Source organism: Streptomyces sp. NPDC001902, assembly GCF_042891295.1.
In the GTDB taxonomy this organism is placed as follows: Bacteria; Actinomycetota; Actinomycetes; order Streptomycetales; family Streptomycetaceae; genus Actinacidiphila.
The window spans coordinates 1-57,671 of sequence record NZ_JBIATA010000026.1; the positions used below are offsets into that span (position 1 = coordinate 1).

The 57,671-nt window shown below is 72.5% G+C and carries 39 protein-coding genes (1 of these 39 running past the window's edge); 19 read left to right on the plus strand and 20 right to left on the minus strand.

The annotated features are described in order from the left end of the window. From ACFYYN_RS32945 to ACFYYN_RS32965, 5 genes are all read right to left on the minus strand, one after another. Positions 1–1,037 (minus strand): scabin-related ADP-ribosyltransferase (locus ACFYYN_RS32945; protein ID WP_500548651.1); only part of this gene is annotated, 1,037 nt, incomplete at its 3' end. Between the two features lie 289 nt (positions 1,038–1,326). Beyond that, positions 1,327–1,824 carry an ATP-binding protein gene (locus tag ACFYYN_RS32950; protein WP_499514100.1) on the minus strand — a complete coding sequence of 166 codons (498 nt, stop codon included), beginning with the start codon at positions 1,822–1,824 and terminating at the stop codon, positions 1,327–1,329. A 254-nt stretch (positions 1,825–2,078) separates the two neighbouring features. Beyond that, entirely contained in the window at positions 2,079–2,846 is a 768-nt protein-coding gene (locus ACFYYN_RS32955) for an enoyl-CoA hydratase/isomerase family protein (protein ID WP_499514099.1), read from the minus strand. Positions 2,847–2,904: 58 nt separating this feature from the next. Further along, positions 2,905–4,083 (minus strand): L,D-transpeptidase, encoded by a 1,179-nt coding sequence (locus ACFYYN_RS32960; protein ID WP_500548703.1) that lies wholly within the window; start codon positions 4,081–4,083, stop codon positions 2,905–2,907. Between the two features lie 202 nt (positions 4,084–4,285). Next, entirely contained in the window at positions 4,286–5,437 is a 1,152-nt protein-coding gene (locus tag ACFYYN_RS32965) for a L,D-transpeptidase (RefSeq protein WP_500330473.1), read from the minus strand. A 334-nt stretch (positions 5,438–5,771) separates the two neighbouring features. Between ACFYYN_RS32965 and glgX the strand changes: the two genes are divergently transcribed. From glgX to ACFYYN_RS32990, 5 genes are all read left to right on the plus strand, one after another. Next, on the plus strand, positions 5,772–7,967 hold the full coding sequence (gene glgX, locus ACFYYN_RS32970) for a glycogen debranching protein GlgX (RefSeq protein WP_500548704.1): 2,196 nt from the start codon (positions 5,772–5,774) through the stop codon (positions 7,965–7,967). Between the two features lie 135 nt (positions 7,968–8,102). Continuing rightward, positions 8,103–9,302: an MFS transporter gene (locus ACFYYN_RS32975; RefSeq protein WP_500548705.1), complete on the plus strand. Its 1,200-nt coding sequence runs from the start codon at positions 8,103–8,105 to the stop codon at positions 9,300–9,302. Positions 9,303–9,336: 34 nt separating this feature from the next. Beyond that, the gene (locus ACFYYN_RS32980; protein ID WP_500548652.1) at positions 9,337–11,181 is read left to right on the plus strand and encodes an ABC transporter ATP-binding protein; all 1,845 of its coding nucleotides are present in this window, start codon (positions 9,337–9,339) and stop codon (positions 11,179–11,181) included. Next, complete coding sequence (locus tag ACFYYN_RS32985; protein WP_500548653.1) at positions 11,178–13,073, plus strand: ABC transporter ATP-binding protein; 1,896 nt, start codon at positions 11,178–11,180, stop codon at positions 13,071–13,073. The genes ACFYYN_RS32980 and ACFYYN_RS32985 overlap by 4 nt, the downstream gene beginning before the upstream one ends. 339 nt (positions 13,074–13,412) lie before the next feature. Beyond that, positions 13,413–15,788 carry a M4 family metallopeptidase gene (locus tag ACFYYN_RS32990; RefSeq protein WP_500330387.1) on the plus strand — a complete coding sequence of 792 codons (2,376 nt, stop codon included), beginning with the start codon at positions 13,413–13,415 and terminating at the stop codon, positions 15,786–15,788. Positions 15,789–15,878: 90 nt separating this feature from the next. Here the strand turns inward: ACFYYN_RS32990 and ACFYYN_RS32995 are convergent, their stop codons facing one another. Further along, a complete protein-coding gene (locus tag ACFYYN_RS32995; RefSeq protein WP_500548654.1) occupies positions 15,879–18,515 on the minus strand; it encodes a glycosyltransferase family 1 protein in 2,637 nt (878 codons plus the stop codon). 568 nt (positions 18,516–19,083) lie between these two features. Between ACFYYN_RS32995 and ACFYYN_RS33000 the strand changes: the two genes are divergently transcribed. The 4 genes from ACFYYN_RS33000 to glgB all read left to right on the plus strand — a co-directional run bounded on the left by ACFYYN_RS33000 (position 19,084) and on the right by glgB (position 27,157). Continuing rightward, on the plus strand, positions 19,084–21,081 hold the full coding sequence (locus ACFYYN_RS33000; RefSeq protein ID WP_500548655.1) for an alpha-1,4-glucan--maltose-1-phosphate maltosyltransferase: 1,998 nt from the start codon (positions 19,084–19,086) through the stop codon (positions 21,079–21,081). After that, complete coding sequence (gene treS / locus ACFYYN_RS33005) at positions 21,078–22,778, plus strand: maltose alpha-D-glucosyltransferase (protein WP_500548656.1); 1,701 nt, start codon at positions 21,078–21,080, stop codon at positions 22,776–22,778. Before ACFYYN_RS33000 ends, treS begins: the two co-directional genes overlap by 4 nt. Before the next feature lie 253 nt (positions 22,779–23,031). Further along, positions 23,032–24,489, plus strand: a complete 1,458-nt coding sequence (locus tag ACFYYN_RS33010; protein WP_500548657.1) for a maltokinase N-terminal cap-like domain-containing protein — start codon at positions 23,032–23,034, stop codon at positions 24,487–24,489. Positions 24,490–24,526: 37 nt separating this feature from the next. Beyond that, on the plus strand, positions 24,527–27,157 hold the full coding sequence (gene glgB / locus ACFYYN_RS33015; RefSeq protein WP_500548658.1) for a 1,4-alpha-glucan branching enzyme: 2,631 nt from the start codon (positions 24,527–24,529) through the stop codon (positions 27,155–27,157). Between the two features lie 7 nt (positions 27,158–27,164). Here glgB and ACFYYN_RS33020 read toward each other — a convergent pair whose 3' ends face one another. Then, a complete protein-coding gene (locus ACFYYN_RS33020; RefSeq protein WP_500548659.1) occupies positions 27,165–28,361 on the minus strand; it encodes a hypothetical protein in 1,197 nt (398 codons plus the stop codon). Between the two features lie 45 nt (positions 28,362–28,406). Here ACFYYN_RS33020 and ACFYYN_RS33025 point away from each other — a divergent pair, with 45 nt between their 5' ends. Then, positions 28,407–28,895 (plus strand): DUF1877 family protein, encoded by a 489-nt coding sequence (locus ACFYYN_RS33025; protein ID WP_500548660.1) that lies wholly within the window; start codon positions 28,407–28,409, stop codon positions 28,893–28,895. 34 nt (positions 28,896–28,929) lie between these two features. Here ACFYYN_RS33025 and ACFYYN_RS33030 read toward each other — a convergent pair whose 3' ends face one another. Beyond that, positions 28,930–29,709 (minus strand): metallophosphoesterase family protein, encoded by a 780-nt coding sequence (locus ACFYYN_RS33030; protein WP_500548661.1) that lies wholly within the window; start codon positions 29,707–29,709, stop codon positions 28,930–28,932. A 163-nt stretch (positions 29,710–29,872) separates the two neighbouring features. Here ACFYYN_RS33030 and ACFYYN_RS33035 point away from each other — a divergent pair, with 163 nt between their 5' ends. Together ACFYYN_RS33035 and ACFYYN_RS33040 are read left to right on the plus strand one after the other, a co-directional pair. Next, a complete protein-coding gene (locus ACFYYN_RS33035) occupies positions 29,873–30,808 on the plus strand; it encodes a DUF4231 domain-containing protein (protein ID WP_499514088.1) in 936 nt (311 codons plus the stop codon). Between the two features lie 37 nt (positions 30,809–30,845). Continuing rightward, positions 30,846–31,736, plus strand: coding sequence for an alpha/beta fold hydrolase (locus ACFYYN_RS33040; RefSeq protein WP_500548662.1), 891 nt, complete (start codon positions 30,846–30,848; stop codon positions 31,734–31,736). 7 nt (positions 31,737–31,743) lie between these two features. Here ACFYYN_RS33040 and fxsT read toward each other — a convergent pair whose 3' ends face one another. From fxsT to ACFYYN_RS33070, 6 genes are all read right to left on the minus strand, one after another. After that, a complete protein-coding gene (gene fxsT / locus ACFYYN_RS33045; protein ID WP_500548663.1) occupies positions 31,744–35,661 on the minus strand; it encodes an FxSxx-COOH system tetratricopeptide repeat protein in 3,918 nt (1,305 codons plus the stop codon). Continuing rightward, positions 35,645–36,988 carry a TIR-like protein FxsC gene (locus tag ACFYYN_RS33050; RefSeq protein WP_500548664.1) on the minus strand — a complete coding sequence of 448 codons (1,344 nt, stop codon included), beginning with the start codon at positions 36,986–36,988 and terminating at the stop codon, positions 35,645–35,647. The genes fxsT and ACFYYN_RS33050 overlap by 17 nt, the downstream gene beginning before the upstream one ends. Before the next feature lie 120 nt (positions 36,989–37,108). Continuing rightward, positions 37,109–37,894: an AAC(3) family N-acetyltransferase gene (locus tag ACFYYN_RS33055; protein ID WP_500325276.1), complete on the minus strand. Its 786-nt coding sequence runs from the start codon at positions 37,892–37,894 to the stop codon at positions 37,109–37,111. A 1-nt stretch (position 37,895) separates the two neighbouring features. Beyond that, positions 37,896–40,253, minus strand: coding sequence for an FxsB family cyclophane-forming radical SAM/SPASM peptide maturase (locus ACFYYN_RS33060; RefSeq protein ID WP_500548665.1), 2,358 nt, complete (start codon positions 40,251–40,253; stop codon positions 37,896–37,898). 32 nt (positions 40,254–40,285) lie between these two features. Further along, entirely contained in the window at positions 40,286–40,483 is a 198-nt protein-coding gene (fxsA, locus tag ACFYYN_RS33065; protein ID WP_499514082.1) for an FxSxx-COOH cyclophane-containing RiPP peptide, read from the minus strand. Positions 40,484–40,998: 515 nt separating this feature from the next. After that, entirely contained in the window at positions 40,999–42,372 is a 1,374-nt protein-coding gene (locus tag ACFYYN_RS33070; protein WP_500325563.1) for a cation:dicarboxylate symporter family transporter, read from the minus strand. Positions 42,373–42,515: 143 nt separating this feature from the next. On the opposite strand from ACFYYN_RS33070, the gene ACFYYN_RS33075 reads away from it, so the two are divergent. Next, positions 42,516–44,150 carry a sensor histidine kinase gene (locus ACFYYN_RS33075; protein WP_500548666.1) on the plus strand — a complete coding sequence of 545 codons (1,635 nt, stop codon included), beginning with the start codon at positions 42,516–42,518 and terminating at the stop codon, positions 44,148–44,150. Next, positions 44,147–44,830, plus strand: a complete 684-nt coding sequence (locus ACFYYN_RS33080; protein WP_500325281.1) for a response regulator — start codon at positions 44,147–44,149, stop codon at positions 44,828–44,830. Before ACFYYN_RS33075 ends, ACFYYN_RS33080 begins: the two co-directional genes overlap by 4 nt. A gap of 7 nt (positions 44,831–44,837) precedes the next feature. Here the strand turns inward: ACFYYN_RS33080 and ACFYYN_RS33085 are convergent, their stop codons facing one another. Further along, complete coding sequence (locus ACFYYN_RS33085; RefSeq protein WP_499514079.1) at positions 44,838–45,863, minus strand: ATP-dependent 6-phosphofructokinase; 1,026 nt, start codon at positions 45,861–45,863, stop codon at positions 44,838–44,840. Positions 45,864–46,021: 158 nt separating this feature from the next. Between ACFYYN_RS33085 and pta the strand changes: the two genes are divergently transcribed. The 3 genes from pta (at position 46,022) to pyk (ending at position 50,809) form a co-directional block, all read left to right on the plus strand. After that, positions 46,022–48,100: a phosphate acetyltransferase gene (gene pta / locus ACFYYN_RS33090; protein WP_500548667.1), complete on the plus strand. Its 2,079-nt coding sequence runs from the start codon at positions 46,022–46,024 to the stop codon at positions 48,098–48,100. A 23-nt stretch (positions 48,101–48,123) separates the two neighbouring features. Beyond that, positions 48,124–49,275: an acetate kinase gene (locus ACFYYN_RS33095; protein WP_500548668.1), complete on the plus strand. Its 1,152-nt coding sequence runs from the start codon at positions 48,124–48,126 to the stop codon at positions 49,273–49,275. Positions 49,276–49,384: 109 nt separating this feature from the next. Beyond that, positions 49,385–50,809 (plus strand): pyruvate kinase, encoded by a 1,425-nt coding sequence (gene pyk / locus ACFYYN_RS33100; protein WP_499514076.1) that lies wholly within the window; start codon positions 49,385–49,387, stop codon positions 50,807–50,809. A gap of 112 nt (positions 50,810–50,921) precedes the next feature. On the opposite strand, the gene ACFYYN_RS33105 is transcribed toward pyk, so the two are convergent. The 4 genes from ACFYYN_RS33105 to ACFYYN_RS33120 form a co-directional block, all read right to left on the minus strand. Further along, positions 50,922–52,178, minus strand: coding sequence for a hydrogenase expression protein HypF (locus ACFYYN_RS33105; protein WP_500325287.1), 1,257 nt, complete (start codon positions 52,176–52,178; stop codon positions 50,922–50,924). Then, the gene (locus tag ACFYYN_RS33110) at positions 52,168–52,779 is read right to left on the minus strand and encodes a DUF6114 domain-containing protein (RefSeq protein ID WP_500548669.1); all 612 of its coding nucleotides are present in this window, start codon (positions 52,777–52,779) and stop codon (positions 52,168–52,170) included. Before ACFYYN_RS33110 ends, ACFYYN_RS33105 begins: the two co-directional genes overlap by 11 nt. Positions 52,780–52,871: 92 nt before the next feature. Further along, entirely contained in the window at positions 52,872–53,495 is a 624-nt protein-coding gene (locus ACFYYN_RS33115; RefSeq protein WP_500325291.1) for a DUF6230 family protein, read from the minus strand. Between the two features lie 620 nt (positions 53,496–54,115). Continuing rightward, positions 54,116–55,075: a tetratricopeptide repeat protein gene (locus ACFYYN_RS33120; RefSeq protein ID WP_500325293.1), complete on the minus strand. Its 960-nt coding sequence runs from the start codon at positions 55,073–55,075 to the stop codon at positions 54,116–54,118. Between the two features lie 189 nt (positions 55,076–55,264). Here ACFYYN_RS33120 and ACFYYN_RS33125 point away from each other — a divergent pair, with 189 nt between their 5' ends. Next, entirely contained in the window at positions 55,265–55,882 is a 618-nt protein-coding gene (locus ACFYYN_RS33125) for a TetR/AcrR family transcriptional regulator (RefSeq protein WP_500325295.1), read from the plus strand. Between the two features lie 202 nt (positions 55,883–56,084). Then, a complete protein-coding gene (locus tag ACFYYN_RS33130; protein WP_500548670.1) occupies positions 56,085–57,218 on the plus strand; it encodes a DUF3103 family protein in 1,134 nt (377 codons plus the stop codon). A 97-nt stretch (positions 57,219–57,315) separates the two neighbouring features. On the opposite strand, the gene icmA is transcribed toward ACFYYN_RS33130, so the two are convergent. Beyond that, a protein-coding gene (gene icmA, locus ACFYYN_RS33135; protein WP_500325299.1) for a coenzyme B12-dependent isobutyryl-CoA mutase large subunit crosses the window boundary here: on the minus strand, positions 57,316–57,671 show its end. The gene runs 1,345 nt beyond the window's last position; the window shows 356 of its 1,701 coding nt (coding positions 1,346–1,701); its start codon lies beyond the right edge, outside the window; its stop codon occupies positions 57,316–57,318.

Consider the following 57,671-nt stretch of genomic DNA (forward strand, 5'->3'; position numbering starts at 1 on the left):
GCGGAGGGCCGGCCGGCCGGTGACGCACCCGGCTTGGCCGCCGGAGGCGCGGAGGGCCGGCCGGCCGGTGACGCACCCGGCTTGGCCGCCGGAGGCGCGGAGGGCCGGCCGGCCGGTGACGCACCCGGCTTGGCCGCCGGAGGCGCGGAGGGCCGGCCGGCCGGTGACGCACCCGGCTTGGCCGCCGGAGGCGCGGAGGGCCGGCCGGCCGGTGACGCACCCGGCTTGGCCGCCGGAGGCGCGGAGGGCCGGCCGGCCGGTGACGCACCCGGCTTGGCCGCCGGAGGCGCGGAGGGCCGGCCGGCCGGTGACGCACCCGGCTTGGCCGCCGGAGGTGCCGACGGGGCGGCGGGAGGCGCGGAGGGGGCAGCGGGTGCAGCGGGGCCGGCGGGCTCCTTCACCCCCGTCCAGTCGGGGGCCGGCCAGCCGCGCCACGGCGAGTACGCGGGGTTGACCACGCACCGGGCCGTGAGCTCGGCCTTGGTGGCCTTGTCCACCGGGCAGGCCTTCACGACGAACTGGCGGGCGATGCCCCCGGGGAAGACCACGCCGGTGCGGGCCGAACGCAGTTCACGGGTACCGAGGGTCTCGTCGAGCTCGATGCCGCCAGGGGCGTCGATGTAGTAGTGGTAGGCGGCCGTCTGCTGCCGCAGGGCCTCGCGGTCGTAGGTGGTGGCCACGAACGGCGAGGGTTGCTCCCGGCGGGCGTAGGCCTGCAGGTCGTACTCGCCGTCGCCCACGTCCTCGGGACGCAGGCCGTCCTTGAAGACGGTCTCCGGCGGGCGGTCGTCGCCACGGAAGAGGGCGTTGCAGTTGGAGCGCCAGGCCGGCTCGTCGGGCCTGATCCGGTCGAGGTCGACGCTGGTGTCCGCGGCGGCGTAGAGCCGGTCGGGAACGACGGGGCACCATTCGGGGACGGCCGGGTCGCGTGGAAGACCCGGGGCGACGGCCGCGGCGGCCGTGCAGACGGGGAGTGCGAGCACCCCCAGGGAAAGGGCGGCGGCGCAAAGCCGGCGCAGCGTGCGCAGTGCGATCATATGCCCACGATCACCCCGGTATCGCCCGGTCGCCGGAATGGTCACCCTTGTCGGCGTGTCCCGCCGGAAGACGAAAAAGGCCCCTGCGCATCGTTGTGGGACGCTGCTGGGGCCTCTCGATTCGTCGTGGAGCCAGGGGGTGTGATCCACGACGCCATGGGACGACCGAGCCCGGGTCATGGGGGTCGTTGCTCCACAACTATACGAGACATCGCAGCTGAAACCTCACGATGTGGGAGTGAGGTGGGACACTGACCTTGTAAACGCAGGTCAGCTGTTCATTTGGCGTTCACCGGTCCATGACCCGCATTTCGAACCAGGTGGTCTTGCCGCGTGGCAGCAGATCCACCCCCCAGCGGTCGGCGAGCTTGTCGATCAGGAAGAGACCCCGCCCGCTCACGTCCATCTCGCGCACCGGCATCAGGCAGGGCAGCGCCCGCGAGGGGTCGCGCACCTCCACCCGGATCCAGCCGCGGCGGCGCAGCATCCGCAGGCCGAAGGTACGGGCCCCGGTGTGACGCACGGCATTGCCCACGAGTTCGGAGACGAGTAACTCGACGACGTCGTTGAACTGGGGCAGACCCCAGAGCCGGAGCACCGAACGGCTCAGCCGCCGGGCCGTGGCCGCGGACTCGGGGCGCGAGGAGAGCCGCACCTCGTCCACGGAGGGATTCCCCAACAGATCGAGGGACGTCGCCGCCAGATCGTCGACCGCCGTGGGCGGCCACCCCGCCGCCGGGACCGTTACCCGCTGCGGCTGCTCAGATGCTCCCTGCTGCCCCGCCATGCTCTCATGATGGCCGTACGCGACGGCGGTTCGGGGCGGATCGGGGGAATTGGCGGGGCGGAACGCGTCATTCCGAGTTGCCGTACTGGCATATGTCAAGGGCAATGATGGATCTCACACGACCCTTCCCACCTGCGCGAAGGGGGCGCCGACGATGAACGGTCGACGAATCCGGCGCAGGTCGCCTTAAGGTCCTCTTAAGGTCGGCTTAAGGCGACCCGACGGGCGCCGGCTGTCACTCAACCGGGTTGGGTCTAGCGGAACTTCGCCTTGCCCGGACCCTCCTCGACGAAGCTGCGCATGCCCGTCGTACGGTCCTCGGTCGCGAACAGCCCAGCGAACAGGTTCCGTTCGATGGTGAGGCCGGTCTCCAGATCGGTCTCGAGACCGGCGTCCACGGCCTCCTTGGCGGCGCGCAGCGCCAGCGCCGGCCCCCGGGCCAGCCGCTCGGCCCAGGCGCGGGCCTCGGCGTACACCTGCCCGGCCGGGACCACCTTGTCCACCAGGCCGATGGTGAGCGCCTCGTCGGCCTTGACCATCCGGCCGGTGAAGATGAGGTCCTTCGCCTTGGCGGGACCCACCAGGCGCGACAGCCGCTGCGTGCCGCCCGCGCCGGGGATGAGGCCGAGCAGGATCTCCGGCTGGCCGAGCTTGGCGTCCTCCGCGGCGACCCGGATGTCGGCGCAGAGCGCGAGTTCGCAGCCGCCGCCGAGGGCGTAACCGGTCACGGCTGCCACCACCGGCTTGGGGATCCGGGCGACCGCCGTGAAGGAGTCCTGCAGTGCGCGGGACCGCACGGCCATGGCCTCGTAATCCATGACCTGCATTTCCTTGATGTCCGCGCCCGCCGCGAACACCTTCTCGCCGCCCCAGATCACGACGGCCCGTACGTCCTCGCGCCGGGAGGCCTCCTCCGCCACTTCGCGGAGCCGGTCCTGGGTCGCGACGTCCAGGGCGTTCATCGGGGGGCGGTCCAGGCGGATGGTGCCGACACCCTCGTCGACCTCGAGATTAACTGTCATGGCCGACGAGGGTATCCGTGAACGCCCGTTTACGCTGCGACGTGCCTCACGGGGCGCGTCAGGAGGCGGGGGTCCACTGGCTCCACGGCAGGTTCCAGCCGTTGAGCCCGTTCCACCACTGCACGGTCTTGTCGTGGGAGTTCTTGACCTGCACGACGTCACCGATCATCGAGTTGTTGTAGAACCACGAGGACGGGGTGTCGCCGTTGCCGCCGCGCACGTCCCGCAGGCCCACGCAGCCGTGGCTGACGTTGGCGTTGCCGAAGGTGCCGGGCGAGGCCCAGTAGTTGCCGTGGATGAAGGTGCCCGAGGTGGTCAGGCGCTGGGCGTTGGGCACGTCCTTGATGTCGTACTCACCGCCGAAGCCCACGGTGTCGCCGTTCATGCGGGTCACCTTGTACCGCTCGGTGATGACCATCTTGCCGTTGTAGGTCGTCGTGCCGGGCCCGCCCGAGGTGATCGGGATGGTCTTCAGCAGGCTGCCGTCGCGGTAGACCTTCATCGTGTGCTTGGCGGCGTCGACGATGCTGACCTGGCTGCGGCCGATGGTGTAGTGCACGTCCTTGGACTGGGTGCCGTAGACGCCCTTGGCGCCCTCGACCCCGTTCAGCCGCAGGGAGAGCGTGATCTTGGTGCCCTTGGCCCAGTACTTCTCGGGACGGAAGTCGACGCGCTGGTCGCCGTACCAGTGGCCGACGACGGGGACCGAGGGGTTCGCGGTCACCTCGATCGCGTCCTGGACCGCCTTCTTGTCGGTGATCGCCCGGTTGAACTTGAGCGAGACCGGCATGCCGACGCCGACCGTCTGGCCGTCCTCGGGGGTGAAGAAGCCGATGAAGGTGTCCTTCGGGGTGACCGTGGTGAAGCTCGCGTGCTTGGCCGACTCGCGGCCCGCGCCGTCCTTGGCTATCACGTCCACCGAGTACTCGGTGGAGGTGCCGAGCGTCTCGGTCGGCTCCCAACTGCTGCCGTCGGCGGATATCTTGCCCTCGACCGGGTCGCCCTTGCCGCTCTTGACCACGACCGAGGTCAGCTTGCCCTTGCCCGCGGTGACCTTGAGGTCCCCCGTCGTGGCCACCTCGTCGGCCCCGTCCTCGGGCGCGATGGTCACGACGGCCTGCGACTCGGTCGTGTCCCCCTTGCCGCCCTGCGAGGCCGAGGCACCGGGCCTGGCCTTGTCCCCGCCCTTGCTGTCGCCGCTGGCGCTGCCCCCGCACGCACTGACCAGGAGCAGCATCGCCCCCACCGCGAGGGCCAAGGTGGTCCGCCTTGCGCCCGGCGCGCCCTGTATCGCCTTCAACTCACGTCTCCCCAAAACCGGCCCGTGGCCCCGTGGCCCAAGGGTGAGTCCCCCTCACCTAGCGCTTAGAGAACCACACGGAACCGGTGTTGTGGATCCCGGTATTGTCACCGTTCCGTCCCAGTCGCGGGGCCCGGCCTCAGCCGCCGGCCGCCCACTGCTCCCAGGCCATGTTCCAGCCGCCCAGGCCGTTGTCGGGAGCGACGGTGCGGTCGTGGGAGTTGACGACGGTGACGAGGTCGCCGACGAGCGAGTGCGCGAAGAACCAGCCCGCCGGGGTGGCCGTCCCGCCGCCCTTCACGTCGAGCAGGCCGACGCAGCCGTGGCTGGTGTTGGCCGCGCCGAAGGTGCCGGGGGTGGCCCAGTAACTGCCGTGCACGAAGGTGCCGGAGCGGGTGAGCCGCATCGCGTGCGGGACGTCGGGGATGTCGTACTCGCCGCCGAAGCCCACCGTGTCCCCGTTCATCCGGGTCAGCCGGAGCTTCTCGGAGATGACCATCGCGCCGTTGTACGTCGGGTTGGACGGGGCGCCCGCCGAGATCGGCAGGACGCGCGTGACCTGCCCGCCGCGGCGCACCGTCAGGGTGTGCGCGGCGGCGTCGACGGTGCTGGTCTGGTCCCGGCCGATGTCGAAGGTGACGTCCTTGGACTGCACCCCGTAGACCCCGGGGCCGGTCTCGACGTCGAGCAGCCGCAGCGAGAGCGTCACCTTCGTGCCGGGGACCCAGCGCTCGCGGGGGCGGAAGTCGAGGCGCCGGTCGCCGAACCAGTGCGGGGCGATCTCGACGGCGGGCGAGGAGGCGACGCGGACGGCGCGCTCGACGGCGGCGCGGTCGGTGACCGGCCGGTTGAAGTCCAGGGAGACGATCATGCCCGTGCCGACCGTCTGCCCGTCCTCGGGGGTGAAGTAGCCGATGAGGGTGTTCTTGGGGACGAGGGTGGTGAACACCGCGTGCTTGGCGGCGCGCCGGCCCCCCGTGTCCTCGGCGACGGCGTCCACCGTGTACTTCTCCGACAGCGACAGCCTGGACCGGGCGTGCCAGCGGGAACGGTCGGCGGTGAACACGCCCTCGACCACCTCCCCCTCCCCGTCCTCGACGTGCACGGAGGTGAGCAGGCCGTCCTCGGCCTCGACCGTCAGCGGGTCGTCCGCCTCCACGTCACGGGCACCGTCCCCCGGAGTGATCCTGATCCTCGCCTCGGACACCTTCGGGGTGTCGTCGGCCACCGCACCGCTGTCCGCCGGCCCGAACCCGAGCCCGCACGCCGTCAGCATCCCCGCCAGCCACATGGCGGTGGCAAGCCCCGCCCCCGCGCGCAGAGCGCGCCGCACCGCAGTCGTCACGCTCGGTCAACGACCGGACGGCCCCGGGGAAACGTCTGCGACGCGTCCGATCGATCACGCGTGTGACGCCGCAGGGTGAACGGGAAGGTAAAGCGGGAGGGCGCGACGCGCGCGCGGAGGGACACCGCGCCGCGCACGGGCACGGCCGGCGCCGGCCGGGTCCGGCGTCCCCCGAGCCGCAGGAGGCGAGCACGTGTCGGAGACGCGCGAGGACGAATCGGTCGACCGGGCCGGAAAGCTGCGCCCGAACGGCCACCGGACCGCCCCCGTGGCCGTGCCGCTGCCGCGCCCGGAGACCGCGCCGGCCGTGCCGGGGCCCGCCGGGGCCGGGGACACCCTGGTGTGGCCGGGCAGCCCGCAGCCCCTGGGGGCACGCTTCCACACCGGCCCCGACGGACGCCCGGGCACCAACTTCGCCCTGTGGGCGGGCGGCGCCGAGTCGGTGGAGCTGTGCCTGTTCGACGACGAGGGGGCCGAGACCCGGGTCCCGCTGACCGAGCTGACCCATGAGATCTGGCACGGCTTCGTGCCCGGGGTCCTGCCCGGCCACCGGTACGGCTATCGGGTCGGCGGCCGCTGGGACCCGTGGACCGGTGCCCGCTGGAACCCGGCCAAGCTGCTGCTGGACCCGTACGCGCGGGCGGTCGACGGCGACTTCACGCTGCCCCCCGAGGTGTACGGCCACGTCCGCGACTGGCCGGAGCAGGAGGTCGCCGACACCGTGCGGGACAACCGCGACTCGGCCCCGTACGTGCCCAAGGGCGTCGTGGTGGACGACGACGACCCCTGGACGGACGACCGCAGGCCCAAGACGCCCTGGGCCGACTCGGTCATCTACGAGCTGCACGTGCGCGGCTTCACCATGCGCCACCCCGGCATCCCGCCCGAACTGCGCGGCACCTACGCCGGGCTGGCGCACCCGGCGGCGATCGAGTACCTCACCGGCCTCGGCGTGACGGCCGTCGAACTGCTGCCGGTGCACCAGTTCGCGCACGAGGACCACCTGCTGCGCCGGGGCCTGCGCAACTACTGGGGCTACAACTCGATCGGCTACTTCGCCCCCCACGCCGGCTACGCCGCCACCGGCACCCGCGGACAGCAGGTGGGCGAGTTCAAGCGGATGGTGCGCGCCCTGCACGACGCGGGGCTGGAGGTGATCCTCGACGTCGTGTACAACCACACCGCCGAGGGCAGCGAGTTCGGGCCCACCCTCTCCCTGCGCGGCATCGACAACCGCGGCTACTACCGGCTGCCGGGCGACGCGCGCCGCTACGCCGACTACACCGGCTGCGGCAACACCCTCCACGTCGTCCAGCCCCAGGTGCTCCGGCTGATCACCGACTCCCTGCGCTACTGGGTGACCGAGATGGGCGTCGACGGCTTCCGCTTCGACCTCGCCGCGGCACTCGCCCGGTCGATGCACGACGTCGACATGCTCTCCCCCTTCCTCGCCGTCATCGCCCAGGACCCGGTACTGCGCCGGGTCAAGCTCATCGCCGAGCCCTGGGACGTCGGTTCCGGCGGTTACCAGGTCGGCGCCTTCCCGCCGCTGTGGACGGAGTGGAACGACCGCTACCGCGACACCGTCCGGGACTTCTGGCGCGGCACCCAGCACGACGTGCGCGACCTGGGCTACCGGCTGTCCGGCTCCAGCGACCTGTACGCCTGGGGCGGGCGCCGTCCGTACGCCTCGGTCAACTTCATCACCGCGCACGACGGCTTCACCCTGCGCGACCTGGTGAGCTACGAGCGCAAGCACAACGAGGCCAACGGCGAGGACAACCGCGACGGCACCAACGACAACCGCGCCTGGAACTGCGGGCACGAGGGCGAGACCGACGACCCGGCCGTGGGCGGGCTGCGCCGCCGTCAGCTGCGCAACATGCTCTCGACGCTGCTGCTGTCGACCGGCGTGCCGATGCTGGTGGCCGGTGACGAGACGGGCCGCACCCAGGGCGGCAACAACAACGCGTACTGCCAGGACAACGAGATCAGCTGGCTGGACTGGTCGCTGCCGCAGGATCCGGACTGGGCCTCGCTGCGCGAGCTGACGGCCCGGCTGATCGCGTTGCGCCGCGCCCACCCCGTGCTGCGCAGGAGGGCCTTCTTCTCCGGCCGGCCGCAGTCCGCCGAGGGCCTGCGGGACCTGGCCTGGTTCACCGCGCAGGGCCGGGAGATGACCGACGGCGACTGGTACAGCCCCACGTCCACGCTCGGGATGTACCTGTCGGGCGCCGACATCCCGCACCGCGACGCGCGCGGCCGCCCGGTCACCGACGACAGCTTCCTGGCGGTCTTCCACGCCTCGCACCGCCCGGTCCGCTTCACGCTGCCGGGCGGGCCGTGGGCCCGGGAGTACGAGCTGCTGCTCGACACCTCCCGTGAGGACCAGACGGAAGCACCGGGCAGCCGGCACCGCGGCGGGAAGGCGCTGACCGTGCCGGGGAGGACGGTGCTGCTGCTGCGCGCCGTCTGAGGGACGAGACGCGGCGGCAAAGGTGTGGACTCGGCCGATTGGTCCAGTCCACACTGGTCGTCCGTGACCTCCGCACCCCCGCCCTCGCCGCCGTGCGCCTCCGGCCACGCCCTGCCGGCCACCCCCCGGGACCGCCTGTGGTCACGGGGGTTCAGCCTGTACTTCACCGCCCGCAGCGTCGCCATGCTCGGCGACTCGATGCTGCCCGTCGCCCTGTCGGCCGGGCTGCTCCAGCACGGTTACGGCGCCGGCGACATCGGCTACGCCATGGCCTCCTTCACCGCCTGCTTCGCCGGGCTGGTCGTCCTCGGCGGCGTGTTCGCCGACCGGTTCAGCGCCCGCGGCCTGATGATCGGCGCCGACCTGGTGCGGGTCGGCACGCAGTCCCTGGCCGCCTGGCTCTTCTTCTCGGGGCACGTCGTGCTCTGGCAGATCTGCCTGATCGGCGCCGTCAACGGCGTGGCGGGCGCCATGTTCCAGCCGGGGGTGGCCAGCACGGTGCCCCAGGTGGCACGGGACGTCCAGGAGGCCAACGGGGTGGTCCGCACCGCCGAGTCGCTGATGGCGCTGGCCGGCCCGGCGCTCGCCGGCGTGCTGGTGGCCTTCACCTCGGCGGGCGGGGTGTTCGCCGCGCACGCCGCCACGTACGCGCTGAGCGCCGTCTGCCTGCTGCTGCTCCGGCTGCCGGCCCGGACCGCGCGGGAGCCGCGGGACGCCTCCCGGCGCAGCAGCTTCCGGGCCGACCTGGTCGAGGGGTGGCGGGAGTTCCGGGCCCGCACCTGGATGTGGTCGGTGATCGTCATCTGGATGGGCTTCATGATCCTCGTCATGGGCCCGGTCACCCCGCTGGCGGCCGGCGAGATCCTGCCGGCGCACGGCCCGAAGGCGTACGGCCTGGTCTCCTCCGCCCTGGGGGCGGGCACCGCGCTCGGCGGGCTGCTGGCGATACGGCTGCGGCCGGCCCGGCCGCTGCGGGGCGGGGCCGTGGCGCTGTTCGGCTTCGCGCTCTACCCGGCCGCGGTCGGCGCCGGGCTGCCGGTGCCGGCCGTCGCGGCGGCGGTGCTGGTCGCCGGGACGGCCTGGGCGTTCTGGAGTGTGATGTGGGCCACCAGCGTCCAGACCCAGGTGCCCGGCGAGATCCTCAACCGCATCCACGCGTACGAGGTCGCCGGCTCGGTCGCCATGCTGCCCGTCGGGCAGGCCCTCGCGGGGCCGGCGGCGGGTGTCTTCGGGGCGCGCCCGGTGCTGGTGGCCGGTGGTGCGGTGACCCTGCTGGTGTGCGTGGCGCTGCTGGCGGTGCCCGCCGTGCGCGACCTCGGCCGAAAATCCGGATGAGGGTTGTCGGTGGTCGCACGTAGTCTCTGAAACGATGCCTGAGCCAACCAACCAACCCGAGCCCGAACGTTCCCGATCCGCCGTGCGCTCACTGCTGCGCCTGTGGCCGTACGTGAAGCCGATCAGCCACCGGCTGTTCGGTTCCGCGGGCGTGGCCGTGGTCGCGTCGTGCCTGGCGCTGCTGATCCCGCTGGTCCTGAAGTGGATCGTGGACGGCCCGGTCGCCGACCACGAGCCGTCAGGGGTGTGGCTCGGCGGCGGGCTGGTGCTGCTGCTCGGTCTCCTGGAGGCCGGGCTCTTCGGCGTACGGCGCTGGCTGGTGGCGCGCCCCATGGCCGCGCTGGAGGCCGGGATGCGGGCCGAGCTGTACCGGAGGCTGCAGCGCCTGCCGGTGTCCTTCCACGACCGGTGGGGTTCGGGCCAGCTGCTCTCACGGGCCACGAACGACCTGCAGATCCTGCGGATGTTCCTGACCTTCCCGATGGTCTTCCTGGCGGTCAACACGGCCACCATCGCGGCGGGCTTCGGCATCCTGTTCGTGCAGCGCTGGTCGCTGGGGCTGATCCTGCTGGGCCCGGTCGTGCCGCTGGTGATCCTCTGCTCGTACTTCGAGGCGCGCTACCAGGTCGCCTCCCGCACCGCGCAGGACCAGGTCGGCGACCTGACCACGCTGGTCGAGGAGTCGGTGCTCGGCATCCGCATCATCAAGGCCTTCGGCCGGCACCGCAGCCAGGCCGACGCCTTCCGCCGGCAGTCGCGCGAACTGCGCGGCACCGAGCTGCGCAAGGCCGGGCTGCTGGCGGACCTGTGGATGGTGATCACCGCGCTGCCGGACGTGGCGCTGGGCGCGGCGCTGGTCCTGGGCGCGGTGCAGGTCGCCGACGGCGACCTGTCGGCGGGCACGCTGGTCGCCTTCCTGTCCACGGCGCTCGCGCTGCGCTGGCCGGTGGAGTCGCTGGGCTGGCTGCTCTCCTTCAGCAACGAGGCGGCCACCGCCGCCGACCGCGTCTTCGAGGTCCTGGACACCGAGGTCCCGCCGGAGACCGGCTCGGGGACGGGGACCGGCCCGGTCGACGGCGAGGACGGGCGGCCCGCCGACGGCATCCGCTTCAGCGCCGTGCGCTTCCGCTACCCCGACGCCCCCGAGGGCAGCCCCGACCTGCTCACCGGGATCGACCTGCACATCCGCAGCGGCGAGACCGTGGCGCTGGTCGGCGCGACGGGCAGCGGCAAGACGAGCCTGACCTCGCTCATCCCGCGGCTGTACGAGCCGACCGGCGGCCGCATCACGCTGGACGGCACCGACGCCGCGCAGCTCACCCGGTCCGCGCTGCGCTCCCTGGTCGCGACGGCCTTCGAGGAACCGACCCTGTTCTCCGCCAGCGTGCGGGAGAACGTGCTCATGGGCGCTCCCGACGCAGGCGAGACGGACCTGCTGCGGGCGCTGGAGATCGCCCAGTGCGACTTCGTCCACAAGCTGCCGCAGGGTGTGGACACCCAGGTGGGAGAGCAGGGCCTGAGCCTGTCCGGCGGTCAGCGGCAGCGGCTCGCACTGGCCCGCGCGGTCGTCGGCCGCCCCCGCTTCCTGGTGCTGGACGACCCCCTGTCCGCGCTCGACGTGCACACCGAGGCCCTCGTGGAGGCGGCCCTGCGCCAGGTGCTGGCCACCACGACGGCGCTGGTGGTCGCCCACCGCCCCTCCACGGTGATGCTCGCCGACCGGGTGGCGCTGCTGTCGGAGGGCCGGGTCACCGCGGTCGGCACCCACCAGGAGCTCCTGTCCTCCTCCGCGGTCTACCGCCGCCTGATGTCAGGCGAGGACGGGAGCGCGCCCGCCGCGCCGGACCGTCCGCAATTCGAAGGGAGCAGCACCCGATGACCTCCGTCGCGGAGTCGCAGCCTGCCGAGCAGTCGGCCGACGGGGAACCGGCGGGGCACCGGGAGACCGAGGAGGCCCGGGAGGCCCGGCAAGCCCGGGAGGACGACCTCTTCGACCGGGACCGGCTCCCGGCGCCCGAGGGGGCGTCACGCGCCCTGCTGCGGGAACTGGTCGGGCCGCACCGGCGGCGCGTGTGGCTGGCGGCCGTGGTGCTGCTGCTGCAGCAGGCGGCCGTGCAGGCGGGCCCGCTCATCGTCGCGGTGGCCATCGACCGCGCCATCCCGGCGCTGCGCCGCGACGACCACGGCCCGCTGATCGCGGTCGCGGTCGGCTACATCGGCTGCGCCGTCGCCGGCGGTCTCCTGCAGCGGACGTTCGTCCGGCAGGCCGGCCGGGTCTGCCAGGACGTGCTGGTCGACCTGCGCGGCCGGATCTTCCGGCACGCCCAGGCGCTCGGCCTGGACTTCCACGAGCGCTACACCTCGGGCCGGATCATCGCCCGCGCCACCTCCGACGTGGAGTCGATCCGGGAGCTGCTGACCGAGGGCCTCCAGGAGCTGCTGAACGTCGGGCTGTCGGTGCTCTACATCTCGGCGGTCCTGCTGTGGCTGGACTGGGGGCTCGGCCTGTTCGCGCTCGCCACCGCGGTGCCGCTGGTGGTGACCGTCCGGATCTTCCGGCGCCGGTCGGCCACGGTCTACACACGTCGCTCCGCGGCGATCGCCTCCGTCATCGTGCGCTTCACCGAGACGATGAACGGCATCCGGCCCGTACAGGCCTTCCGCCGCGAGGAGGCGAACGACGAGGCGTTCGACGAGCTCAACGCCGCCCACCGGCAGGCCAACGGTGACGCGATCCTGGAGATGGGCCGCTTCACCGTGAGTTCCTGGCTGATCGCCAACACCTCGGTGGCGCTGGTGGTGCTGTGGGGCGCGTACCGCGTCGCCTCCGGCTCGCTCGCGCTGGGCGTGCTCGCCGCCTTCGTGCTCTACCTGCGGCGGCTGTACGCGCCGATCGACCCGCTCGGCATGTTCCTCAACTCCTACCAGTCGGCGGCCGCCTCGCTGGAGAAGATCGCCGGGCTGCTGGCCCAGCGGCCGACGGTGCCCGAGCCGCAGGCACCGCGGGCGCTGCCGGCCACGCAGGCGGACATCCCGGGCCGCGAGGTCGCCTTCGAGGGGGTCCGCTTCGCCTACCGCACGGGCGGCGAGGTGCTGCCCCGCTTCGACCTGCGGCTGCCCGCCGGGCAGACGGTCGCGGTGGTCGGCGCCACCGGCGCGGGCAAGTCGACGCTGGCCAAGCTGCTGGCCCGGTTCTACGACCCGACCGACGGCCGGGTCACCCTGGACGGGGTGGACCTGCGCGAGCTGGCCCTGCCGGAGCTGCGCCGCGGGGTGGTGATGGTGACCCAGGAGGCGTTCCTCTTCTCCGGCACGGTCGCCGAGAACATCTCCATCGGCCGCCCGGAGGCCACCCGTGAGGAGATCGAGGACGCGGCCAGGGCGATCGGCGCCCATGACTTCATCGCGGCGCTGCCCGAGGGCTACGACACCGACGTCCGCAAGCGCGGCGGCCGCATCTCGGCGGGCCAGCGCCAGTTGGTGGCCTTCGCCCGCGCCCTGCTCGCCGACCCGGCCGTGCTCATCCTGGACGAGGCGACCTCCTCGCTGGACGTACCGGGCGAGCGCGCGGTGCAGCAGGCGATGCGCGAGGTGCTGCGCGGCCGCACCGCCGTGATCATCGCCCACCGGCTGTCGACGGTGGAGATCGCGGACCGGGTGCTGGTGATGGACCAGGGCCGCGTCGTGGAGGACGGCACCCCGGCCGAACTCGTCTCCGGCGCGGGCCGCTTCGCCGATCTGCACCAGGCCTGGCGCGACAGCCTCGTCTGAGCCACCGGCTCCTTCCGGGGCACGCGGGGCCGGCCGGCCCCGCACGCCCCGGCCTCTTTCCGGCACGCTTCGCCCCGCCCTGTCCGGAATGCGAACCCGACGTCCCCCTCAAAGGACGAATTCGGCCAACTTCTCGCCACGTACATGACACCAAGCCATGAACAGTGGCACTCTTCCCCCCGTCGGCCGTCAGTACGCCCACACACCGCACCGCTTCGTGCTGACGCACCGGCCGAACTCCGCACGTCCCACCCGCACGGCTAGTTCCGCCCGGGCAGCACACCCCGTCTGCCCGGCTGTCCCCGGCCGCCAACCGCGGCCGACGCAGTAGGAGTCCGAGTGAGACGATCCCCCCGCAAGGCAGTCGCGGCCGCCAGTGTGGTCGCCACCGCCGCGTTCATCGCCGTCGGCATACCGGCCACCTCCGCCACGGCTAACGCCGCCCCCCACACGAGCCAGCTCCGCACCGGAGCCCTCGAGGCGAAGCTCACCCCCGCCCAGCGCACCGCGCTCATCAAGAGCGCGAGCGACCGCACGGCCGTCACGGCGCAGTCGCTGGGTCTGGGCAGCAAGGAGAAGCTGGTCGTCAAGGACGTCGTCAAGGACGCCGACGGCACGCTGCACACCCGCTACGAGCGCACCTACGCCGGGCTCCCGGTGCTCGGCGGCGACCTCGTGGTGCACACGCCCGCCAAGGGCACGGGAACGGTCGGCACGACGTTCAACACGAACCAGAGGATCACGGTCGCCTCGACGACGCCGAAGGTCGCCGAGTCCGCCGCGACGACCGCCGCGCTGAAGACCGCCAAGACGCTGAAGGCCCAGGCGCCCGCGGCCGACGACGCCCGCAAGGTGATCTGGGCCGGCCAGGGCACGCCGAAGCTCGCCTGGGAGACCGTGGTGAGCGGCCTGCAGGACGACGGCACGCCGAGCCGGCTGCACGTCGTCACCGACGCCGTGACCGGCAAGGAGCTCTACCGGTACCAGGACATCAAGACCGGCACCGGCAACACCCAGTACAGCGGCCAGGTGTCGCTGACCACGACGCTGTCCGGCTCGACGTACCAGCTGTACGACACGACCCGCGGCGGCCACAAGACGTACAACCTCAACCGCGGCACCTCCGGCACCGGGACGCTGTTCACCGACGCCGACGACGTCTGGGGCGACGGCACCGGCTCCAACACCCAGACCGCGGGTGCCGACGCCGCCTACGGCGCCCAGACGACCTGGGACTTCTACAAGAACACCTTCGGCCGCAGCGGCATCCGCAACGACGGTGTCGCCGCGTACTCGCGGGTCCACTACAGCAGCGGCTACGTCAACGCCTTCTGGGACGACAGCTGCTTCTGCATGACCTACGGCGACGGCTCGGGCAACACCCACGCGCTGACCTCGCTGGACGTCGCGGGCCACGAGATGAGCCACGGCGTCACCTCCGCCACCGCGAACCTCACCTACTCGGGCGAGTCCGGCGGCCTGAACGAGGCGACCTCCGACATCTTCGGCACGGGCGTCGAGTTCTACGCCAACAACAGCAACGACATCGGTGACTACCTCATCGGTGAAGAGATCAACATCAACGGCGACGGCACCCCGCTGCGGTACCAGGACAAGCCGTCCCGCGACGGCACGTCGCCGGACAACTGGTACTCCGGCATCGGCAACCTGGACGTCCACTACTCCTCGGGCCCGGCGAACCACATGTTCTACCTGCTCTCCGAGGGCAGCGGCGCCAAGGTCATCAACGGGGTCAGCTACAACAGCCCGACCGCCGACGGCATCGCCGTCGCCGGCATCGGCCGCGCCGCCGCGCTGCAGATCTGGTACAAGGCGCTGAGCACGTACATGACGAGCAGCACCAACTACGCGGCCGCCCGCACCGCCGCCCTGAACGCCGCGACGGCCCTGTACGGCGCCGGCTCCGCCCAGTACGCGGGCGTGCAGAACGCCTTCGCGGGCATCGGTGTCGGCAGCCACGCGCCCGTCTCGGGCGTCACGGTCACCAACCCGGGCAACCAGAGCAGCACCGTCGGCACCGCCGCCAGCCTGCAGATCCAGGCCAGCAGCACCAACAGCGGCGCGCTGAGCTACGCCGCGAGCGGCCTGCCCACCGGTCTGTCGATCAACGCCTCCACGGGCCTGATCTCCGGCACCCCGTCCGCCGCGGGCACGTACAACACCACGGTCACGGTCACCGACTCCGCGTCCAAGACCGGCACCGCCTCCTTCACCTGGACCGTCACCACCCCCGGTAGCTGCGCCTCCAGCCAGCTGCTCGGCAACCCGGGCTTCGAGTCCGGCAGCGCCTCCTGGACGGCCACCAGCGGTGTGATCACCAACTCCAGCAGCCAGGCCGCCCACGGCGGTTCGTACAAGGCGTGGCTGGACGGCTACGGCTCGACGCACACCGACACGCTCACCCAGTCGGTGACGATCCCGGCCGGCTGCAAGGCGACCTTCACCTTCTGGCTGCACATCGACTCCGCCGAGACGACCACCAGCACCCAGTACGACAAGCTGACCGTCACGGCCGGGTCGACCACCCTGGCCACCTACTCCAACCTCAACAAGGCCTCGGGCTACACCCAGAAGTCCTTCAGTCTGAACTCCTTCGCCGGCTCCACCGTCACCCTGAAGTTCACCGGCACCGAGGACTCCTCGCTGCAGACGAGCTTCGTGGTCGACGACACCGCGGTGAACACCAGCAGCTGATCCCCGTCGGCTGACCGCACACGCCGGGCCCCGGCCGTCGTCAACGACGGCCGGGGCCCGGTCCCGTTCCCGCTTCCGGGGACGTCCGGCTCAGCGCAGCACGCCGGCCGTCATCCCCGTCGCCTCGGGCGGCACCGCGATCAGCCCGAGCTCGGCGACCGAGGCGAGCAGCCGGTGCATCGGCAGCACGCGGACGGTGTAGCCGAAGGGGCCGGTGCGGTCGAGGGTGAGCGGACCCTCGTAGAGCCAGCGGCCCTCCAGGTCCGGCCGTCCGCCCGGTTTGAGGGAGACCACGGTCGGATCGGCGATCCGGTCGGAGTCGTCGACGCGCCCGGACACCACCTGGACGTCCACGTCCCCGGGCTCCAGGCCGCCGAGGGCCACCTGGACGCGCAGGGTGAGCGTAGTCCCGAGCTCCGGGGAGCCGCCGACCGAGGCACCGGTCTCCACGTGGTCGACCGCGACCAGCGGCCACTGCTCCCGCACCCGCCGCTTCCACGCGGCGAGTTCGACGGACTCCCCGCCGCCCGCCAGGCGGTGGGCGCGGGCGGCGGGCGCGTACAGCCGGGTCACGTACTCGCGGACCATGCGCCCGGCGAGCACCTTCGGCCCCAGGGTGCTCAGGGTGTGCCGGACCATCTCGATCCAGCGGACCGGCAGACCGTGCGTGCCGCGGTCGTAGAACCGGGGCGCGACCTGGTTCTCGACCAGGTCGTAGAGGGCGGCCGCCTCGATGTCGTCGCGGCGGTCGGGGTCGCCGGCCGCGCCGAAGCCGTCCGCGGTGGGGATCGCCCACCCGTTGTTGCCGTCGAACCACTCGTCCCACCAGCCGTCCAGGACGGACAGGTTGAGGCAGCCGTTCAGGGCGGCCTTCATGCCGGAGGTGCCGCAGGCCTCCAGCGGCCGCAGCGGGTTGTTGAGCCAGACGTCGCACCCGGGGTAGAGGTGCTGGGCCATGGCCATGTCGTAGTCCGGCAGGAAGACGATGCGGTGCCGCACCCTGGGGTCGTCGGCGAAGCGCACCAGCTCCTGCACCAGCCGCTTGCCGCTGTCGTCGGCCGGGTGCGCCTTGCCCGCGACGACGATCTGGATCGGCCGGGTCGGGTGCAGCAGCAGCTCCATCAGCCGGTCCTGGTCGCGCAGCATCAAGGTGAGCCGCTTGTACGACGGGACCCGGCGCGCGAAGCCGATGGTCAGCACGTCCGGGTCGAGGACGTCGTCGACCCAGCCCAGCTCGGCCGAGCCGGCGCCGCGCTGCCGCCAGGAGGCGCGCACCCTGCGGCGCACCTCCAGCACCAGTTGTTCGCGCAGCTCCCGGCGGAGCTCCCAGATCGCGGCGTCGGGGATGCGGAAGACGCTCTCCCAGGTGTCGGCGAGCCCGGTGGTCATCGCGTCCTCGGCGTTCTGGACGCCGGCCTGCCGGGCGCCGAGCCGGAACACCTCGGGCGCGACCCAGGTGGGGGCGTGCACGCCGTTGGTGATGGAGGTGATCGGCACCTCCTCCGGGTCGAAGCCCGGCCACAGCCCGGCGAACATCTCGCGGCTGACGCCGCCGTGCAGGGTGGACACGCCGTTGGCGCGCTGCGCCAGCCGCAGCCCCATCACGGCCATGTTGAAGACGTTGGGGTCGCCGCCGGGGTAGGTCTCCATCCCCAGCTCCAGCACCCGCTGGACGTCGACGCCGCGCAGCTCGCCGTCGTCGCCCAGGTGCCGGGCGAGCAGTTCGCGGTCGAAGCGGTCGATGCCGGCCGGTACGGGGGTGTGGGTGGTGAAGACCGTGCCGGCCCGCACGGCCTCCAGGGCGGAGTCGAAATCCAGCCCTTCTCCGTCGGCCGCGAGCTCGCGGATGCGTTCCAGGCCGAGGAAGCCCGCGTGCCCCTCGTTGGTGTGGAAGACCTCGGGCGCCAGGTGCCCGGTCAGCGCGCAGTAGGTGCGCACGGCACGGACGCCGCCGATGCCGAGCAGCATCTCCTGGAGCAGCCGGTGCTCGCTGCCGCCGCCGTAGAGGCGGTCGGTGACGTCCCGTTCGTTGGGGTGGTTCTCCTCGACGTCGGAGTCGAGCAGCAGCAGCGGGACCCGGCCGACCCGGGCCAGCCACACGTGGGCGCGCAGGCTGCGCCCGCCGGGGAGGTCCAGGGCGATCAGGACGGGGCCGCCGTCCTCGTCCCGCAGCAGCGACAGCGGCAGCTCGTTGGGGTCGAGCACGGGGTAGTGCTCCTGCTGCCAGCCGTCCCGGGACAGGGACTGGCGGAAGTAGCCGTGCCGGTAGAGCAGACCGACGCCGATCAACGGCACGCCCAGGTCGCTGGCGGCCTTGAGGTGGTCGCCGGCCAGGATGCCGAGGCCGCCGGAGTACTGCGGCAGCGCCGCGGTGATGCCGAACTCGGGCGAGAAGTAGGCGATGGCGGCGGGGAGTTCCCCGGCCTCGGCGGCGCCCTGGTACCAGCGCGGGTTGCCGAGGTAGTCGTGGAGGTCCTCGCCGGCGGTGCCGAGCCGGCGGAGGAACCTGCGGTCCTTGGCGAGGGCGTTCAGCCGGTCCTTCGAGACCGCGCCGAGCAACCGCACCGGGTCGCCGGCCGCCGCTCTCCAGCCCTCGGGGTCGACGGACTGGAACAGCTCACGGGTCTCGTTGTGCCAGGACCAGCGCAGATTCTGCGCGAGCTCCCCCAGGGGACGTAGTGGTTCGGGCAGGACGGTTCGCACGGTGAATCGACGAATAGCCTTCACATCTCCGACGGTAGCGGCATCTTTCGGTGCGGTGGTGACAACCGGGGCCCCAACACCCCTCGGCCCGGCGCCGCCGCGCGGCACCCGTCGCCTGGCGCACCAGGACGCGCCGGGCGTCCCGGCGCACCCGCGCGCGGCCCGGTGGACGCCTCGTCAGCGTGTCGGGCGGCGGCTACGACAGCCGCAGCACGACCCCCGGGCCGGGGCGCACCGCGGGAGCTACGACCGGCGGCCAGGACCGGGGCACGGGCGGGACCCGGCGCCCCCGCCGGCCGCGCGCGCCGGTCCGCCGGACGGTGGCCGGTTGTCTGCGTCCGGGCGCCGCCGGGGCCGCCCGGCGCGCAACTTACGCGCCAGTACCCCTTCCCGGGGAGTATTCGACCGTCATCCAATGGGCAGGCTCACCCTTGCGCGACGCGGCGCCGAACCCTCCCACACCACAACTCGTATCCGCCCACCCGAGTGAACGCGGACAGGAGCGGTCATGCCCACAGGCAGGCATCCCAAGGAGCAGATAAAAAGAGCGGAAGGTACCCGTCCGGCCACCCGCACAAACTGGTGAGGCGCAATGATCGGTCGCATCCCCGTCCTGGACGTCCGCCCGCTGGTCGACTGCGGCCGCCGCCCCGCCAAGGCCGTGGTCGGCGAGACCTTCCAGGTCACCGCCACGGTGTTCCGGGAGGGACATGACGCGGTGGCGGCGAACGTGGTCCTGCGCAGCCCCGCGGGACGCTCCGGGCCACGGATCCCCATGCGCGAACTCGCCCCCGGCACCGACCGGTGGGGCGCCGAGGTGACGCCCACCGCGGAGGGCCGCTGGACGTACACGGTGGAGGCCTGGAGCGATCCGGTGGCCACCTGGCGGCACCACGCGGGCATCAAGGTCCCCGCCGGCATCGACACCGAACTGGTCCTCGCAGAGGGGGCCGAGCTGCACGAGCGCGCGGCGGCCGGGGTACCGAAGAAGGACGGCCGGGCCGTGGTGCTGGCCGCGGTCGACGCCCTGCGCGACACCTCCCGTACGGCCGCCGAGCGGCACGCCGCCGCCCTCGCCCCGGACGTGGTGGCGGTGCTCGGCCGGCACCCGCTGCGCGACCTGGTGAGCGCCTCGCGGCCGGCGGCCCTCCAGGTGGAGCGGCAGCGGGCGCTGTTCGGGTCCTGGTACGAGATGTTCCCCCGGTCCGAAGGCGCCGTGGTGGACCCCACGGGCCGCCGGCCACCGAGGTCCGGGACCTTCCGCACGGCGGCCGAGCGACTGCCGGCGATCGCCGCGATGGGCTTCGACGTGGTCTACCTGCCGCCCGTCCACCCGATCGGCGCAGCGTTCCGCAAAGGGCCCGACAACACGCTCGACCCCGGCCCGCACGACGTGGGCTCGCCCTGGGCGATCGGCTCCGCGGAGGGCGGCCACGACGCCGTGCACCCGGACCTCGGGACGATCGAGGACTTCGACTTCTTCGTGGAGCGGGCCCGTGAGCTGCGCCTGGAGATCGCGCTGGACTTCGCGCTGCAGTGCTCGCCGGACCACCCGTGGGTCGGCAAGCACCCCGAGTGGTTCACCACCCGGGCGGACGGCTCGATCGCGTACGCCGAGAACCCGCCGAAGAAGTACCAGGACATCTACCCGATCGCCTTCGACGCCGACTTCAGCGGCATCGTGCAGGAGACCGAGCGGGTGCTGCGGCACTGGATGGACCACGGGGTGCGGATCTTCCGGGTCGACAACCCGCACACCAAACCGGTGGTCTTCTGGGAGAAGGTCATCGCCGACATCAACCGCACCGACCCCGACGTCATCTTCCTGGCGGAGGCGTTCACCCGTCCGGCCATGATGCACACACTGGCCCAGATCGGCTTCCAGCAGTCGTACACCTACTTCACCTGGCGCAACGGCAAGCAGGAACTGACGGAGTACCTGACGGAGCTGTCCGGTGAGGCCGCGGCCTACATGCGGCCCAACTTCTTCGTCAACACCCCGGACATCCTCCACGCCTACCTGCAGCGCGGCGGCCGCCCGGCGTTCGAGGCGCGCGCGGTACTTGCCGCGACCCTTTCCCCCACATGGGGGGTGTACGCCGGATATGAGCTCTGCGAGAACGCGCCGGTGCGCGAGGGAAGCGAAGAGTACCTACACTCGGAGAAGTACGAGCTCAAGCCCCGTGACTGGGCGGCAGCCGAGGCCGAAGGCCGTTCGCTGGCTCCGCTGCTCACCACGCTGAACCGGCTGCGACGCCGCCACCCCGCGCTCCAGCAGCTGCGCGACCTGCGCTTCCACCCCGTGAACAACGACGCGGTGCTGGCGTACTCCAAGCGCTCGGGCGACGGCAGCGACGTCGTACTGGTGGTCGTCAACCTGGACCCGCACCACACCCAGGAGGCGACCGTCTCGTTGAACATGCCGGAACTCGGCCTCGCGTGGCACGAGTCCACCCCGGTGCGCGACGAGCTCACCGGCGAGACCTACCACTGGGGCAGGGACAACTATGTGCGCCTCGAGCCGGGCCGCGCGCCCGCGCACATCCTCACCCTGCGACCTACTCCATCGACAGGAGGGTCACCCACTTGATCGTCAACGAACCCGTACCTGACACGTTCGAAGACACCCCGGCCAAGGACCGGGACCCCGACTGGTTCAAGCGGGCCGTCTTCTACGAAGTGCTCGTACGGTCCTTCCAGGACAGCAACGGCGACGGCATCGGCGACCTCAAAGGGCTCACCGCCAAACTGGACTACCTGCAGTGGCTCGGGGTCGACTGCCTGTGGCTGCCGCCGTTCTTCGCCTCGCCGCTGCGCGACGGCGGCTACGACGTCTCGGACTACACGGCCGTGCTGCCGGAGTTCGGGGACCTGGCCGACTTCGTGGAGTTCGTGGACGCCGCCCACCAACGCGGTATGCGCGTGATCATCGACTTCGTCGTCAACCACACCAGCGACCAGCACGACTGGTTCCAGCAGTCCCGCACGGACCCCGACGGCCCCTACGGCGACTACTACGTCTGGGCGGACGACGACAAGCAGTACCAGGACGCCCGCATCATCTTCGTCGACACCGAGAGCTCCAACTGGACCTTCGATCCGGTGCGCAAGCAGTACTACTGGCACCGCTTCTTCTCGCACCAGCCGGACCTCAACTACGAGAACCCCAAGGTCCAGGAGGAGATCCTGGCCGCCCTGCGCTTCTGGCTGGACCTCGGCATCGACGGCTTCCGGCTGGACGCGGTGCCGTACCTGTACCAGGAGGAAGGCACCAACTGCGAGAACCTGCCGCGTACCCATGACTTCCTGAAGATGGTCCGCGAGGAGATCGACGCCCACTACCCGGACACGGTGCTGCTCGCCGAGGCCAACCAGTGGCCCGAGGACGTGGTCGACTACTTCGGCGACTACGCCAAGGGCGGCGACGAGTGCCACATGGCCTTCCACTTCCCGGTCATGCCGCGCATCTTCATGGCGGTGCGCCGGGAGTCCCGCTACCCGGTCTCGGAGATCCTGGCCAAGACCCCGGCCATCCCGCACAACTGCCAGTGGGGCATCTTCCTGCGCAACCACGACGAGCTGACGCTCGAGATGGTGACGGACGAAGAGCGCGACTACATGTACGCGGAGTACGCCAAGGACCCGCGCATGCGGGCCAACATCGGCATCCGGCGCCGGCTCTCCCCGCTGCTGGACAACGACCGCAACCAGATCGAGCTCTTCACCGCCCTGCTGCTCTCCCTGCCGGGCTCGCCGATCCTCTACTACGGCGACGAGATCGGCATGGGCGACAACATCTGGCTCGGTGACCGCGACGCGGTGCGCACGCCGATGCAGTGGACCCCGGACCGCAACGCGGGCTTCTCCTCCTGCGACCCGGGCCGGCTCTACCTGCCGACCATCATGGACCCGGTCTACGGCTACCAAGTCACCAACGTCGAGGCGCAGATGAGCTCGCCGAGCTCGCTGCTGCACTGGACCCGCCGGATGGTGGAGATCCGCAAGCAGAACCCGGCCTTCGGCCTCGGTTCGTACACCGAGCTGCCCTCCACCAACCCGGCCGTCCTGGCCTTCCTGCGCGAGTACAAGGACGACCTCGTCCTGTGCGTGAACAACTTCTCGCGCTTCGCCCAGCCCACCGAACTCGACCTGCGGGCCTTCACCGGCCGGCATCCCGTCGAGCTGATCGGCGGGGTGCGCTTCCCGGCCATCGGCGAGTGGCCCTACCTGCTCACCCTCGCCGGTCACGGTTTCTACTGGTTCCGGCTCCGCCGCGACGTGGCGTAGGCGGACCTGCCGGGTGACGGCGACCCGGCGGCCCGGCACGGTTTCGTGCCGGGCCGCCGGGGCAGGCTCCCCCTGCCGGATCCAGCGTCATATCGGATGCTGTACGGGCCCTTGTCCCTCGTACGCCAAGTACGCCAATTGCTCCACCGGCTCGGATGATATTCGTCCGACACGTCCCACTCGTCGGACCATCGCCGCAGCGCGCCCCTTCACTTAGGGAACCAGCAGGCCCGGCACCCGAGGAAAGGACGTCATGTCGGACACCTCGTGGCTTCGCACCTCAGCAGTCCGGCCGGGGACCACCGTGCCCCCGGCACCGGGACTGCTCTCCGCGCTCGGCCCGTTGCTGCGGGAATGGCTGCCCCGGCAGCGGTGGTTCGCCGGGAAGGGGCGGCCGATCAGCGGCTTCGGGCTGGTCTCGGCCACCGAACTGCTGCCCGCCGACGGGCGGCTCGGCACTCCAGGACTGCTCCATCTTTTGCTCGACGTCCATCAGGACGTGCAGGAGCGGATGCCGGGCACCGGGCACGGGAAGCCGGCCGACACCTACCAGTTGCTGCTCGGCACCCGGGCGCTGCTGCCGCCCGCGCTGGCCCCGGCGCTCGTCGGGCACGCCGTCGGCGGACCCCTGGACGGCCTCACCATCTACGAGGCGCTGCACGACCCACGTCTGACGTCCCTGCTGCTGGAGCGGCTGCGGGCGCCCGGCCGCACCGGGCACCTGCGCTTCGGCTCCGAGCCCGCCGCGGCGATCCCGGCGGGGCTGGCGCCGCGGCTGTCCACCGCGGAGCAGTCCAACAGCTCGGTCATCTACGGCGACACGTTCATCCTCAAGCTGTTCCGGCGGGTCGCCCCGGGCCCCAACCCCGACCTGGAGCTATCGCTCGCCCTCGCGCGGGCCGGTTCGCGACGCGTCGCGGCGCCCGCCGCCTGGTTCGAGGCGCTGGGCCTGTACGACGAGCCCGCCACGCTCGGCGTGCTGCAGCGTTTCCTGCCCGGTTCCGCCGGGGCCTGGGAACTCGCCCTGCAGGCGGTGGAGGACGGCACGGACTTCTCCGGCGAGGCGCACGCGCTGGGGCGCGCGACCGCGGAGGTCCACCTGGCGCTGGCGCGCGCCCTGCCGACGAGCACCCTGCGCCGTCCGCAGATCGAACTGCTCGCCGCCGCGATGGCCGGACGGCTGGACGCCGCCGCCGCGGCGGTGCCCGCCCTGCGGCCGTACCGCGCGGCGCTGCGGGCCGCCTTCGACGACCTCGCCGCACTCGGGACGCTCGGCACGACGCTGGCCGCCCAGCGCATCCACGGCGACCTCCACCTCGGCCAGGCCCTGCGGACCGGGCCCGGAGGGTGGGTGCTGATCGACTTCGAGGGCGAGCCGGCGCGGCCGCTGCCCGAACGCCGCCGTCCCGCGTCCCCGGTGCAGGACGTCGCCGGGATGCTGCGCTCCTTCGACTACGCCGCCCGGCACCACGACCCGTCCGCCTCCGAGGCGCCCGAATGGGCCAAGACGCAGCGCGCCGCCTTCTGCGCGGGCTACGCGGAGGCCACCGGGACCGATCCGAGGGACGAGCCCGTCGTCATACGCGCCTACGAGACCGACAAGGCCGTCTACGAAGTGCTCTACGAGGCCAGGCACCGGCCGGCCTGGCTCCCCATCCCCATGGCCGCGGTGCGCCGCCTCGCGCAGCCGCCGCACGGCCGCACCCCCTGACCGGGCGCCCCCACGCCCATCCGAGGAGGACCTGACCGTGACCGATCGCCAGCCGTTCCCCGACTCCACCCCCGGCACCCCCGGCCCGGGCGGGAACGGGAGGGCCCGCGCCGCACGTCCCGCACGCGGCACCGGGTCCGAGGGCTCGGCTCCCCCGCCGCCCCCCGCCGCCCCGCCGACCCCGCCGGCCTCGGCCGCCGGGCCGCAGAAGGCCGCCGGCGCGAAGCCCGCACGTGGGGGGAAGACCGTCGGCGCGGAATCCGCGTCCGAGGGCGCCCGCCCGGCCGCCGCGGACCGCCCGCGACCGGAGGCGTCCGGCTCCTCCGAGGCCGTCGCGCGGGGCTACGACCCCGCCGGGTCCGGGCGGCCGGCCGCCTCGGGCACCGCGCCGCGCACCGCGCCCCCCGCGGGGGTCGGCCACCAGGCGCCGCCGCCCGCGCCCGAGGTCGCGCCGGCCGCCGGCCCCGTGACCGGCGATGTGCCCCCGGCCCCGGAGCTCGACCCCGGCGAGCGGCGCCGGCTGCTGGACGGCGCCCACCACGACCCGCACGGGTTGCTCGGTGTCCACCGCGTGGCGGACGGCCTGGCCTTCCGGGCGCTGCGGCCGTACGCACGGAGCGTGGCCGTCGTCACCGGCGACGGGGCGCGGACGGTGCTGCACCACGAGGGCGACGGGCTGTTCAGCGGTGTGCTGCCGCTGACCGAGGTCCCCGCGTACCGGCTCGCCGTCACCTACGACGGCGACGAGCGCGAGGTGGACGACCCGTACCGCTTCCTGCCGGCGCTCGGCGAGTTCGACCTGCACCTGATCAACGAGGGGCGCCACGAGCAGCTGTGGAAGGCGCTCGGCGCCGAGCCGATGACCCATGAGGGCGTCACCGGCACCCGGTTCACCGTGTGGGCGCCCAACGCGCGCGGGGTGCGGGTGGTCGGCGACTTCACCTGCTGGGACGGCACCGCCTTCCCGATGCGCTCACTGGGCTCGTCCGGCGTGTGGGAGCTGTTCCTGCCCGAGGTCGGCGAGGGGCAGCGCTACAAGTTCGAGGTCTGCGGGCCGGACGGCGGACGGCGGCTCAAGGCCGACCCGATGGCCCGCCGCACCGAGACACCTCCCGCCACCGCCTCCGTCGTCACCGCGTCCCGCCACGAATGGCAGGACGCCGACTGGATGGCCTCACGCGGCCGCGTGCCGGTGCACGAGGCGCCCCTGTCGGTGTACGAGGTGCACCTCGCCTCGTGGCGGCCGGGGCTGTCGTACCGCGAACTGGCCGAACAGCTCCCGGCGTACGTGCGCGACCTGGGCTTCACGCACGTAGAGCTGATGCCGGTCGCCGAGCACCCCTTCGGCGGCTCGTGGGGCTACCAGGTCACCTCGTACTACGCCCCCACCGCCCGGATGGGCACCCCGGACGACTTCCGGTACCTGGTGGACGCGCTGCACCGGGCGGGCATCGGCGTCATCATGGACTGGGTGCCGGCCCACTTCCCCAAGGACGACTGGGCGCTGGCGCACTTCGACGGCACCAACCTCTACGAGCACCCCTGGCGCGGGGACCATCCCGACTGGGGGACGCTGGAGTTCGACTTCGGCCGCATCGAGGTCCGCAACTTCCTGGTGGCCAACGCGGTCTACTGGTGCGAGGAGTTCCACATCGACGGGCTGCGGGTGGACGCCGTCGCCTCCATGCTCTACCTGGACTACTCCCGCGAGGACGGCCAGTGGGCGCCGAACGCGTACGGCGGGCGCGAGGACCTGGACGCCGTCGCCTTCCTGCAGGAGATGAACGCGACCGTCTACCGGCGCTGCCCCGGTGTCGTCACCATCGCCGAGGAGTCCACCGCCTGGGACGGCGTCACCCGGCCCACCCACCACGTCGGCCCGGCCGGCTTCGGCGGGCTCGGCTTCGGCCTGAAGTGGAACATGGGGTGGATGCACGACTCGCTGGAGTACATCAAGCACGAGCCGGTGCACCGCAAGTACCACCACAACGAGATGACCTTCTCGATGGTGTACGCCTACAGCGAGAACTACGTCCTGCCGATCTCGCACGACGAGGTCGTCCACGGCAAGGGCGCGCTGGTGGCCAAGATGCCCGGCGACTGGTGGCAGCAGCGCGCCGGCCACCGCGCCTACCTCGGCTTCATGTGGGCCCACCCGGGCAAGCAACTGCTCTTCATGGGGCAGGAGTTCGCGCAGGGAGCCGAGTGGTCCCACGACCACGGGCCGGACTGGTGGCTGCTCGACGAGACCTACTCCGCGGCGGGCGACCACCGCGGAGTGCGGGACCTCGTCCGGGACCTCAACACCTGCTACCGGGCCACACCGGCGCTGTGGCAGCTCGACACCACCCCGGACGGCTTCGCCTGGCTCGACGGAGGCGCCGCCGAGGACAACGTCTTCTCCTTCGTGCGCCTCGACGCCGGGGGGAACCCGCTGGTCGCGGTCAGCAACTTCTCGCCGGTCGTCCGCCACGGCTACCGGATCGGCGTGCCGGACGGCGTGGAGGCGCTGCGGGAGGTGCTCAACACCGACGCCTCCGCGTACGGCGGGAGCGACGTCACCAACCCCGAGCCGCTGAAGTCCGAGCCGGTCGCCTGGAACGGCCGGCGCGAGAGCGTGCAGCTCACCCTGCCGCCGCTGGCCACGGTCTGGCTGCGGCCGGCCTGACCGTACGTCACGGGATGCCGAGTGCGGCCCGCCTGCGCCACGCCAGGTGCAGGCAGGCCCGCCCCGCGGAGTGGGTGCGGGGGTGCCGGGCGTAGCCGAGGACGTTCTCCTCGGTGAAGGGCAGCCCCCGGTGGCCGTGGCCGACCACGATCACGCCCTCCTCGTTGCGCTCGGTCATGCCGCCGAAGACGGTGTCGAAGGTCGCGGCCTCCCACACGCAGACGGTGAGCAGCTCCGGCTTCCAGTTCAGCGGGTCGAGCCCGAGCCCCAGGAAGCTGAAGCGGGCCCGGCCCTCGCGGGCGGCGCGGTTCATGCTCGCGTACGGCTCGTCGGTGTCGTAGTCGAGGGTCGCCCCGCCGACGCCCCCGGCGTCCGGCGCGCCGAGGAACTCCTCCGCGTACTCGCGCATCGTGTTGTGCCACAGGTCCAGGTCGGAGTGCCAGACCGGCAGCACGTCGGCGTGCGGCTGGAACTCCCCGGCGGGGACGACGTGGGTGGTGTTCATGGCGGTGGCCACGCCCTGGGCGTCGCGCCGGTGGAGGAAGAAGTACGCCCGGTCGCCGTCGACCCTGACGGTGAGGGTGCTGACGCCGGACTGGGCGCAGCGGCGGCCCAGGTCGAAGGGGTCCCCCAGCCAGCGGCGGTAGCGGCCGGCCATCGGAGCGTCGCCGTCACGGTGGCGCAGGGCGGCCTCGTAGGCGAGCGGCTCGGCGGTGTCGTACGAGTCGAAGTAGCCGGCCAGCGCGAACTCCAGGGCCGGTGCCCCCTCCCCGGGCGTCACCCCGGTCAGCCGGTAACCGGGCCCGTTGAACCACATCGCGGGCCGGTCGTACTCCCCCACGGCCGAGGCGAAGCCGTCCCGGCGCGGCCAGTAGCCGCGCAGCCTGCGCTTCGCGGCTTCGAATTCCCCGTTCCCCGGCTCCGGTTCGGGCCGCAGGCTCAGCCGCACCCGCGCGGCGGGCAGCGGCTCCTCGGGGATCCACCCCGGCGCCGTGAGCAGCGCCAGCTCCCCGTCCCGCGCGGGATGCGCGGCCAGTCCCGCCTCCGCCAGCTCCGCGCGGTGCTCCTTGAGGTGCCGGCGCACCTCGATGAACCGGTCGACCGCCCGCTGCCGGCGCACGGTGCGCTGCGGCTCCCACGCCAGATACGCCGCCACGGCCGCCAGCGGCAGGCCGGCCACCGCGGTGAGCGTCCCCACATCCATGCGGCGTTCCTACCAGCGGCGCCGGGGCCGGACAACACTGTTCCCGTGGCGGTGGCACAGCAACTCGCGCGGGTGACGGAGGGGTTCCTGGCCCGATGCCGTACGGCGGCCCGGGAGAGCCCGGACGGCGACCCGGGATGGGACCCGCCGTGCGAGGACGTGCTCGACCTCGACTGGGCACCGGCATCGCTGAAGAGGGTGTGCCGGGCCGCGGGCGCGGCGGCACCGGCCCTGGCCGCGCTGGAGCGCGCGCTGGACGGCGACCCGGAGGTCGCCGTCGCCTTCCTCGACCACCCGGAGGCGGTCGGCGTGTTCGGGCCGCCTCCCGGCGCGGTCGCCCCGGCGGGCGTGACCCTGGTCGCGGAGGGTCTGGCGGCGATCGACTGGGACGCGGTGAGGGCGCACGGGGCGGACCACGGGCTGCCGGGCGTCCGTGACCCCTGGGGGTACCTGACGGGGCACTTCACCGCGCTGCGCGCCTTCTACGAGCAGGCTTCGCGGCGGGGGCTGTACATCGTCGTGTGGTGGGACTGAGCCGTCCTCCCCGCGCGTCGCGTGAGCCGTGGCGTCAGCCGCCGTCGCCCGGGCGCCGCGGCGCGGGCCGCCCGTCGCGCGGGCCCCACGCGTCGATCACGGCCTCGGCCGGATGGCAGCCGAGGACGTACTCCCGCGCCCACCGCGCCGCGCCGTCGAAGCCGGACTCCGCGACGATCCGCGCGGCCGCCGCCTCGCGGTCGTAGACGGTGCGACGCAGCTGGACGCCGCCCGCGCCCAGGAGCGCCCAGTGGGCGCCGCCGCGGCCGTACGGCATGCCGACGCTCCCGGGGTTGACGACCAGCCGGCCGTGGACGACCCGGGCGTACGGCATGTGCGTGTGCCCGCAGACGACGGTCTCCACCTCGGGGGCGACGCCGGACATCACCTCGGCCCAGCGCTCGGCGCGGGAGTCGACGAGCACGATCTCCTCGTCGTCGCGCGGGGTTGCGTGGCAGAACAGCGTCCGGCCCGGGCCGTGGACCTCCAGCTCCACGGTGTCCGGGAGGCATGCCAGCAAGGTCACCTGGTCCTCGCGGAGCCGTCGCGCGGCCCAGTCCGACTCCGGGTACCCGGTGGTCCTGCCCGTACGGCGGTGCTCGACCAGTTCGCGGTCCGCGTTGCCGCGGATCCACAGGGCGCGCCCGCCGAGGTCGCGCAGCGCGTCGAGGGTGGGGACCGGCATCGGGCCCGCCGCGTGGTCCCCGGTGAGGACCACCCGCTCGGCGGTGCGGACGTCGGGCTCGGCCAGTACGGCCTGCAGGGCCGGCAGGTTGCCGTGGACGTCGGACAGGACCGCGACTCGTGTCAGCACACCCCTCAGCCTGCCCGCCGCTCCGGCCCGTGCGGCGCACGTTCGCCGAGGGCGTGACGGACGTGCCGCGCGCGGCGCCGCCCGCGCGGGCACGGCGCGTGCGGGGAGCGGGAGTTCGGCCGGACGCCTACTGGGCTGCCGCCCCCGGCACGCCCATACTGGGATGACTGCGGGATTCAGCGAGTGCGGGGGGCCGCTGCCGATGGTGAGCGAACGCGAGTTGCTCCCGGACCTGTTCCGGTCCGCCGACCGGGCGTCACTGCGGGGCCAGTGGCAGACCGTACGGCTGTCGCGCCAGCAGCTCGGGCTGCTCACGGTGGCCTCCGTCTTCAGCTCCTTCGACGCCACCGCGGGCCGCCTGCACTGGGCTTCCTGGCTCGCGGCCGTCCTGTTCGCGTACGCCGCGTGGACCACCTGGGTGATCCACCGCCAGAACCCGCAGGCGCTGTGGTACGAGGGCCGGGCGCTGGCCGAGTCCATGAAGACGCTCGCCTGGAAGTACTCGGTGCGGGCCGACCCCTTCACGCCGCCCGGCGACGAACGCGACCCGGACGCCCTGTACCGGCTGCAGCTCGGTGACGTCCTGCACACCTTCCGGCGCAGCAGGGCCCTGCCCTCCCACGTCGACTCGGGCATCACCCCGGCGATGCGGCGGCTGCGGGACGCGCCGCTGCGCGTGCGGCACGACGTGTACCTGCGGGAGCGCATCCGGGTGCAGCACGAGTGGTACACGATGAAGGCGGTCCGCTGCGAGGTGAACGGGCGCCGGGCGGGACGGCTGGCGATGGCCTTCCCGCTGCTCGGCGTCCTCTTCCTGGTGCTGCGGGCGGGCGGCTGGTCACCCTTCGACACCCTGGGCTTCGTGTCGGCCATCACGGCCTCGGTCGCGGCCTGGGCGCAGCTGCGCCAGTACAGCCCCCTGGCCGCGGCGTACCGGGTGGCGGCCGACGAACTGGAGCTGATCCGGGTGCAGCTGGCGTCCTTGGACCTGGACGACCCGCATGCCGAGCACCTGTGGTCGCAGCTGACCCGGGACGCCGAGGACGCGGTGTCCCGGGAGCACACCACCTGGCAGGCGAGGCGCGAGATGCGCGTGTGAGGGACGGACCGCGGGACACGAGAGGGGGCTGCTCGCATTGCGTGTCGTACGGGCGAGGGACGGGCGGGAACTGGCGGTGGAGACCCGGGGCGATCCGCGGGGCAGGCCCGTGTTCCTGCTGCACGGCACACCCGGCAGCCGGCTCGGCCCGGTGCCGCGCAGCGCCGTGCTGTACCGGCTGGGGGTGCGGCTGATCTCCTTCGACCGGCCCGGGTACGGCGGCTCCGAGCGGCTGCCCGGCCGGCGGGTCGCGGACGTCGCCGCCGATGTCGCGGTGATCGCCGACGCCATGGGCCTGGACGCGTTCGCGGTGGTCGGCCGCTCGGGCGGCGGGCCGCACTCGCTCGCGTGCGCCGCGCTGCTGCCCGACCGTGTGACGCGGGTGGCGGTGCTGGTGGGGCTCGCGCCGCGGGACGCGCAGGGGCTCGCCTGGTACGCGGGGATGACCCGGTCCAACGTCCGCGACCACACCACCGCCGACGCGGCGCAACGGCGGCTCGCCGCCCGGCTGGAACTGCGCTCCCGCACCATCCGCGACGACCCGGCCAGCCTGCTCGCCGTGCTCCGGGAGGAGATGCCGGAGCCGGACCAGCGGGTGATCGCGGACGCGGGCCTGCGCACGATGCTGCTGCGCACCTACGCGGAGGCGCTGCGCACCTCGGCCGACGGCTGGATCGACGACACGCTGGCGTTCAACCGGAGCTGGGGGTTCGGACTGGACCGCATCGCGGCACCGGTGCTGCTGTGGCACGGCGAGGACGACGTGTTCTCGCCGGTGGCGCACTCGCGCTGGCTGGCCGAGCACATCCCCGGCGCGAGCATGGTGGTGCAGCCGGGGGCCGCGCACTTCGCGGCCCTGTCGGTGCTGCCCAAGGTGCTCGCCTGGGCGGCCGCCGGGGGCGGTCGGGCGCGGTCGATGCCCGCCTGACCGCCGCTCACACCGGCTGCGGCTCCAAGTCCCGGTTGACCCGGTACCACTCGCGGGCGGCCCGGCTGAGGGGGTGCTCCTCGCCGAGCAGCCGTACGCACTCCGGGAGCACCTTGCTGCGGATCGCCTGCGCCCGTGCGTGCCGGCCGGACTGCCGCAGGGCGTAGGCCAGGTTGATCTCGCAGGCCAGGGCGTCCGGGTGCTCGGGACCGTAGCGCTCGGTGAGGCCGCGCAGTGCGGTCTCCAGGAGGGTCACGGCACGGTCGGTGTCCCCCTGTTCGCCCGTGGCGTTGCCCAGGTTGATCGTGCAGTTGAGGGTGTAGGGGTGCCGGGGGCCGACCGCGCGTTCCAGCCCGGCCAGGGTTTCGGTGCCGACCGCCACGGCCTCCTCGGCGTTGCCGCTGCCCCGCAGGTAGATGGCGAGGTTGTTGCGGCAGGCCAGGGTGAACGGGTGGTCGTCGCCGAGCAGCCGGCGGTAGGCGGCGAGGGCGTCGGTCGCCAGGTCGCGGGCCTTCGCCTTGTCGCCGGCCGCCGAGTAGTCGGCGGCGAGGTTGAGCGCGCAGGCGAGCGTGTCGGGCACGTCGGGCCCGTACCGCTCCAGGTAGCGGTCGTACGTCACCTGGGTGAGCCGCATCGCCTCCGCGGCGCGGCCCGCCTTGCGCAGCGAGACGGCGAGGCTCTTGGCGTTGCGGAGGGTCTCGGGCACGTCGGGGTTGAGGACGTCCTGGAAGACGTCCATCACCTCTTCGAGCATCGCGACGGAACCGGTGTAGTCGCCGATCTCCCGCAGGTCGCGAGCGAGGTTGGCCTTGGTGGACAGGGTGTACGGGTGGCGGTCGCCGAGCATCGGGGTGCGCCGGTCCACGGTCTCCTGGTCCAGCCGGCGGGCGAGTTCGGAGTCCCCGGTGAGCCGGTAGTCGATGGCGAGGTTGTTGGCCGCGACGAGCGAGCGCGGGTGCTGCTCGCCGAAGATGTCCTTGAAGCCGGCGTAGATCTGCTCGTCGCGTTCCCTGGCCTCCTGGAACAGGCCCAGCGCCCGCAGGTCCGCGGCGAGGCTGCCGCCGGTGATCAGGGTGTGCGGGTGGCCGGGGGCCAGCAGGGCGGTCTGCCGGGCCAGGGTGTCCTCGTCGTACTGCCGGGCCTCCTGGTACTTGCCCTGCGAGCGGAGCACGTTGGCGAGCTCGAACTGCAGGTTGAGGGTCTGCAGGTCGTCCTCGCCGAGGGACTGCTGCCACACGCCGAGCAGTTGCTCGGCCAGTTGCCTGGCCTGCTCCAGTTCGCCGCTCTTCCACAGGTAGCGGACACGGTTGACCAGCAGCTGGCGTGGTTTCTCCTCGCGGCAGTCCTCGGCCTGCGACGGCGCGAGGTGCGGCCAGATCAGCTCGAACCCGGGCCAGTTCGCCGGGTCGTTGATGGCGTCCTCCGGCGGCCGGGCCTCGGCGAGGATGCGGTGCACCTCGTGCATCGTGTCCTGCTGGTCGTCCTCCGACATCTCCGAGCGCACGGCGGCCTGCACCAGCCGGTGCACCTGGATGCTGCTGTCGGCCGGGTCGACCTTGGCCAGGGCGAAGCGGTTGAGCGCCTGGATGACCTTGCCGAGCATGTAGCGGTCGCGCAGCTGGGGGTCGTGCGGCAGCAGCGCCTGGATCATGGAGTCGCTCTCGATGAGGGTCATCGAGATCGGCTCGGCCGCGAAGAACGCGCACAGCTCCAGCAGCCGGACGGCGGCCTTGGACTGGTTGCGCAGCCGGCTGATGGAGATGCTCCAGGTCGCCCCGACCTCCCGCGGGTAGCCGGCGGCGGTGGTGACCGACAGCGCCTTGGTCGTCTGCTCCTTGAGCTGGTGCACGTAGACGTCGACGGGGGTGGCGGTCTCGGCGAGCCACGCGGCGGCCACCTCGACCGCCAGCGGCAGGTCACCGACCGCCTCGGCCACCTGCCCGGCGTCCTCCCGGCTCATCCCGCCGACCCGGCGGCGCAGGTGCTCCACGCTCTCCGAGCGGTTGAAGACCTCGATCTCCAGGGGCTCGGTCGGTCCCGTCGGCGGCTTGTTCCGGGCGGTGACCACGATGTGGCCGCGTCCCCCGGGGAAGAAGCGGCGCACCCGCTCGGGGTCCTCGACGTTGTCGAACACCAGCAGCCAGCGCGGGAAGCGGATGCCGGTGGCCAGTTCCTCACGGGCCGCCTCGGCGGCCTCGGACACGCTGTCGCCGACCCTCAGCTCCAGGCGGCGGGCGAGTTCGGCGAGGGAGGGCGCGATCCGGTCCTCCTGCTCCGCCTCGATCCACCACACGAGGTCGTAGTCGGCCTTGAAGCGGTGCGCGTACTCCAGCGCCACCTGTGTCTTGCCGACGCCGCCGAGGCCGTGGAGGGTCTGCGGGAAGGGCTGGACGGAGGGGTTGCCGCCGCCCAGGCGGTCGCGCAGCCGGTCCAGGACGGTGGAGCGGCCGGTGAAGAAGGTGTTGCGGGGCCGCAGGTTGGACACCTTGGGGTCGCCGACGGGGTAGCGCGGGCCGTTGGTCATGGCGGTCGGGTTGAGGTCCGTGTCGTCACGGCCGAGGGCGCGCAGCAGCGTGGTGGCGGCCGCGGCGTGGTCGAGCCGCACCAGGCTGACCGGGCTGCGCTGGGCCAGCGGCGGGCCGGGCCGGACGTCGCCGACCCGGATCGGCAGCAGCTGGTGCTGCGGGCCCGAGGGATCGGTGCCCGAGCTCGACTCCCACACCCGCATGGCCCGCCGGGACCGCAGGTAGGCGGCGGAGAGCACGACGAGGGTGCGGGCGGAGGCCCCGGCCACGGCGGGCTGTTCCGCGGGCGCGGTGTGGGTCTCCACGTCCCAGGGGACGACCCGGAACCCGGCACGGGTCAGGATCCACTCGATCCAGTCCGCCCACATGCGGTCCTCGGGCACGTACGCCAGCACCAGGCCGGACGGCGGGACGGGCCTGCGCCGGGTGAACTCCGCCGCCCAGCGCAGCCGTTCGGACTCCGCGATCGGGGGCAGTGAGTTCACCGCGCCGCCGGAGACCACGGAGGTCAGGCGTTCGCAGGCCGACAGCATCGAGCTGGACAGGCCCGGGGCGTCCCCGAAGGTCGCCAGGATCTCCTCGTAGGCGTAGAAGGGGCGGTAGGGAATCTCCACCGACCCCCAGTAGGAGACGAGTTCGTCGTCGTCCATGCCGGCCGGGAGACCGTCGAACTGGGCGCGGGCCAGGGCCCGTCCGGCGTCCGCCTTCTCCTTCTCGCCGTCGTCGATGCGCATGGGCACGGGGAAGATGCGGATGCCCCGGCCGTTGTAGCGCTCCTCGATGTCACGGGCGACGGCGGCGGCGCCGAAGATGCTCTGGTCGCTGAGGGTGAAGCAGACCACCAGCTCGTCGGGCATGTGGACGGTGCAGATGTCGGCGATGTCGCTGAGGCCGGTACGGCTGTCGATGAGGACGTAGTCGTAGTGGCGGCGCATGTCCGCGCGCATGGCGTCCAGGAACTGGCCGCCGCCGAAGCGGTCGTAGAAGACGTCCCAGTCGATGCCGGTGAGCGCGGTGGAGTAGTTGCGGTCCTGCCGGCCCGCTGACAGGTAGTCCAGGCTGCCGCCGCCGGGGAAGGCCCAGTTGAGGGATATGGCGTGCGGGCGGACCCGGGCGAACTGGCGGTGCCAGTCGGGGGGCCGCGGCACGTCGCGCAGCGCCTCCTCCCGGTACTCGGTGATCAGGTCGATCATGCCGGTGGTGGCCGCGAGCGCGGAGGGGTCCAGGAAGGGGTGGAAGAAGCGGAAGAGGCCCGGGGCCTCCAGGTCCCAGTCCACCGTCAGCACCCGGTGGCCGTTGGCGGCGAGGATCCAGGCGGTGTTCGCCAGGGCCATGGTCCGTCCGGTGCCGCCCTTGTACGAGTAGAACGTGATCACACGTCCGTTACGGCTCTCGGTCATCCTCGCCCTCCGGTTTGTCGGGTTCCGTGGTGCCGCGGTCGTCGTGCAGGCCGTACGGGGAGGAGCGCTCGGGTCCGTACGCCCCTGGGGACGGACCCCGGAGCCTCGGGCGCGAACTGTGCGGGCCCTGGGGCGGGAAGGCCGGGGCGTGGGCGGCGTAGTGCTTGGCGGCGCGTCCCACGGCCCTGGGCACGTCGTCGCTGAACGCCTCCAGGCTCGGGATGTTGTTGCGGACGAAGCGCCCGCCCGGGCCGTCCGCGCGGCTGGGGTCGAGGGCGTCGTCGGCGAGGCGGCGCAGGGCCTCCTCGTGGCCGCCCGACTCCGGGTCGGCGCGGTTCCACGGCACCAGGACGCTGACCCAGGGCCGGTGCTCGCTGCCGAAGCGGCTCAGCATCTCCCGCCGGTCGGGCGAGTCCAGCGCCCAGCGGTCGAGCAGCAGCAGTCCGGGGGCGGTGGGCGTGGGGTCCAGCAGGCGGTCCAGCTCCTCCTCGAACACCCCCACGCTGACCCGGTAGTCGAGGTTGCGCGCCAGGTCGGCCGCGTGGTCGGCGAGCGGCCGGCTGCTCTGCGGGCGGTAGGGGTTCCAGTCGCGCGGCGAGGGCCCGTAACAGGTGGGGCTGCGGCCCGCGGGCAGTTCCTCGGCGTCGCAGCAGGCGAGCACCGTCACGCGCAGCGGCCGGCTGGCGCCCGGGGGGCCGAAGGCACTGGGGACGTGGTGGTAGTCGAGGTGACGCCCTTTGGCGATCTTGGTGTCCTCGACGACCTGCACGATGCGCTGTGCGAGGCGGTAGACGGCCCGCTCGTACTCGTGCTTGAGGTAGCTGAGCTTGATCAGCCCGTAGAAGCCCTCGGCGGCGTAGTCCTCGCCGAAGTCCGCGTGGTTGAACTGCAGTCCCTCGGCCGGGCCCGGCATGTCGTTCGCGGCGACCGGCACCCACAGCGCGGGCACGATGCCGGATATCGGGCGGTCGTGCAGGGACCGGTGGTGGACGGCGCGCTGGGAGAAGGCGAACCACTCCTTGCCGCACTGCTGGCTGCGGAAGTAGCGGGGCGAATAGAGCGGGACGAAGACCTGGCAGTGCGCCAGCGCCTCGGCGAGCGATTCCGGCCAGCCCTCGCCGACGTTCATCCCCCGGTCCATGAAGCCCGCCTTGACCCCGGCGGGCAGCGTCGTCATCTGCAGGATGTGCGCGCACAGGTCGTTGTAGAGCTTGGCGACCCACAGGTCGGGGTCGGGATCCGAGGGGTCGTTCCTGGGGGTGTGCGCGTAACTGAGGAAGAAATAGGGCTTGTCCGAGGCGTCTCCCTGCCCCACGGGTAATGCCATGCGCCATCTCCCCCGCCCGCCTGCGCGACCCCACTCCGCCCCTCGTGAGGGAACCTCAGTGTAGGAACCGTCTATTCTCCGGCGGAATAGCGCATGACCATCATTTTTGCCCGGATTACGTCAACGGCCGTTGTTCGCCAGCCACTTGGCGATGACGTCCACGGCGTCGGCGATCGGGACCAGATGACAGGGCGCGTCGCCGAGGGGACCGTCCAGCACCGCGCACTCGCGCGCCACCACCGGGACCAGTCTCGGGAAGTGGCGGTCGTCGATGTCGGGCGCCTGGAAGTGCACCCACTCCTTGCCGCCGTCCGCGGTGCGCACCAGGGCCTGGTAAGGGCGGTCCGGCGGCGGGACCGCCCGGTAGTCGGCGAGGTGGTAGGCGGTGCAGACCCACAGGTCCACGCCGACCAGCAGGGCACGGGCCCGCAGGTCGTACAGCCGGGCGGTGGGCGAGTCCTCGCCCAGGTGGCTCTCCAGCTCGTGGCCCTCGGTGACGAAGCGCGCGGCCGGACCGAAGGCGGTGAAGGAGGTGTGCGGGTGCGCGCTGCGCAGCGCGCCCGGCACCAGCCGGACCTCCTCGGCGAGCCGTCCCACGGTGGGCGAGACGGGGGTGGTCAGCGGGTCGAAGGCGGGCATCGCGTCGCGGTAGGCGGCCAGTTCCGCCTCGCTCATGCCCTCCGTGCGCTGCCGGTCCAGCCGGGAGGTGACGGAGTTCTCCGGGGTCGCCGCGTACGCGACCAGGGTGCCGTGCTCGCCCAGCGCCGCCCGCAGCGCCTCGACCACGGTGCGTCCGCCGCCCTCGACCGGGCCGACCGCCTTCAGCGAGCCCTGGACGAGCAGCACGTCCCCCGCCTCGACTCCCAGCGCGCGCAGATCCCGGGTCAGGCTTTCCAGGGTGTGCACCTCAGACCCCGTTCAGTTCGGAGAGCCAGGGGGCGACGGTGCCGGCCATCCCGTCCGCGAAGCGCTTGCCGAGCGGGGTCAGCGAGCCGCTGCCGGCCAGCCGGTCGACCGCCTCCGCGGTCTCGCGGGTCCAGCGGGCGAAGGGCGCGGCCGCCTCCGGGACGCCCCGGCGGGCCAGCGCGCGCCAGTACTCGGCGACGGCGACGTGCGCGTACGTCCCCTGCAGCAGCCCCTCCAACGGGCGCGGATCGGGGCGCCACGGGGCGTGGAAGAGGCGGGTGTCCTGCGGGTCGTACAGGTCCATCAGGTCCAGGACGGCACCGAGCTTCACGTGCTGGAACTCGTGGGCGACCAGCAGGGCCAGCGTGTCCGGGGCGGCGGGCCGCGCGATGCCGACCGCGCCGAACGCCTGCCGGGCGGCCCCGCTGACGTCGCTGCCGTCGCCCGGCGGGACCAACGGGGTGACGGTGCCGAGCCCGGTGGCCAGTCCCGGCACGTAGCGGGGCAGCTCACGGCCGAGGAAGTCCCAGGCGGCGACCAGGTCCTCGTGCCAGGCCTTGACCTCGGCCTCGTCCTGCCGGGGCACCAGGGGCCACTGGTGGGCGTCGCGGTAGGGGTCGGTGTCCTCCAGCGCGACGCTCCATCCGGCCGGGCCGACCCGCCGTACGGGGTGCCACCGCGCGTCGCCCGGGTCGTGCGCGCCGATCCTCACCGTGCGGCCGGCGGCGCTCACGCCGAAGCCGTCGGCGGTCGCGGCGACGTCGGCGTCCGCTCCGTCGGGGGCGCCGACCAGGACGCGGCCGAGCCCCGGCAGGCGTACCGCGCCGTCGCGGACGGGCACCCGCACGCTCGCCCCGTACCGGCCCGCGGCCCGCACCACGGCGGCGGCGGCGAACTCGGCGAGCCCCGCCACGTCCGCCCCGCCGGCGCCGCCCGTCTCCAGGCAGTGCCGGGCCCACGGCCGGACGTAGGGATGGGCGAGCACCTCGTCCAAGGCCTCCGGCGCGGCCTCGTCGACCTCGGCGAGCACCCGCCAGACCGCGGCGGTCCTGCCGTCCCGGGGAGCGCGCTCCCAGACGGCGGTGAGCAGTCCGCGGGTGATCTCCAGTTGCTCGGCGGCGAGCGCGGCGACCGTCGCGGCGTCGCCGTAGCCGGCGGCCAGCTGGTCGATCTGGTCCTCGGTCAGCGAGGACTGGGGCTGCCGCCCCGACGCGGTGCTCACCGGATTCTCCCGTTCCGTCTCCTCGGCGTCACGGATGCCGAGGATCAACTCCATCAGGTCACCGCAGTACGCGGACGGATTCTCGAATCCGGTCCCGGTGCGGTAGCGGTGCGCGTACAGTCCCCCGCCGCAGACGTCGACGACCGGGCAGCGGCGGCACTCGTCGCACAGCCCCTCCTTGCCCTGCCGCCGGGCCGCGATGCCGGGGTGGGCGGCGACCTCGTCCAGGGAGTGGGCGAACACGTCCATCCCGGTGGCCGGGGCGCCGTCGTAGGCGGTCTTGAGCGAGTCGGCCTGCTCGAAGGTCCCGTCGGTCTCGATGACGACCAGGTCGACCGGGTCGGTGCCGATCGACTCGACCAGGCTGCTCCCGCCGCGCAGCATCCGGCGCACGGAGTCGAAGACCCGCACGGGCACCGGGCGCCCCTCGGCCACCCAGCGGCGGTGGACGGTCAGCAGCCACTGCGCGTAGGGCGCCCGGGCGCCGCCGGGGCGCGCGGGCGGGGCGTCATGGGTGGCGTGGGGCAGCAGGAAGTCGATGCGGGGCGGTTCGAGCGCCATCAGGGCCTCGTAGACCGCCAGCGGGTCGTTCTCCACGTCGATGGTGCAGAGCAGGCCGCCGTACAGATGGCGGTAGCGCGGCTCGCGGAGCAGCCCGAGCGACGCCACGACCCGGTCGTAGCTGCCCCGCCCGTCGGCGAACCGCCGGTGGCGGTCGTTCTCGGCCCGGCCGCCGTCCAGGGAGACGCCGACCGAGATGCCGAACTCGTCGAAGACGTCGCAGAACCGCTCGTCCAGGAGGACGGCGTTGGTCTGGATGCCGAGCTCCAGGGCGCACACGCCGTCGAGCGCCCGGCGCAGCGCCTCGGCCGCCCGCCGGATGCGGGCCGGGCCTGCCAGCAGGGGTTCTCCCCCGTGGAACACCACCTGGACGGCCGCGAGACGGTGCGCCGCGGCATGCTCGGCGATCCGTGCGGCCACCCGTTCGAACACCTCGTCGGGGGTGGCCCGGACACGCGTCTTCCAGCTGGTGTCGGCGTGCTCGTAGACGTAGCAGTGATCGCACGCCAAATCGCACCGGCTGTGCAGTTTCAGCACGAATTGCGACAGCGCTCTGGCCGGTGCTGATGTCCCCATGACTGCGGCCCGGACCCCCGAGTCGGTCGGGCCTACTTGCTGCTGAACGACTGGAAGGCCGCGACCGGGACGTTCCCGGCGGAGGCGGCGGCGGGCATCACGCGGTCAAGGGCCGGGGAGGCCACGGAGCTGCCGCGGGAGGCCAGCTCGGCCAGCGGGATCCTCCGCCGCGCCTGCGAGCGCCGGGTCGGAGCGTCGTGGCCGGCGTTCACGGTGGGGGTGGCAGTCATAGCGGGGTCCTCGTTCGGTAAGGTGCGTTGGTGCGCACACCATTTGTCCGGAATTGAGTAGAATCATCTCACTGCATCCCAGACCTTGAAAGGCGACGCAGCACTCCTAACGAGCGAGCCGTCCGCAAGTGTGCGGTTTACGCCAAATGCAGCAGACGGCGGACTCGCGCACTCCCCACCCCCCAACGCCGGGCCGTGTGATTATCTCCCTTACAGGGAACGGGAATTGGCCATATCCACGAACCGAGACGAACTTTCTGAAGCGGTTCGTGCGCCGCTCCCCGCACATCCCCTCGTCACGCCTCCCGGCGCATCGCGCGGCATGCCGGGCGCCCCGCGCACGAGTCCCGCACACCCGCGCGCTGACCTGCGCCGACACGCCCCGGCGCACCTCACGGAACTCGCGCCGCACCCTGGACCGATCGGGTGAACTCCCCCGCCCCCACACACCACAACGGGTCCCGCCGGGCGGAGGGGGGATCCGCCCGGCGGGACCGTTCAGGGGTGACGGCCGGTCAGGCCGTCGTCACCGGCTCCTTGCCGGTGTCCACGGGGGCGGCGGGCTCGGGGGCCGTGCCGTGGCCGTCGTCGACGAGCGTGGTCTCGTCGAAGGGCAGTTCACCCGCGAACACGCGCTGGGCCTGCTCACGGTCGAACTCCTTGGTCCACGTGCCGATCAGCACCGTGGCGACGGCGTTGCCCGCGAAGTTGGTGACGGCGCGCGCCTCGCTCATGAAGCGGTCGATGCCGACGATGAGGCCGACGCCGTCGACCAGGGCCGGCTTGTGCGACTGGAGCGCGCCGGCGAGGGTCGCCAGACCCGCGCCGGTGACGCCGGCGGCGCCCTTGGAGGCGACCATCATGAAGAGCAGCAGGGTGATCTGCTGGCCGATGGCGAGCGGCTGGCCCATCGAGTCGGCGATGAACAGCGAGGCCATGGTCAGGTAGATCATGGTGCCGTCGAGGTTGAAGGAGTAGCCGGTCGGCACGGTGATGCCGACGACGGGGCGGCTGACGCCCAGGTGCTCCATCTTGGCGATCAGGCGGGGCAGCGCCGACTCCGAGGACGAGGTGGAGACGATCAGCAGGAACTCCCGGCCGAGGTACTTCAGCAGCTGGAAGAGGTTGACCCCGGCGAAGAAGCGGAGCATCAGGCCGAGCACGACCACGACGAAGATCAGGCAGGTGACGTAGAAGCCGAGCATGATCGTGGCGAGCGCCTTGAGGGCGTCCACGCCCGCCGAGCCGACGACCGCCGCGATCGCGCCAAAGGCGCCGATCGGGGCCGCCCACATGATCATGGACAGGACGCGGAACACCAGCTTCTGGATGTGGCCGACGCCGCGCAGGATGGGCTCGCCCGCCGTCCCCAGGGCCTGCAGGCCGAAGCCGACCAGCAGCGCGACCAGGAGGGTCTGCAGCACCTGGCCCTCGGTGAAGGCGGAGACCAGGGTGACCGGGATGATGCTCAGCAGGAAGTCCGGCAGGGTCTCGGCCGGGGCGTCCTTGGCCTGCGCCTGGCCCGCGTCCTTGAGCGCGTCGGTCAGGTGCAGCCCGTCGCCGGGCTGGAGGATGTTGCCGACCACCAGGCCGATGGCCAGGGCGACGAAGGACATCACCACGAAGTAGCCGAGGGCGAGGCCGCCGACCCTGCCGACCTTGGCGGCCTGACGGACCGAGCCCACACCGAGCACGATCGTGCAGAAGATGATCGGCGAGATCATCATCTTGATCAGGTTCACGAATCCGGTGCCTATGGGCTTCAGCTCGACGGCCGCGTCGGGCGCGACCATCCCGAGCACGGCGCCGGCGATCGCGGCGACGACCACCGCGATGTACAGGAAATGGGTACGGTCCCTGCGACCCTGGGTACGGCTCTGTACCGGCACTGACACCTTCGTCTCCTCGGTCCACCCGGACGTCGTCCCGGGACGCCCGCGATTGGATAGGTCCCGGCGACTATGCGCCCGGGCAGTGAGCCAGGTCACGTTTGCGTTCATTGTGTTCGCGGGACCTGTGCACACTGGTGGGCATGCCGCTCCCGACCCGCCTCCACCGCCCCCGGCCGCGCCGCCGTGCGCGCAGCCTGGCGGGCCAGTTGTTCGCGATGCAGGTGGTCATCGTGGCCATGGTGGTCGCGGGCATCGCGGTGCTCGTCTACGTCAACGCCGCCGGCCGCGCGGAGGACGCCGCGCGGGACCGGGTCACGGCGGCCGCGCGGGCGGTGGCCGACGCCCCCTCGGTCGCGGCCGCGATCCGCGGCGAGGACCCCACCGCCGCGCTCCAGCCCTACGCGGAGCAGGTCCGCCTGGACACCGGCGTGTCCTTCATCACCATCATGAGCCCGGACGGCATCCGCTGGACGCACCCCGACACCGACCAGATAGGCCGCCCCTTCCTGGGGCACATAGAGCGCGCCCAGCAGGGCGGCACCTTCACGGAGACGTACACCGGCACGCTGGGCGCGTCGGTGCGCGTCGTCACCCCCGTCCGGGACGACGGCCGGATCGTCGGCCTGGTCAGCGTCGGCATCACGGTCGAGGCCATCACCGACCAGGTGCGGGACCAGCTGGCGGTGCTGATCGGGATCGCCGCGGCGGCCCTGGCGGTCGGCGGCCTCGGCACCTACTTCGCCAACGCCCGGCTGCGCCGCCACACGCACGGCATGGCCGCGGACGAGCTGAGCCGCATGTACGACTACCACCAGGCGACGCTGCACGCGGTGCGCGAGGGCCTGATCCTCATGGACGCCGACCGCAGGGTCGCCCTGTGCAACGACGCCGCCCGCGAGCTGCTGGGCCTGCCGGGGGACGTGGTGGGCTCCTACGTCGCCGACCTCGGGCTGCCCGCCTCCCTGACCGGCGCGCTGCTGGCGGCCGAGCCGCGGGTGGACGAGGTGCACCTGACCGCGGAGCGGGTGGTGGTGGTCAACACCTCTCCGGTGCGCGGCGGGGAGCGCCGGGGCACCGTGGTGACCCTGCGGGACCACACCGACCTGCAGTCGCTCACCGGTGAACTGGACTCCGTACGCGGTTTCGCCGAGGCGCTGCGCTCCCAGGCGCACGAGGCCTCCAACCGGCTGCACGCGGTCGTCTCCCTCATCGAACTGGGCCGCACCCAGGACGCGGTGGAGTTCGCCACCGCCGAACTGCAGCTGGCCCAGGCGCTGACCGACCGCGTGGTCGCGGCGGTGGCGGAACCGGTGCTGGCCGCGCTGCTGCTGGGCAAGGCGGCCGAGGCGAACGAGCGCGGTGTGGAACTGACGGTCACCGAGGACAGCCGCATCGACGACGGGGTGCTGCCCGCCTCGCTGACCTCCCGGGACCTCGTCACCCTCCTGGGCAACCTGATCGACAACGCCCTGGACGCCGCCATCGAGGGCGCCGCGCAGACGACGGCGCGCCCGCACGTCGAGGTCACCGCACGCACTGACGACGGCGAGTTGCTGCTGCGGGTCACCGACAGCGGGCGCGGGGTGGACCCGGCCGTGGTGCGCGAGGTCTTCCGGCGCGGCTGGACGACCAAGAGCCACGGGCACGGCCTCGGGCTCGCGCTCGTCGAGCAGACCGCCCGGCGCGCGGGCGGCACCGTGGACCTGGAGCGGGCGGTGGGCGGCGGCGCCACCTTCACCGTACGGTTGCCGCTGCGCGGGGAGGTGCGGGCATGATCAAGGTGCTGGTCGTCGAGGACGACCCGGTGGCGGCCGACGCCCACCGGCTGTACGTCGAGCGGCTGCCGGGGTTCACGGTGGCCGCGGTGGCCCACTCCGGGAGCGCGGCGCTGCGCGCGCTCGAACGGCACCAGGTGGACCTGATCCTGCTGGACCTCAACCTGCCCGACGGGCACGGGCTCCAGGTGGTGCGCACGCTGCGGGCGGCCGGGCACACCGCCGACGTGGTGGCGGTGACCTCGGCCCGCGACCTGGGCGTGGTGCGGCAGGCCGTCTCGGTCGGGGTGGTGCAGTACCTGCTGAAGCCCTTCACCTTCCCCACCCTGCGCGACCGGCTGGAGCGCTGGGCGCGCTACCGCGACGAGCTGGCCGGCGGCGAGGCCTCCGGCCAGGACGAGGTGGACCGCGCCCTGGCGGCGCTGCGCAGCCCGGAGGGCTCGGTGCTCCCCAAGGGCCTCAGCGGCCCCACCCTGGAGGCGGTGACCGTGGCGCTGCGCGAGGCGGCGGAGGGCCTGTCGGCGAACGCGGCGGCCCAGGCCGTGGGCGTCTCCCGGATCACGGCCCGCCGCTACCTGGAGCACCTGGTGGAGACCGGCCGCGCGGTCCGTGCCCCGCAGTACGGCCAGGTCGGCAGGCCGGAACTCACCTACCGCTGGGCACCGCAGCGCCGCTTGTGACAGAGCGTCAGAAGACCGACTCCGCCTCCTGCATGCGGTCCTCGGGCACCCGCTTGAGCACCATCACCGCGTCGGCGAGCGGCACCAGTTCCACCGCGGTGCCGCGCAGCGCCGTCATGCAGCCGAAGGCCCCCTTGTGCGCGGCCTCCACGGCGTGCCAGCCAAAGCGGGTGGCCAGGACGCGGTCGTAGGCGGTGGGGACGCCGCCGCGCTGGACGTGGCCGAGGATGACGGGGCGGGCCTCCTTGCCCATGCGCTGCTCGAGCTCGGCGGCGAGCCGGGCGCCGATGCCGGCGAAGCGCTCGTGGCCGTAGGCGTCGATCTCGCCGTGGGCGTACGGCATGGTGCCCTCGGCGGGGTGGGCGCCCTCGGCGACGCAGACGACGGCGAACTTCTTGCCGCGGGCGAAGCGCTCCTCGACCATGGCGACGAGGTCGGCGGGGTCGAAGGGCCGTTCCGGGAGGCAGATGCCGTGCGCGCCGCCCGCCATGCCGGACTCCAGGGCGATCCAGCCGGCGTGCCGTCCCATGACCTCGACGACCATGACGCGCTGGTGGGACTCGGCGGTGGTCTTGAGCCGGTCGATGGCCTCGGTGGCCACGGTGACGGCGGTGTCGAAGCCGAAGGTGCGGTCGGTGGCGGAGATGTCGTTGTCGATGGTCTTGGGGACGCCGACCACCGGCATGCCCGCCTCGGCGAGCAGCCGGGCCGCGGTGAGCGTACCCTCGCCGCCGATGGGGATGAGGACGTCCAGCCCGTAGCCGGAGCACACGGTGCGCCAGTTGTCGGCGGCCTCGTGGAGGCGGGCGCGTTCCAGGCGGGAGGAACCGAGGATGGTGCCGCCCCGGGCGAGGATGCCGCTGACGGAGTTGAGGTCGAGCGGACGGTAGCGGCCCTCCAGCAGGCCCTTGAAGCCGTCCTCGAAGCCGATGACCTCGTCACCGTGGTAGGTCAGCGCGCGGTGGGTCACCGAGCGGATCACGGCGTTGAGTCCGGGGCAGTCGCCGCCGGCGGTGAGGACTCCGATGCGCATGGCGCTCCACGCTCCCTCCGGTCGCGTGTACGGTCGCCTTTTCGCATCGTAGGTCCGCACCGCACCCGCCGCGCGCCATACGCACACCGAACGGTAATGTCAACAGATATCCGCCACCCGACTGGGTGGATCACGCCGGGCAGGAACGGAGAGAGCGCGTGACGCGCAGCGTGTACGTAACCGGTATCGGCAGGGGGGACGGCCGCCAGGTCGTCGAGCTGGGCGTGATGGAGCTGCTGACCCGGCAGGTGGACCGCGTCGGGGTGTTCCGGCCGCTGGTCCACGACACGCCCGACCGGATGTTCGAGCTGTTGCGCAGCCGCTACCGGCTCACCCAGGACCCGGCGACCGCCCACGGCCTGACCTACGAGGAGGCGGCCGCGCTCCAGGCCGAGCAGGGCCGGGACGCGCTCATCGCCCGCCTGGTGGACCGCTACCACCTGGTGGCCACCGAGTTCCCCACCGTGCTCGTCCTCGGCTCGGACTTCCACGAGACCAACCTCCCGGGCGAGCTCGGCATCAACGCCCGGCTGGCGAACGAGTTCGGCGCCTCGGTGATCCCCGTGGTCGGCGGCCGCGAGCAGACCGCCGACTCGGTCGTGGACGAGGTCCGCAACGCGCACCTGTCCTACACCGGCCTGGGCTGCGACATCGTCGCCATGATCGCCAACCGGGTGCCCCCGGAGGTGCTGGAGGAGGCCGCGTCGCGGCTGCGCCGCCGGCTCCCGGTGCCCGCGTACGTGCTGCCCGACGAGCCGGCGCTGTCGGCCCCCACGGTCGCCCAGGTCGTCGAGGCGCTCGGCGCCGAGGTGCTCCTCGGTGACCACGGCGGACTGTCCCGGGACGTGATGGGCTTCGTCTTCGGCGGCGCGATGCTGCCGACCTTCATCCGCGCGCTGACCCCCGGCTGCATGGTGATCACTCCCGGCGACCGGGCGGACCTGATCATCGGCTCGCTGGCCGCGCACTCCGCCGGTTCCCCGCCCATCGCCGGCATCCTGCTCACCCTGGACGAGGTGCCCGGCCCGGAGATCATGGCCCTGGCGGCCCGGCTGGCCCCCGGCACGCCGGTCATGTCGGTGCCCACCGGCAGCTTCCCGACCGCCGCCGAGCTCTTCGCCCTGGAGGCACGGCTGGGCGCGGCCACCCCGCGCAAGGCGGAGACGGCGCTCGGGCTCTTCGAGAAGCACGTGGACGGTCCCGAGCTGACCGAGCGGCTGTCGGTGGTCCGCGGCGAGCGCGTCACCCCGATGATGTTCGAGCACGAGCTGATCGAGCGGGCCCGTACCGGGCGCCGCCGGGTGGTCCTCCCCGAGGGCACCGAGGAGCGCATCCTGCACGCGGCCGAGGTCCTGCTGCGCCGGGACGTCTGCGACATCGTCCTGCTCGGCGACGAGGACGCCATCCGCAAGCGGGCGGGAGAGCTCGGCGTCAACGTCGACGTGCCCGGCTGCACCCTGACCGACCCTCAGACCTCGCCGCTGCGCGAGAACTTCGCGGAGCTCTACGCCAGGCTCCGCGCCCACCGGGGCGTCAGCTACGAGCTGGCGTACGACGTCGTGGCCGACGTCTCCTACTTCGGGACGCTGATGGTGGAGCAGGGCCTCGCCGACGGCATGGTCTCCGGCGCCGTCCACTCCACGGCGGCGACGATCCGCCCCGCCTTCGAGGTCATCAAGACCGCCCCGGGCGCGGCCATCGTCAGCTCCGTCTTCTTCATGTGCCTGGCCGACCGGGTGCTGGTGTACGGCGACTGCGCGGTCAACCCGGACCCGGACGCGGAGCAGCTGGCCGACATCGCGATCCAGTCCGCCGAGACCGCCGCCCAGTTCGGGGTCGAGCCGCGGGTGGCGATGCTCTCGTACTCCACCGGCACCTCCGGCTCGGGCGCCGACGTGGACAAGGTGCGCCGGGCCACCGAACTGGTCCGGCAGCGGCGCCCGGAGCTGCTGGTGGAGGGGCCCATCCAGTACGACGCGGCGGTCGACGCCAAGGTCGCGGCCACCAAGCTGCCGGACTCGCAGGTCGCCGGCAACGCCACCGTGCTGATCTTCCCGGACCTCAACACCGGCAACAACACCTACAAGGCGGTGCAGCGTTCGGCGGGCGCGGTGGCGGTCGGCCCCGTGCTGCAGGGCCTGCGCAAGCCCGTCAACGACCTGTCGCGCGGCGCGCTGGTCCAGGACATCGTCAACACCGTCGCCATCACGGCCATCCAGGCGCAGGGCGACCGGTGACCGGCCACCACAGGGAAGGCACCGTGACCGCTACCCGCGTCCTCGTCCTCAACTCCGGCTCCTCGTCGGTGAAGTACCAGCTGCTGGACATGGCCGACGGCAGCCGGCCGGCGGCCGGGATCGTCGAGCGGATCGGCGAGCCGGGCGGGGTCGCGGACCACGCCGAGGCGCTGAAGACGGTCGCGGAGGAGCTCGCCGCCCGCGACCTCGGCCTGGACTCCCCCGAGCTGGCCGCGGTGGGCCACCGGGTCGTGCACGGCGGCACGCGTTTCACCGAGCCGACGCTGATCGACGACGAGGTGCTCGCCGCCGTCGAGGAACTGGTGCCGCTGGCCCCGCTCCACAACCCGGCGAACGTCACGGGCATCCGGGTCGCCCGCGACCTGCGCCCGGACCTGCCGCAGGTGGCCGTCTTCGACACCGCCTTCCACTCCACCGTCCCCGAGCACGCCTACCGCTACGCGATCGACCGGGAGACCGCCGACGCCCACCAGGTGCGCCGCTACGGCTTCCACGGCACCTCGCACGCCTACGTCTCCCGCGCGACGGCGCGGCTGCTGGGCAGGGACCCGGCCGAGGTCAACGTCATCGTCCTGCACCTGGGCAACGGGGCCTCCGCCTCGGCCGTGCGCGGTGGGCGGTGCGTGGAGACCTCGATGGGGCTCACCCCGCTGGAGGGCCTGGTGATGGGCACCCGTTCGGGGGACCTGGACCCGGCCGTGGTCTTCCACCTGGCCCGCGTGGGCGGAATGGCGGTGGCGGAGATCGACGACCTGCTCAACAAGCGCTCCGGCCTGCTGGGCCTGTGCGGCGACAACGACATGCGGGAGATCGCCCGCCGGATGGCCGAGGGCGACGCGGCAGCCCAGCTCGCCTTCGACGTCTACGTCCACCGGCTGCGCAAGTACGTGGGCGCCTACACCGCCGTGCTGGGGCGGGTCGACGCGATCGCCTTCACGGCGGGCGTCGGCGAGAACTCCGCGGCGGTCCGGGCCGCCGCCATGGCCGGCCTGGAGGGCCTGGGCGTCGAGCTCGACGCGGTGCGCAACGCGGTGCGCGGCCATGCCGCCCGCGTGGTGTCGGCCGCGGGCAGCCGGGTCGCGGTGGCGGTCGTCCCCACCGACGAGGAACTGGAGATCGCACAGCAGACGTACGCGCTGGTCACCGGCCGGTGACTCGTTGCGGCCACCCGGAGGCTCTACTCTATGGCCGCCGTCCGCACCGTCCATGCCTCCCCCGCACGGGAAAATTCCGGAGCGGAACAAACCCGATAGGATCGTCCTCATGCGCCGAGCGAAAATCGTCTGCACCCTGGGTCCCGCCGTCGACTCCTACGACCAGCTGAAGACGCTGGCCGAGGCCGGTATGAACGTGGCCCGCTTCAACTTCAGCCACGGCAGCCACGCCGAGCACGAGGAGCGCTACCAGCGGGTGCGCAAGGTCTCCGTGGAGACCGGACGTGCCATCGGCGTGCTGGCCGACCTGCAGGGGCCCAAGATCCGCCTGGAGACCTTCGCGGACGGTCCCGTGGAGCTGGTCGCCGGTGACGAGTTCGTCATCACCACCGAGGACGTGCCCGGTGACAGGACCATCTGCGGCACCACCTACAAGGGCCTGCCCGCCGACGTGCGCGCCGGCGACCCCGTCCTGATCAACGACGGCAACGTCGCGCTGCGCGTGATCGACGTCGACGGCCCGCGGGTCCGGTGCCTGGTCGTCGAGGGCGGCGTCATCTCCGACCACAAGGGCATCAACCTGCCCGGCGCCGCGGTCAACGTGCCCGCCCTGTCCGAGAAGGACATCGAGGACCTGCGCTTCGCCCTGCACATGGGCGTCGACATGGTGGCGCTCTCCTTCGTCCGCGACGCCAAGGACGTCCGCGACGTCCACCGCGTCATGGACGAGGTCGGCCGCCGCGTGCCGGTCATCGCCAAGGTCGAGAAGCCGCAGGCGGTCGACAACATGGAGGACGTCGTCGCGGCCTTCGACGGCGTCATGGTGGCCCGTGGCGACCTGGCGGTGGAGTACCCGCTGGAGAAGGTCCCGATGGTGCAGAAGCGGCTGATCGAGCTCTGCCGCCGCAACGCCAAGCCCGTGATCGTCGCGACCCAGATGATGGAGTCGATGATCACCAACTCCCGTCCGACCCGCGCCGAGGCCTCCGACGTCGCCAACGCGATCCTGGACGGTACGGACGCGGTCATGCTGTCCGCCGAGTCCAGCGTCGGCAAGTACCCGATCGAGACCGTGAAGACGATGTCGCGGATCATCGAGGCGGCCGAGGTCGAACTGCTCAAGCAGGGCCTGTGGCCGCTCAACGGCCGCAAGCCGCGCACCCAGGGCGGCGCCGTCGCCCGCGCCGCCGCCGAGCTCGCGGACTACCTGGACGCCAAGACCCTGGTCGCCTTCACCAAGTCCGGCGACACCGCCCGCCGGCTGGCCCGCTACCGCGTGCCGCAGACGGTGGTGGCGTACACGACCGACGAGTCGACCCGCAACATGCTGGCGCTCACCTGGGGCGTGCAGACCACCGTCGTCCCGCACGTGAACACCACCGACGAGATGGTCGAGATCGTCAACCAGGAGATGCTGAAGCTCAGCGACTACGCCGAGGGCGACACCGTGATCATCACGGCCGGCTCCCCGCCCGGCGTCCCCGGCACCACCAACCTGGTGCGGGTCCACCACCTCGGCCACCGCGCGGTCTGACCGGCCGCCGGGCCGCCCGGAACACGGGAACGGCGGAGGGCACCTCCCCTTGCGGGGACGGCGCCCTCCGCCGTTTCCTCGTGCGGCTCCCGGAGGGGTCCTGTGCGCGCGCTCAGTCCGCGGTGTTGTACACGTGCATGCCGGGGACCTTCAGCGTGCCGCCGAACTGGCCGGCCTGCTTGACCGTGACGTTGGTGAAGAAGGCGGCCGGCACGTTGATCGGGGGCGGGGTGTCCGGGGTGAACTCGATCGGGATGAGCCCGAAGAGGTTGCCCTTGAGCGACTCGGTGTACATCGTCACCGTGCCGTTGCGGATCGTCGAGGTGCTGCCCTTGCGGGCGTCCACGTGCCCGACGGTGCCGTTCGGCCCCACGACCTCCTGCTGCAGGTCCTTGATGTCCACGCCGGTGGCGGTGAACTTCAGGACCTTCTTGACCTTCCCGCTCCAGGTCTTGACCTCGACGATGCCCTTGTAGTCGAGCCCGGTCAGGGTCAGCAGGCTGCTGCGCAGGACCCACGGGTCGTCGGGCAGCAGCGACTGCGTCTCCTGGTAGGCGGCGTCCGCCAGGGCCTGCGCGTCGTGGGTCGGGCACGGGAACGGGGTCTTGCCGTCCGCCGACACGGCCGGGGAGCTCTGCGAGGGGTCCGGGGTCTGCGTCGCCTTCCCGGTGGTCTCCGAGAGCTTCTCGACGGCCTCCGACACGGTCTTCTTCAGCGTGTCGGAGGTGTCCTCGGCCTTCGTCTTCACCGTGCCCGTGGAGGCGCTCGGCTTGGGAGCGGCCGAGGTCGCGCCCGGGGCGGGCGTCGAGGTCGCCGTGGCGGACCCCTCGCTCTTCTTGTTGAGCCCCAGCAGGTCGCCCAGGGCGTCACCGACGCCCAGCGGGTCCAGCGGGTTGTTCTGCTGGGCCGCCGAGGGCGAGGCCGACGGGGTGGGCGCCGTCGTCCCCGTGCCACCGGACGAACCGCCGCCGCTCTCGTCACCCTTGCCGCCCTCGTCACCGGAACCGGCGGAACCCGAGGGGTCGCTCGACGGGCTCCCGGACGGATCCGCGGTCGGGGTCTTGGTGCCGCCGCTCGACGGGGTGGCGCTCGGCGTCGCGGACTCCACCGGCTCGTCGGGCTGCTCGACGCACTTCGTGCCCGAGAACGGGTTCTTCGGCAGTTCGTCGGCAGAGGCCAGCCTCGGCGTCAGTCCCATGCCCATCAGGACCGCCGTCGGCATCGCGGCCAGGGCTATCGCCTTGCCCGCGGGCATCTGCAGCTTGGTCAGCAGCGACTTCCTCGGCGCCGCGTGCCGCGGCCCCGTTCTCTCACGGGTGCCGCTGCCGGCGGCGACCCCGGAAGCGGGCTGGACCTCATCACCCCGCACTGTGCCTCCCGTTCGCGTCTACGGTCTCGGCGCCGTCCACCGGGTGCTGCGGGGCGGTCCCTGCCTGGCCGGCGGCCGGGTCGGCCGGGTACTCGCCGTAGGCCGCCGCGTAGGGGGAACCGGGCGGCGGCACGTAACCGGCGTCGCCGTCGTCACCCTTGCCGCTGCCGGGCAGTTCCGCCGGGTCCGCGCCGCCGTCGGCGGGCGGTACGCCCGGGGCCCACGAGACGGCGAGGGCGCCGCCGATGAGGCCCAGCAGGAAGCCCATCAGGAAGCCGCCGAAGTTGGAGACCACCAGCGACACCAGCGACAGCAGGATCGACGCGACGCCCGAGAAGACCCGCACCGCCGACTGGAACCACATGGTCAGGCCGAGTACGACCAACAGCACGCCGATGATCAGCGAACCGGACCCGGCCGTGGTGGCCATGGTCAGGCTCAGCGCGCCGAGCGAGAGATGGGCGTACGGGAAGTACGCGATGGGCAGTCCGGCCAGCAGTGTCAGCAGGCCCGCCCAGAACGGCCGCTGCCCGCGCCATACGCGGAAGCGGAACCGCCAATAGCCGAACCGGCCCCTCAGTCCGTGTGTCTCGGCGCTCATGGAAAACAGCTCCCTGGGACTGGCGTTTCTAGAAAGAGTCGGGGGTGAGGAAGGTGAGGGGCATCCCGTGCCCCCCACCCCCTCTGGTCAGGCTAGAAGCACTCGTACTTCGCGCCGGAGCCCATCTTCACCGACATGCTCAGCCCGCTGAGCTTGAAGGTGCCCGCGCTGGTCGCCCACGCGGTCTGCTGCACACCGGTGAGGTGAGCCTTCCGGGCCTCCTGGGCGAAGGAACCGGGGTCGGTCTTGTCACCGGTCTTGATGCCGGGGCCCTGCGTGGTGTCACCGGCGGCGACACCGATGTTGATGTCGGTGAACTCCGCATCGGCGTCGAGCTGGTCGAGGTCGATGTAGAGGTTCTTCGCCTCGACCTTCTTGCCGCCGTTGCCGGCGCCCAGCTTCAGCGTGACGTCGCCGATCGGCGTCGGCACGACCACGGACTGGCACAGACCGGTGATCGTGGCCGAGTCGAACGCGGAGACCGCGACCGGGATCGGCTTGCCGCCGTGCTGGACGTCGATGGCTCCGTACTGGACGAAGCCGTCACCCTGCAGGTCCTGGGCCTGGACCTTGAACTGCTGGCCCGAAACGCTGAACGAAGCGGCGAGCGCGCCCTGACCCAGGGCCACGCCTATCGCCGCGGTGGCCGCGACGCTGGGCACCATGACGACGGCGAACCGCTTCCATCTGGTACCGCCGCGGATGAGCGACTCCATGACTTTCCTCCTTCTCGGACGTACATCTCCGGCCGGAATCGTGGGGATTGCGGCGGGATGGGAGAAGTGCTACGTCCTCGGGAAGGAGAGCGCCGTATCGACGGCCGTCACGCGGGAAAGAGCGGACGACGCTGTCCGAAAAATCGGCGATCACCCCCGAGCGACAACCACACGGCCACGCTCTCGCGCAACCTGCTGGACAGGCCCCGCCGGACGGCAGAGACCCCCCTGTCCGCGGTCCGCGTCCGCTGCTGGCACAGCATCGGCGTCCCGGCCCGGTGGGGACCCGTTCGGCGATCGGACGACTGGATGCCGACTGCTCGGCGACGGACCGGGCTTGGCCGATCGTGGTCCATTCGGCGCCGCTGCACAAGGGGCGTCGTTACTAGCGGGTAACGGTGCGATAACCCAGGAGATATGGTCTAGACCATAACCGCTACGCTGCGTAGTTGCGATGGGGGTGTGAAAATCACCCATCGTGTGATGGATCCGGACAGAGTCCTGTCACTCTCTTACCGGAAGTAACAGCGGCCGCGCTTCATCAAGATTTGGTAAAGCGCGGCCGGTCCTGATCGAGGCTCGAAATGGCTTTCGAGGCACGGCCACCTTACGTGATCAGGTCAGAACAGCACCCGTGCCAGCGCCGCACGCGCGGCCGTCACCCGGGGGTCGTCGGACCCGATCACCTCGAACAGCTCCAGCAGCCGCAGCCGCACGGTGTCGCGGTCCTCGCCCGCGGTGCGCCGCACGGTGTCCACCAGTCGGCCGAAGGCGTCCTCGACATGGCCGCCGACCAGGTCCAGGTCGGCCACGGCGACCTGCGCCGCCACGTCCGCCGGGGCGTCCGCCGCGGCCTTGCGGGCGGCCTGCGCGTCGACGCCCTGCACCCGCTGCAGCAACTCGGCCTGCGCCAGGCCCAGCTTCGCCTCGGTGTTGGCCGGCTCGTCCGAGAGCACGTTGCGGTACGCCTGGATCGCGCCACCGAGGTCGCCCTGGTCCAGCGCGTCGTGCGCCGCCGACAGCGCGAGCTCCTGCGGGGTGGGCGGCCGCTCCTCGGCGACCGGCGCCTCGACGCCGCCCTCGGCCGGTACGCCCGTGATGCCGAAGCGCTGCTCGGCCACGGCGACCAGCTGGTCCAGCACCTCGCGGATCTGGTCCTCGGGTGCGGCGCCCTGGAAGAGCGGCATGGCCTGGCCGGCCAGCACCGCGAACACCGCGGGGATGCCCTGCACGCCGAACTGCTGCACCAGCAGCTGGTTCGCGTACACGTCGATCTTCGCGACGACGATCCGGCCCGCGTAGGCGCCGGCGAGGTACTCCAGCGTGTCCTGCAACTGCACACTCGCGTCCGCGCGGTCGGTCCAGAAGTGGACGACGACCGGGACCTCGGTGGAGCGCTGCAGGACATCGCTCTCGAAGGTGGCCTCGGTGACCTCGGTCACCAGGGCGGGGGCGGCGGGCTCTCCCCCGTTGCGGGCGGCTTCCGCGCGGGCCTGCTCGGCCTTCGCCTTGGCCTCTCCGGCCGCCTTCACCGCGGCGAGGTCGACCACGCCGCTCATGGACATGTTCCGTGGCTGCATGAGACCAATCCTCCCCCCTCGTCGCGGTTCCCGGGGAATCGCCCCCCGAAAGCGCCACCTGCGGCGCGCGACGGTGACGCGCTGTCCGGCGCGAGGTCCCCTCCCGCGCGGCGGCCGCCACCCTTTCGATACGACCCGTAGCGTAACTGTACGGCCGCACCATACGCAACGGGGATAGGGTTCCCAGCCATGTGCGCGCGTGAAACAGGCAGAAGGACCGGACGCCCCCGCAGTGCGGAGGCCGACCGGGCGATCCTGGACGCCGCGCGGCAGGCCCTGGTCGAGCTCGGCTGGGGCAAGCTCACCATGGGCGACGTCGCGGCCCGCGCGCGGGTCGCCAAGACCACCCTCTACCGGCGCTGGGCGAACAAGAACGAGCTCGCCGTGGACGCGGTCGCCGCGCTCTTCGACGAGCTCGAACTGCCCGACCGCGGCAGCCTGCGGGCCGACGTGGAGGGCGTGGTCCTGCAGTTCGCGGCCCTGCTGGAGCAGCCCGCCACCAAGACCGCGCTCATGGCGGTGGTCGCCGAGGCCACCCACGACGAGGCACTGCGGCAGCGGATCCGGGAGGCGATCGTCGACCGGCAGAAGCGCCTGGTCATCGAGGGCCGCCGGCGCGCCCAGGAGCGCGGGGAGATCCCGCCGGACGACGGCGACCCCGCGCCGCAGATCGACCTGATCTTCGACGTGATCGCGGGCGCCGTGGTGCACCGCGCGCTCGTCAGCTGCGAACCGGTGGACGCCGACTGGGCGGCCCGCTTCACCACCGTCCTGCTGGGCGGGCTCGCGGCGGCGTCAACGTCCTAGCCGTCGCCGGGAGTTCGGCTGCCCTTTGCCCGATGGAGCCGCGGCACCTCTTGCCCGCATGGCATGTCATCGTCATGATTACCGGCGGGTCATCTACTCGCATAGACAACCCGGCGGCCAGGCATGGCCGTTGCTCGGCGTTCCCTCGTTCCACCCTGTCAGCGCGCCCATTGATCGCTCGCCCCCAGGAGGATCGATCCACGTGAGACACCCTCACCCCGGTCGGCGCGGCGTCGTCGCCACCGTCGCCGCCTCGCTGATCGCCCTGACGGCCGCGCAGAGCGCCACCGCGCTCCCCGTGTCCGCCACCCCGCGTGCCCACGCCCCGTCGTCCGCCGTCACCGTGGCGGAGGAACAGGCGGCGCGCGCCATCGCCGGCTCCCTCTCCGACGCCTCATGGCGCGCCCGCGTCCGCCACGCGGCGCTGGCCTCGGACGAGGTGGCCGTCACCGAGCTCGCCGGCCCGCAGCTGCGGCCCGCGCTCGCCGACGCCGACCGGCAGATCGCCACCGCCAAGGGCCTCGGCGCGGACGTCGGTTCCCTGCTGCGGCTGCGGCTCGGGGACGACTCGATGCGCGGGGCGCTGGCCTCCGGCGTCACCCCGTGGGTGGCCGCGGCCAGTTCCGACGAGGACGTCCGCACCGTCACCGCCTACGACAGCCGGGGCCGGGCCCACCGCCTCGACGCCCGCAGCGCTCCCACCCACCCGGTGTACGTCGTCGACATCGACGGCTCCAAGGCACTGGCCGCGGGTCTGGACGTCCTCCAGTCGGAGCTGGGCCGCCAGGGTCTGACCTCGTCCGCCCGACGCCCCGCGGCGCCGTCCTCCGCCTCGGCGGCCGCGGCCGGCTTCTGGACCACGCGCATCACCCAGGTCCGGCTCTCCGACGACGAGGAGCCGTGGGTCAAGGGCGACGCCGAGATCTACACCCTCGTCACGGGATTCGGCCAGGACGGCCTCGTGCGGGTCGACCCCGTCGACATGCCGTACCTGGACAACGACGGGACGACGTACAGCCCGAACCAGATCCTGGTCAACTGGTCGCTGTACAAGTACAACCTCGCCGACGCCGTGATGATGGAGGACGACGGCAGCACCAACTACCGCGACCTGGCCAAGGCCATCGCGGGAATCCTGCTGACCATCGCCGACCAGGGCACCTACATCCCGCTGGTGAACGCGGTCCTGGACGCCATCCCGGACGACTGGTGGACGGACGACCCGGACTACGTCGACTCCTGGTACACGCTGGCGCAGAGCGACAACGGCACCCGCTACGGCGCCCGCGGCAACGGCTGGATGACCCTCCAGCCGTACTTCGTCGAGCAGTTCTGAGCAGCGTGCCCGCCGCCCCCGGGCTCCGGGGGCGGCGGGCACGGCAGCGGGGCCCGGCGGGAACACGCGCTGTTCCCGCCGGGCCCCGCGCGGTTCGTCAGAAGCGCGCGGGCTCCGTGTAGCTGCCCCACTCGTCGCGCAGGGCCCCGCAGATCTCGCCCAGGGTGGCCTCGGCCCGCACCGCGTCCAGCATCGGCCCGATCATGTTGCTGCCGTCCCGGGCGGCGGTCAGCATCGCCTCCAGCGCCTTGCGGACGGCCGCGTCGTCCCGCTCGCCCTTGCGGCCGGCGAGCACGCGGACCTGCTCCCGCTCGACCTCGTGGCTGACCCGCAGGATCTCCAGGTCGCCCGTCACGGAGCCGGTGTGGCAGTTGACGCCGACGACCTTCTTGTCGCCCTTCTCCAGGGCGCGCTGGTACTCGAAGGCGGCCTCGGCGATCCGGCCGGTGAAGT

Excerpts from the sequence above, each read along its gene's own strand:
- ACFYYN_RS32950 (WP_499514100.1), bottom strand. The coding sequence starts at position 1,824 with ATGGCGGGGCAGCAGGGAGCATCTGAGCAGCCGCAGCGGGTAACGGTC.
- ACFYYN_RS32955 (WP_499514099.1), bottom strand. The coding sequence starts at position 2,846 with ATGACAGTTAATCTCGAGGTCGACGAGGGTGTCGGCACCATCCGCCTG.
- ACFYYN_RS32960 (WP_500548703.1), bottom strand. The coding sequence starts at position 4,083 with ATGCTGCTCCTGGTCAGTGCGTGCGGGGGCAGCGCCAGCGGCGACAGC.
- ACFYYN_RS32965 (WP_500330473.1), bottom strand. The coding sequence starts at position 5,437 with ATGTGGCTGGCGGGGATGCTGACGGCGTGCGGGCTCGGGTTCGGGCCG.
- ACFYYN_RS32980 (WP_500548652.1), top strand. The coding sequence starts at position 9,337 with ATGCCTGAGCCAACCAACCAACCCGAGCCCGAACGTTCCCGATCCGCC.
- ACFYYN_RS32985 (WP_500548653.1), top strand. The coding sequence starts at position 11,178 with ATGACCTCCGTCGCGGAGTCGCAGCCTGCCGAGCAGTCGGCCGACGGG.
- ACFYYN_RS33000 (WP_500548655.1), top strand. The coding sequence starts at position 19,084 with ATGATCGGTCGCATCCCCGTCCTGGACGTCCGCCCGCTGGTCGACTGC.
- ACFYYN_RS33010 (WP_500548657.1), top strand. The coding sequence starts at position 23,032 with ATGTCGGACACCTCGTGGCTTCGCACCTCAGCAGTCCGGCCGGGGACC.
- ACFYYN_RS33020 (WP_500548659.1), bottom strand. The coding sequence starts at position 28,361 with ATGGATGTGGGGACGCTCACCGCGGTGGCCGGCCTGCCGCTGGCGGCC.
- ACFYYN_RS33035 (WP_499514088.1), top strand. The coding sequence starts at position 29,873 with ATGACTGCGGGATTCAGCGAGTGCGGGGGGCCGCTGCCGATGGTGAGC.
- fxsT (WP_500548663.1), bottom strand. The coding sequence starts at position 35,661 with ATGACCGAGAGCCGTAACGGACGTGTGATCACGTTCTACTCGTACAAG.
- ACFYYN_RS33050 (WP_500548664.1), bottom strand. The coding sequence starts at position 36,988 with ATGGCATTACCCGTGGGGCAGGGAGACGCCTCGGACAAGCCCTATTTC.
- ACFYYN_RS33060 (WP_500548665.1), bottom strand. The coding sequence starts at position 40,253 with ATGGGGACATCAGCACCGGCCAGAGCGCTGTCGCAATTCGTGCTGAAA.
- fxsA (WP_499514082.1), bottom strand. The coding sequence starts at position 40,483 with ATGACTGCCACCCCCACCGTGAACGCCGGCCACGACGCTCCGACCCGG.
- ACFYYN_RS33075 (WP_500548666.1), top strand. The coding sequence starts at position 42,516 with ATGCCGCTCCCGACCCGCCTCCACCGCCCCCGGCCGCGCCGCCGTGCG.
- ACFYYN_RS33080 (WP_500325281.1), top strand. The coding sequence starts at position 44,147 with ATGATCAAGGTGCTGGTCGTCGAGGACGACCCGGTGGCGGCCGACGCC.
- ACFYYN_RS33085 (WP_499514079.1), bottom strand. The coding sequence starts at position 45,863 with ATGCGCATCGGAGTCCTCACCGCCGGCGGCGACTGCCCCGGACTCAAC.
- pyk (WP_499514076.1), top strand. The coding sequence starts at position 49,385 with ATGCGCCGAGCGAAAATCGTCTGCACCCTGGGTCCCGCCGTCGACTCC.
- ACFYYN_RS33110 (WP_500548669.1), bottom strand. The coding sequence starts at position 52,779 with ATGAGCGCCGAGACACACGGACTGAGGGGCCGGTTCGGCTATTGGCGG.
- ACFYYN_RS33115 (WP_500325291.1), bottom strand. The coding sequence starts at position 53,495 with ATGGAGTCGCTCATCCGCGGCGGTACCAGATGGAAGCGGTTCGCCGTC.
- ACFYYN_RS33120 (WP_500325293.1), bottom strand. The coding sequence starts at position 55,075 with ATGCAGCCACGGAACATGTCCATGAGCGGCGTGGTCGACCTCGCCGCG.
- ACFYYN_RS33125 (WP_500325295.1), top strand. The coding sequence starts at position 55,265 with ATGTGCGCGCGTGAAACAGGCAGAAGGACCGGACGCCCCCGCAGTGCG.